At 68.6% G+C, this 42232-nt stretch carries 45 protein-coding genes, 1 tRNA gene and 1 pseudogene (1 of these 47 only partly in view); 34 read left to right on the top strand and 13 right to left on the bottom strand.

All coding sequences use genetic code 11. The features are described 5' to 3' along the window. The first annotated feature begins 440 nt into the window (after nt 1–440). The gene (locus tag EJC77_RS06135) at nt 441–1301 is read left to right on the top strand and encodes a restriction endonuclease (RefSeq protein WP_205786922.1); all 861 of its coding nucleotides are present in this window, start codon (nt 441–443) and stop codon (nt 1299–1301) included. A gap of 455 nt (nt 1302–1756) precedes the next feature. Here the strand turns inward: EJC77_RS06135 and EJC77_RS06130 are convergent, their stop codons facing one another. From EJC77_RS06130 to sdhC, 4 genes are read right to left on the bottom strand one after another with little or no spacing between them, the layout of a single operon-like run. Continuing rightward, complete coding sequence (locus tag EJC77_RS06130; protein WP_125610686.1) at nt 1757–2557, bottom strand: succinate dehydrogenase iron-sulfur subunit; 801 nt, start codon at nt 2555–2557, stop codon at nt 1757–1759. Beyond that, nucleotides 2557–4356, bottom strand: coding sequence for a succinate dehydrogenase flavoprotein subunit (gene sdhA / locus EJC77_RS06125; RefSeq protein WP_125610685.1), 1800 nt, complete (start codon nt 4354–4356; stop codon nt 2557–2559). Before sdhA ends, EJC77_RS06130 begins: the two co-directional genes overlap by 1 nt. A 35-nt stretch (nt 4357–4391) precedes the next feature. Continuing rightward, nucleotides 4392–4853, bottom strand: a complete 462-nt coding sequence (locus EJC77_RS06120) for a succinate dehydrogenase hydrophobic membrane anchor subunit (protein ID WP_125610684.1) — start codon at nt 4851–4853, stop codon at nt 4392–4394. 1 nt (nt 4854) lies between these two features. Further along, nucleotides 4855–5235 (bottom strand): succinate dehydrogenase, cytochrome b556 subunit, encoded by a 381-nt coding sequence (gene sdhC / locus EJC77_RS06115; RefSeq protein WP_125610683.1) that lies wholly within the window; start codon nt 5233–5235, stop codon nt 4855–4857. 315 nt (nt 5236–5550) lie between these two features. On the opposite strand from sdhC, the gene EJC77_RS06110 reads away from it, so the two are divergent. The 11 genes from EJC77_RS06110 to EJC77_RS06060 all read left to right on the top strand — a co-directional run bounded on the left by EJC77_RS06110 (nt 5551) and on the right by EJC77_RS06060 (nt 18315). After that, nucleotides 5551–6696: a mannose-1-phosphate guanylyltransferase gene (locus EJC77_RS06110; RefSeq protein ID WP_125610682.1), complete on the top strand. Its 1146-nt coding sequence runs from the start codon at nt 5551–5553 to the stop codon at nt 6694–6696. Nucleotides 6697–6778: 82 nt separating this feature from the next. Further along, nucleotides 6779–7981, top strand: a complete 1203-nt coding sequence (locus EJC77_RS06105; protein WP_125610681.1) for an amidohydrolase — start codon at nt 6779–6781, stop codon at nt 7979–7981. A gap of 358 nt (nt 7982–8339) precedes the next feature. Then, nucleotides 8340–9452, top strand: coding sequence for a BMP family lipoprotein (locus EJC77_RS06100; RefSeq protein ID WP_125610680.1), 1113 nt, complete (start codon nt 8340–8342; stop codon nt 9450–9452). A gap of 87 nt (nt 9453–9539) precedes the next feature. Then, nucleotides 9540–11096 carry an ABC transporter ATP-binding protein gene (locus EJC77_RS06095; RefSeq protein ID WP_125610679.1) on the top strand — a complete coding sequence of 519 codons (1557 nt, stop codon included), beginning with the start codon at nt 9540–9542 and terminating at the stop codon, nt 11094–11096. Then, nucleotides 11093–12337, top strand: coding sequence for an ABC transporter permease (locus EJC77_RS06090; RefSeq protein ID WP_125610678.1), 1245 nt, complete (start codon nt 11093–11095; stop codon nt 12335–12337). Before EJC77_RS06095 ends, EJC77_RS06090 begins: the two co-directional genes overlap by 4 nt. After that, nucleotides 12334–13650, top strand: a complete 1317-nt coding sequence (locus EJC77_RS06085) for an ABC transporter permease (protein ID WP_125610677.1) — start codon at nt 12334–12336, stop codon at nt 13648–13650. Before EJC77_RS06090 ends, EJC77_RS06085 begins: the two co-directional genes overlap by 4 nt. 2 nt (nt 13651–13652) lie before the next feature. Then, complete coding sequence (locus EJC77_RS06080; protein ID WP_205786920.1) at nt 13653–14060, top strand: cytidine deaminase; 408 nt, start codon at nt 13653–13655, stop codon at nt 14058–14060. Next, nucleotides 14057–15403: a thymidine phosphorylase gene (locus EJC77_RS06075; protein ID WP_125610676.1), complete on the top strand. Its 1347-nt coding sequence runs from the start codon at nt 14057–14059 to the stop codon at nt 15401–15403. The genes EJC77_RS06080 and EJC77_RS06075 overlap by 4 nt, the downstream gene beginning before the upstream one ends. A gap of 193 nt (nt 15404–15596) precedes the next feature. Next, entirely contained in the window at nt 15597–16301 is a 705-nt protein-coding gene (locus tag EJC77_RS06070) for a DedA family protein (RefSeq protein WP_240629843.1), read from the top strand. 33 nt (nt 16302–16334) lie between these two features. Next, the gene (locus tag EJC77_RS06065; protein WP_125610674.1) at nt 16335–17483 is read left to right on the top strand and encodes an adenosine deaminase; all 1149 of its coding nucleotides are present in this window, start codon (nt 16335–16337) and stop codon (nt 17481–17483) included. After that, nucleotides 17470–18315: a MazG nucleotide pyrophosphohydrolase domain-containing protein gene (locus EJC77_RS06060; protein WP_125610673.1), complete on the top strand. Its 846-nt coding sequence runs from the start codon at nt 17470–17472 to the stop codon at nt 18313–18315. Before EJC77_RS06065 ends, EJC77_RS06060 begins: the two co-directional genes overlap by 14 nt. Here EJC77_RS06060 and EJC77_RS06055 read toward each other — a convergent pair. Continuing rightward, nucleotides 18294–18989, bottom strand: coding sequence for a PadR family transcriptional regulator (locus EJC77_RS06055; protein WP_240629841.1), 696 nt, complete (start codon nt 18987–18989; stop codon nt 18294–18296). The two genes, EJC77_RS06060 and EJC77_RS06055, sit on opposite strands and share 22 nt — an antisense overlap. Nucleotides 18990–19218: 229 nt before the next feature. On the opposite strand from EJC77_RS06055, the gene eno reads away from it, so the two are divergent. The 8 genes from eno (at nt 19219) to EJC77_RS06015 (ending at nt 26743) form a co-directional block, all read left to right on the top strand. Then, nucleotides 19219–20499: a phosphopyruvate hydratase gene (eno, locus tag EJC77_RS06050; RefSeq protein WP_125610672.1), complete on the top strand. Its 1281-nt coding sequence runs from the start codon at nt 19219–19221 to the stop codon at nt 20497–20499. Between the two features lie 73 nt (nt 20500–20572). Further along, nucleotides 20573–21214, top strand: a complete 642-nt coding sequence (locus tag EJC77_RS06045; protein WP_125610671.1) for an FtsB family cell division protein — start codon at nt 20573–20575, stop codon at nt 21212–21214. A gap of 86 nt (nt 21215–21300) precedes the next feature. Next, a complete protein-coding gene (locus EJC77_RS20960) occupies nt 21301–21894 on the top strand; it encodes a DUF501 domain-containing protein (protein WP_125610670.1) in 594 nt (197 codons plus the stop codon). Nucleotides 21895–21906: 12 nt separating this feature from the next. Next, entirely contained in the window at nt 21907–22848 is a 942-nt protein-coding gene (locus EJC77_RS20955) for a Ppx/GppA phosphatase family protein (protein WP_125610669.1), read from the top strand. Beyond that, nucleotides 22845–24230 carry a S8 family serine peptidase gene (locus EJC77_RS06030; RefSeq protein ID WP_125610668.1) on the top strand — a complete coding sequence of 462 codons (1386 nt, stop codon included), beginning with the start codon at nt 22845–22847 and terminating at the stop codon, nt 24228–24230. Before EJC77_RS20955 ends, EJC77_RS06030 begins: the two co-directional genes overlap by 4 nt. 94 nt (nt 24231–24324) lie before the next feature. Continuing rightward, nucleotides 24325–25761 carry an NAD(P)/FAD-dependent oxidoreductase gene (locus tag EJC77_RS06025; RefSeq protein ID WP_125610667.1) on the top strand — a complete coding sequence of 479 codons (1437 nt, stop codon included), beginning with the start codon at nt 24325–24327 and terminating at the stop codon, nt 25759–25761. A gap of 173 nt (nt 25762–25934) precedes the next feature. Next, nucleotides 25935–26008: transfer RNA gene (locus EJC77_RS06020), tRNA-Leu, on the top strand. Between the two features lie 246 nt (nt 26009–26254). Next, nucleotides 26255–26743, top strand: a complete 489-nt coding sequence (locus EJC77_RS06015) for an endonuclease domain-containing protein (RefSeq protein WP_125610666.1) — start codon at nt 26255–26257, stop codon at nt 26741–26743. Between the two features lie 175 nt (nt 26744–26918). On the opposite strand, the gene EJC77_RS06010 is transcribed toward EJC77_RS06015, so the two are convergent. Then, the gene (locus EJC77_RS06010) at nt 26919–27215 is read right to left on the bottom strand and encodes a GroES family chaperonin (protein ID WP_125610698.1); all 297 of its coding nucleotides are present in this window, start codon (nt 27213–27215) and stop codon (nt 26919–26921) included. Between the two features lie 201 nt (nt 27216–27416). Here EJC77_RS06010 and EJC77_RS06005 point away from each other — a divergent pair, with 201 nt between their 5' ends. Further along, the gene (locus EJC77_RS06005) at nt 27417–28232 is read left to right on the top strand and encodes a Bax inhibitor-1/YccA family protein (protein WP_125610665.1); all 816 of its coding nucleotides are present in this window, start codon (nt 27417–27419) and stop codon (nt 28230–28232) included. A 140-nt stretch (nt 28233–28372) separates the two neighbouring features. Here EJC77_RS06005 and galK read toward each other — a convergent pair whose 3' ends face one another. From galK to EJC77_RS05990, 3 genes are read right to left on the bottom strand one after another with little or no spacing between them, the layout of a single operon-like run. Then, entirely contained in the window at nt 28373–29536 is a 1164-nt protein-coding gene (galK, locus tag EJC77_RS06000; protein WP_125610664.1) for a galactokinase, read from the bottom strand. Then, nucleotides 29533–30684: a galactose-1-phosphate uridylyltransferase gene (gene galT, locus EJC77_RS05995; RefSeq protein ID WP_125610663.1), complete on the bottom strand. Its 1152-nt coding sequence runs from the start codon at nt 30682–30684 to the stop codon at nt 29533–29535. Before galT ends, galK begins: the two co-directional genes overlap by 4 nt. Continuing rightward, nucleotides 30681–31484, bottom strand: coding sequence for a DeoR/GlpR family DNA-binding transcription regulator (locus tag EJC77_RS05990; RefSeq protein WP_125610662.1), 804 nt, complete (start codon nt 31482–31484; stop codon nt 30681–30683). The genes galT and EJC77_RS05990 overlap by 4 nt, the downstream gene beginning before the upstream one ends. A gap of 123 nt (nt 31485–31607) precedes the next feature. Between EJC77_RS05990 and EJC77_RS05985 the strand changes: the two genes are divergently transcribed. Then, the gene (locus EJC77_RS05985) at nt 31608–32516 is read left to right on the top strand and encodes an aldose 1-epimerase family protein (protein ID WP_125610661.1); all 909 of its coding nucleotides are present in this window, start codon (nt 31608–31610) and stop codon (nt 32514–32516) included. Here EJC77_RS05985 and EJC77_RS05980 read toward each other — a convergent pair. The 3 genes and pseudogenes from EJC77_RS05980 to EJC77_RS21425 form a co-directional block, all read right to left on the bottom strand. Further along, nucleotides 32500–32805 (bottom strand): hypothetical protein, encoded by a 306-nt coding sequence (locus EJC77_RS05980; protein WP_125610660.1) that lies wholly within the window; start codon nt 32803–32805, stop codon nt 32500–32502. The two genes, EJC77_RS05985 and EJC77_RS05980, sit on opposite strands and share 17 nt — an antisense overlap. Beyond that, entirely contained in the window at nt 32777–32947 is a 171-nt protein-coding gene (locus tag EJC77_RS20950) for a hypothetical protein (protein ID WP_240629839.1), read from the bottom strand. Before EJC77_RS20950 ends, EJC77_RS05980 begins: the two co-directional genes overlap by 29 nt. A 250-nt stretch (nt 32948–33197) precedes the next feature. Continuing rightward, a pseudogene (locus tag EJC77_RS21425) lies at nt 33198–33353 on the bottom strand (ABC transporter ATP-binding protein); the annotation flags it as partial. A 612-nt stretch (nt 33354–33965) separates the two neighbouring features. Between EJC77_RS21425 and EJC77_RS05970 the strand changes: the two are divergent. The 8 genes from EJC77_RS05970 (at nt 33966) to EJC77_RS05935 (ending at nt 38441) form a co-directional block, all read left to right on the top strand. Beyond that, complete coding sequence (locus EJC77_RS05970) at nt 33966–34883, top strand: SPFH domain-containing protein (protein ID WP_125610659.1); 918 nt, start codon at nt 33966–33968, stop codon at nt 34881–34883. Beyond that, nucleotides 34880–35074, top strand: a complete 195-nt coding sequence (locus EJC77_RS05965) for a type II toxin-antitoxin system antitoxin (protein ID WP_125610658.1) — start codon at nt 34880–34882, stop codon at nt 35072–35074. The genes EJC77_RS05970 and EJC77_RS05965 overlap by 4 nt, the downstream gene beginning before the upstream one ends. 84 nt (nt 35075–35158) lie before the next feature. Next, nucleotides 35159–35464 carry a hypothetical protein gene (locus EJC77_RS05960; RefSeq protein ID WP_125610657.1) on the top strand — a complete coding sequence of 102 codons (306 nt, stop codon included), beginning with the start codon at nt 35159–35161 and terminating at the stop codon, nt 35462–35464. 60 nt (nt 35465–35524) lie between these two features. Next, complete coding sequence (locus tag EJC77_RS05955) at nt 35525–36310, top strand: ABC transporter ATP-binding protein (protein ID WP_125610656.1); 786 nt, start codon at nt 35525–35527, stop codon at nt 36308–36310. Beyond that, nucleotides 36303–37076 (top strand): ABC transporter permease, encoded by a 774-nt coding sequence (locus EJC77_RS05950; protein ID WP_125610655.1) that lies wholly within the window; start codon nt 36303–36305, stop codon nt 37074–37076. Before EJC77_RS05955 ends, EJC77_RS05950 begins: the two co-directional genes overlap by 8 nt. A gap of 87 nt (nt 37077–37163) precedes the next feature. After that, entirely contained in the window at nt 37164–37412 is a 249-nt protein-coding gene (locus EJC77_RS05945; protein WP_125610654.1) for a hypothetical protein, read from the top strand. Nucleotides 37413–37428: 16 nt separating this feature from the next. Next, nucleotides 37429–37767, top strand: a complete 339-nt coding sequence (locus tag EJC77_RS05940) for a DUF1801 domain-containing protein (protein ID WP_125610696.1) — start codon at nt 37429–37431, stop codon at nt 37765–37767. Nucleotides 37768–38030: 263 nt separating this feature from the next. After that, nucleotides 38031–38441 (top strand): DUF6278 family protein, encoded by a 411-nt coding sequence (locus EJC77_RS05935; protein WP_125610653.1) that lies wholly within the window; start codon nt 38031–38033, stop codon nt 38439–38441. A 229-nt stretch (nt 38442–38670) separates the two neighbouring features. Here the strand turns inward: EJC77_RS05935 and EJC77_RS05925 are convergent, their stop codons facing one another. Further along, nucleotides 38671–40032 (bottom strand): ABC transporter ATP-binding protein, encoded by a 1362-nt coding sequence (locus tag EJC77_RS05925; RefSeq protein ID WP_240629837.1) that lies wholly within the window; start codon nt 40030–40032, stop codon nt 38671–38673. Nucleotides 40033–40069: 37 nt separating this feature from the next. Here EJC77_RS05925 and EJC77_RS05920 point away from each other — a divergent pair, with 37 nt between their 5' ends. From EJC77_RS05920 to ilvA, 4 genes are all read left to right on the top strand, one after another. Next, nucleotides 40070–40285, top strand: coding sequence for a hypothetical protein (locus tag EJC77_RS05920; protein ID WP_125610651.1), 216 nt, complete (start codon nt 40070–40072; stop codon nt 40283–40285). Beyond that, nucleotides 40278–40736 (top strand): Clp protease N-terminal domain-containing protein, encoded by a 459-nt coding sequence (locus EJC77_RS05915; protein ID WP_125610650.1) that lies wholly within the window; start codon nt 40278–40280, stop codon nt 40734–40736. The genes EJC77_RS05920 and EJC77_RS05915 overlap by 8 nt, the downstream gene beginning before the upstream one ends. A 65-nt stretch (nt 40737–40801) precedes the next feature. Then, nucleotides 40802–42034, top strand: coding sequence for an AI-2E family transporter (locus EJC77_RS05910; RefSeq protein WP_125610649.1), 1233 nt, complete (start codon nt 40802–40804; stop codon nt 42032–42034). Further along, nucleotides 42031–42232 carry the 5' end (the start) of a threonine ammonia-lyase gene (gene ilvA, locus EJC77_RS05905; protein ID WP_125610648.1) on the top strand. The gene runs 1037 nt beyond the window's last position, so the window shows 202 of its 1239 coding nt (coding positions 1–202); the start codon lies at nt 42031–42033; its stop codon lies off the right edge, out of view. Before EJC77_RS05910 ends, ilvA begins: the two co-directional genes overlap by 4 nt.

Raw genomic sequence — 42232 nt, 5'->3', positions numbered from 1 at the left:
CCCGACTCGCCACCGGCCAACCCTGGATCCCCACCACCACCTGACCAGTTACGTCCATCCATACCCTGAAAAGCCATTCGTCATCTTCAGGTTCCGTACCGCGAATTCTTCGAATTTGCATGTCAATCCCGCGCATGCTTTCGCTCGCGAAACGAACGGCTCGCTCAAGAGTCTGAGCGGCAGTCGGCTTACGCGCGTCGTGGAAAGCCTCATGCGCCCCCGGCTGAAGTCCCCAATCGAGGCGAAATCCTCCGGCCGCGGCTCCGCTTCAGGAAGATCCGAGCTCATGATCTGATTCTATGGGGTTGCCCCGTCAGCCGAAGGTTCATCGGTACAGATTCGCTGCGACGTGGGGTGTCACGCACGAGGATCCCTCAGCGTATGGCCATTCGATCGGGCGCGTGTCCAGATGCACCAAACCAAGGGAGATAATTGACCTCATGGGTTCTGACGCTCTGGACACGGAGTACGAGAATGGCGTCGCGGACGTTCTCGCTTTCCTCGCTCATGACGCAGCGACAGTTGACCGAAACGTCCGCGTGCTCGGCGCGAGAAGCGGCAAGTACCGCCAGATCGACGTAAGGGTGACCGGCCGCGTTTTCGGTGCTGGCGCCGCAACGATGGTGGTCGACTGCAAACGCTACAAGAAGCCCATCGATGTCAACACCGTCGGGACATTTGTTGGCCTCGTTGAGGATGTGGGCGCAGACATTGGGCTCCTCGTCACGACAACTGGAGCTAGCGATGCGGCGCGTGAGTACGCGAGCAACGTTCGCGGCATCCGCCTCGATATCCTCTCGCTTGCGGCCCTCGCCGCCTGGAGCCCCAAGGGCACAGTTCACTTTGACTATGCAGTCCCTGACTCCCTTTACTCGGAGGCTACACGATCCGCTCGTCGCGTCGGCTTCCGAGTCAGGCCCGTCGCAGTCGACAAGTGGCGAAACCTCGACGGACACCTCGCGATGAGTGCATTCCGGCACTTCGGAGTCGCGAACCCATCGGGAGAGGTCCAATCAGAAGCACGAGAACGACTGCTCGCCGCGCTTCACAAAGTGGGAGCGACAGATCCCATCGCGATGACAAACGGTGTCGTCATCGGTGGAGGAACGCCCGCCCACCAATGGCTTGAAGTAAGCCTCTCAGGCCACGGAACCGGACTCAAAGTCCTTGTCGCCTCGGAGCAGGATATATGGATCCAGCTTGAAAGCCTCGCCAATGGCCATAGCATCCCGCTCCAAATGCTTGACGTCGTTCGGCCAGACATCTGGCCAATTCCCTTGATGTTCCCATCCTGGGGATAGAACGATGCACCCTATCGGTGCGGCCTGACGCAACACCATCCGGATCCACTCGGCTGGTCCCACTCAAGCTGAACTGCCCGCAAGCCGGTCCACCAACGGGACAAGCACCCTTGAAGAACGTCGGATGGCGATCGTTTAGTTTCCGCGGCCAGCCGATTCCCGTATGACCAGCCTGCGGCACGCCGCCGGAAGTGGGCTCCGCGTAGCCTGCCCGGTGATTGAGCATCGAAATCAGGCCCGGGTCTCGACAGGCCCGGGGTCTCGACAGGCTCGGGGTCTCGACAGGCTCGACCACCGGCGGTCGAGGGCCGTGTGTGCACCGAAGACAAAAGCGCCGCCCCCACGAGGGGAGCGGCGCCTTCACACTGATTTCGACAAGCTCAATCCGCGGAAAACAAGCTCAATCTGATTTCGACAAGCTCAATCCGCGGAAAACAAGCTCAATCCATGGAAAGCTAGATCTTGCGGGACAGGATGGCCTGCTTGACCTCGGCGATCGCCTGCGTGACCTGGATGCCGCGCGGGCAGGCCTCGGAGCAGTTGAACGTGGTGCGGCAGCGCCACACGCCCTCCTTGTCGTTGAGGATCTCCAGGCGCAGGTCGCCGGCGTCGTCACGGGAATCGAAGATGAAGCGGTGCGCGTTCACGATCGCGGCCGGGCCGAAGTACTGCCCGTCCGTCCAGAACACGGGGCAGGACGACGTGCACGCGGCACACAGGATGCACTTGGTGGTGTCGTCGAAGCGCTCACGCTCCTCGGCCGACTGCAGGCGCTCCTTGGCCGGCTCATGGCCCGTGTTGATCAGGAACGGCATGATCTCCCGGTAGGACTGGAAGAACGGCTCCATGTCCACGATCAGGTCCTTCTCGACCGGCAGGCCCTTGATCGGCTCGACGGTGATCGGCTTGGACGTGTCCAGGTCCTTCAGCAACGTCTTGCAGGCCAGCCGGTTGCGGCCGTTGATGCGCATGGCGTCGGACCCGCACACGCCGTGCGCGCAGGAACGCCGGAACGACAGCGAACCGTCCTGCTCCCACTTGACCTTGTGCAGGGCGTCCAGCACGCGGTCCGTGCCATACATGGTCATGGCGAAGTCTTCCCACGTCGACTCGGCGGACGTCTCCGGGTCGAAGCGACGCACCCGCAGCGTGATGTCGAACGACGGGATCTCCCCGCCGCCGCCACCCAGGTGGGCGGGCAGGTCGATCTTGGATGCCGGCTCCGGGGCGGTCTCGGCGGTTTCAATGGGGCTCATCAGTACTTCCTCACCATCGGCTCGTAGCGGGTGAACACCACGGGCTTCGTTTCCAGCCGGATGCCCGCCACATGCTCCGCGGAGCGTTCGGCGGTCACGGCCGCATCCTTGTACGCCATCGAATGCAACATGAAGTTGGCGTCGTCACGGTCCGGGAAGTCCTCGCGGAAGTGGCCGCCGCGGGACTCCTTGCGGTGCAGTGCGGCAACGGTCATGACACGGGCCAGTTCCAGCAGGAAGCCCAGCTCCACGGCCTCGAGCAGGTCCAGGTTGAACCGCTTGCCCTTGTCCTGGACGGTGATCCGCGAGTAGCGCTCCTCGAAGGCGTCCAGGTCGGCGAGCACCCTCTCGATGGTGTCCGCCGTGCGGAACACCTGCATGTTGGCGTCCATGGTGTCCTGCAGTTCCTTGCGGATCGCGGCGACCTTCTCGCCGCCGTCGGAGTTGCGGACGTGCTCAAGCAGCGCAACGGTGTCCGCCTCGGGGTTCTCCGGCAGGTCCACGAACTCGGCCGTCTGGGAGTATTCCGCGGCGGCAATGCCGGCACGCTTGCCGAACACGTTGATGTCCAGCAGCGAGTTGGTGCCGAGCCGGTTGGAGCCGTGCACGGACACGCAGGCCACCTCGCCGGCCGCGTACAGGCCGGGCACGATCGTGTCGTTGTCCTGCAGCACCTCGCCCAGGATGTTCGTCGGCACGCCGCCCATCACGTAGTGCGCGGTGGGGAACACCGGCACCGGTTCCGTGTACGGTTCCACGCCCAGGTAGGTGCGGGCGAATTCGGTGATGTCCGGCAGCTTGGCGTCGATGTGCGCCGGCTCCAGGTGCGTCAGGTCCAGCAGCACGTAGTCCTTGTTCGGGCCGCAGCCGCGGCCCTCGCGCACCTCGTTGGCCATGGAACGGGCCACGATGTCGCGCGGGGCCAGGTCCTTGATGGTCGGGGCGTAGCGCTCCATGAAACGCTCGCCCTCGGAGTTGCGCAGGATGGCGCCCTCGCCGCGGGCGGCCTCGGAGAGCAGGATGCCCAGGCCGGCCAGGCCGGTCGGGTGGAACTGGATGAACTCCATGTCCTCCAGCGGGATGCCGCGGCGGAACGCGATGCCCATGCCGTCACCGGTCAGGGTGTGCGCGTTCGAGGTGGTCTTGAACACCTTTCCGGCGCCGCCGGTGGCGAAGACCACGCTCTTGGCCTGGAACACGTGCAGTTCGCCGGTGGCCAGGTCGTAGGAGACGACGCCGGCCACGCGCTTTTGCTTGTACGCCGTGCCGTCCGGGCGGACCGCGTCCTCTTCGACGGTGAGCAGGTCGAGCGCGTAGTACTCGTTGTAGAACTCCACGTTGTGCTTGACGCAGTTTTGATACAACGTCTGCAGGATCATGTGGCCGGTGCGGTCGGCGGCGTAGCAGGCGCGGCGGACCGGGGCCTTGCCGTGGTCGCGGGTGTGGCCGCCGAAACGGCGCTGGTCGATGCGGCCCTCGGGCGTGCGGTTGAACGGCAGGCCCATCTTCTCCAGGTCCAGCACCGCGTCGATGGCCTCCTTGGCCATGACCTCGGCGGCGTCCTGGTCGACCAGGTAGTCGCCGCCCTTCACGGTGTCAAACGTGTGCCATTCCCAGTTGTCCTCCTCCACGTTGGCCAGTGCGGCGCACATGCCGCCCTGGGCCGCACCGGTGTGCGAGCGCGTGGGGTAGAGCTTGGTCAGGACGGCTGTCCGGGCCCGTTGGCCCGATTCGATGGCGGCACGCATGCCTGCGCCGCCGGCCCCGACGATGACGACGTCGTATTTGTGGACCTGCATACTGGATGCTCTCTCTCTAGAACTGCGCTTGAAAACTACGGGACCGGGCAGAAGGACGGCAGGTCCGTCACGGCGCCGGCGGGGCACGGGTCGAACGTGAAGATGACCAGGGTGCCCAGGACGATGATCACGGCGGCGGCGATGTACAGCACCGTCTTGAGCGTCATGCGCGTGCCGTTGCGTTCGGCGTAGTCGTTGATGATGGTGCGCACGCCGTTGGTGCCGTGCAGCATGGCCAGCCACAGCATGAGCAGGTCCCAGACCTGCCAGAACGGGGAGGACCACTTGCCGGCCACGAAGCCGAAGTCGATGGCGTGGATGCCCTGGCCGAGCATCAGGTTCACGAACAGGTGGCCGAAGATCAGCACCACGAGGACGACGCCGGACAGGCGCATGAACAGCCAGGCCATCATCTCGAAGCTGGCGCGCCCGGTCTTGTGCCGCTTGTACTGGGGGGTGTGTGCGGAGCGCGGGGCGGCGATGGTGTCGTTGCTCATGTCAGTGGCCCCCAAAGACGATGGAGAGGTGGCGGATCAGGAACGGGACCATGACCACGACCCACAGGATCAGGACCGACCAGAGCATGTGGCGCTGGTACTTGGGTCCCTTCTTCCAGAAGTCGATGAGGATGATCCGCAGGCCGTTGAAGGCGTGGAAGACGATGGCGGCGACGAGGGCGGCCTCGCCGAGGCCCATGATGGGGTTCTTGTACGCCCCGATGACTGCGGTGTACGCCTCGGGGGACACCCGCACCAGGGAGGTGTCCAGGACGTGCACCAACAGGAATACGAAAATCACAACACCGGTGATGCGGTGTCCCACCCAGGACCACATGCCTTCACGGCCACGGTACAAGGTGCCAGCTGGTTTTGTCGGCACTGATTAAAACCTTCCTGCAACACCGCGACGCTAGCGTGGATCCACGCGGCGGTCACGCACACGGCGAGAGACTCAAAGCTCAGCCCAAACATAGGCTTCGCTGACAGCTTATTCAAATTGCGCGCCCTTCGCCCTATGCGACAGATCACAGGCCGGGCGCCGCCGTCGTCCATCCCCGGTGCGGCATCGCGTGCCACCGGGAAATGACGACGGCGGTGCGCGGCCTCCGCCCGGAGGGTGATCTTGCGCTCCAATCACCGGTTCGGGGCGCCGCCCATGGGCGGCGCCGGGGGTTCGTCACCTAGAGTGGCCTTGATGACTACGAACACTTCGGCCGCATCCGCGCCCGCCGGCACCGATCCGTTGGACAGGTTCCAGGCGGTGATCCCGGCCGGCGGCGTCGGCACCCGGCTGTGGCCGCTTTCGCGCGCCGCGGCCCCCAAGTTCCTGCACGATTTGACCGGCAGCGGCAGCACCCTCCTCCGGTCCACGTATGACAGGCTCGAACCACTGTGCGGCTCGCACCTGCTCGTCGTCACGGGTGAGGCGCACCGCGACGCGGTGTGCAAGCAGCTGCCCGAACTGCGGGACGAGAACCTGGTGCTCGAGAACTCGCCGAAGGATTCCGGGGCGGCCATCGGCCTGGCCGCCGCCATCTTGTACCTGCGCGACCCGGCCACGATCATGGGGTCGTTCGCCGCCGACCAGGTGATCAACCCGGTCGACGCGTTCCAGGACGCCGTGCGCGAGGCCATCCACACGGCCGCGACCGGCAAGATCGTCACGATCGGCATCAAGCCCACGCACGCCTCCACCGGGTTCGGGTACATCCGGACGGGTGAGGCGCTGGCCGTCCCCGGCGCGCCGAGCGCCCGCCGGGTCGTGAAGTTCGTGGAGAAGCCCAGCGAGGAAATCGCCGAACAGTACCTGGCCAGCGGTGAATACCAGTGGAACGCCGGCATGTTCGTCGCGCCGGTCGAGCTCATGCTCAAGCATCTGTCGGCCAACGAGCCGGACCTGTACGCCGGGCTGATGGAGATCGCGCGGGCCTGGGACACGCCCCAGCGCGGCATCGTCAAGGACCGGGTGTGGCCGACCCTGCCGAAGATCGCCATCGACTATGCCGTGGCCGAGCCGGCCGCCGACGCCGGCGACGTGGCCGTCATCCCGGGCACGTTCGGCTGGGACGACGTCGGCGACTTCGCCGCGATCGGCCGGCTCAACGCCGCCAGCGAGGTCGACGACGTCACGGTCCTGGGCGAGGGCGCGCGCGTGTTCGCCGAGGAGAGCACCGGGGTCGTCGTCACCGACACGAAGCGCGTCATCGCGCTGATCGGCATCGAGGACGTCGTCGTCGTCGACACCCCCGACGCGCTGCTGGTCACCACCCGCGCGCATTCGCAACTGGTCAAGCGGGCCGTGGACCGGCTCAAGGCCAACGGCGACACCGATGTGCTGTGACCGCCGGGCCGTGAACGTGGTTCTATGACGTAACAGCCCTCCGGATGCCGCGGCGACGGGGCCCAGTGGTTAGAGTTTTCCTGTGCGCAATTACTCACTGGAGACAGAACACGCCGAATCGGTCGGGCCCTGGTTGGAACCGCTGCTCGATGAGGTGCTCGAGTTCCGCCGGGACCTGCATGCCCATCCGGAACTGTCTTTCCAGGAACACCGCACCACCGGGAAGATCTTCGACCGGCTCGTGATGGCCGGGCTGTCCCCGCGCCGGCTCGAGGGCACCGGCGTGATTGTCGACGTCGGCTCGGGCCCGATCGGCACGGCGCTGCGCGGGGACATCGACGCACTGCCCATCATCGAGGAGACCGGCCTGCCGTACGCGTCGCGCAATCACGGCGTGACGCACGGCTGCGGCCACGACTTCCACACCGCCACCATGCTCGGCATCGCCCTCATGCTCGCCGAGATGGACCGGGCGCAGCCGCTGGGCGGCACCATCCGCATCATCTTCCAGCCCGCCGAGGAGACCATGCCCGGCGGCGCGCTGGCCTGCATCGACCAGGGCGCGCTCGACGGCGTGCCGCGCATCATGGCGCTGCACTGCGACCCACGCGTGGAGGTCGGCAAGATCGGCACGCGCATCGGGGCCATCACGAGCGCCTCGGACACCATCCGGATCGAGCTCTCGGGCCGTGGCGGGCACACGTCCCGGCCGCACCTGACCGAGGACCTGGTGTTCGCGTTGGCGCAGATCGCCGTCAACGTCCCCGCCGTGCTGTCCCGGCGCATCGACGTGCGCAGCGGTGTCTCGGTCGTCTGGGGCCAGATCAGCGCCGGCGCCGCGCCCAACGCCATCCCGGGCAGCGGCGTCATGAGCGGCACCATGCGGTGCCTGGACCGCGAGGCATGGCATGAGGCCGGCGAACTGCTGGACAGGGTCGTCAAGGAGGTCGCGGCGCCGTACGGCGTCGAGGTCAGCCTCGAGCACACCCGTGGCGTGCCGCCGGTGGTCAACTCCGAGCATGAGACGGCGCTCATCGAGGCCGCCGCACGGGCCGAGCTGGGCCCCGAGTCGGTGGTGCTGGCGCCGCAATCCATGGGCGGGGAGGATTTCGCCTGGTTCCTGCAGGGCATTCCCGGCGCGCTGATGCGGTTGGGCACGCACGTGCCCGGCGGCGAGGAGTACGACCTGCACCGCGGCGACTACATCGTTGACGAGCGCGCCCTGGCCAACGGCATCTGTGTGCTCGGCGCGGCCGCGCTGCGCACGCTGCCCGCCAGGTCGTAGCGGTACCCGGGCGTTGCAACGGTGGTCGAGCTTGTCGAGACCTCGTCCCGATTTCGACGGGCTCAATCACCGACTCCGGTGGTCGAGCCTGTCGAGGCCCGGTGATTTCGACGGGCTCAATCACCGACTGCGGTGGTCGAGCCCGTCGAGACCGCGAACCCGGGCCAAACATAACGGTTCCCCAACGATGCGCCTCAAGTGCCGCCGTCGGGCCTATGCGCGCCCGGGGCCGGCCGCTACTGTGTTGTTATCATCACGTCCGGCGGAGTGGTGCGAGCGCTGACGTCAAGCGCCTAACGTCTTGGCCGGACCGTCCCGCAGCTCCCGGCACGGGCCGAGACCACACTATGGAGGAACCTTGAAGAACTTGCTGCGAGGCACGCTCAAACGCGGTGCGACGCTTGGAACGGTCACCCTGGGGGCAACGGCGCTCCTGCTGGCCGGTTGCGGCCAGGCCCCCGGCACGTCCGGCGGGGGAGCAAGCACGAACCCGGCCGCCGCGAAGTACCTGGGCTGCATCGTCTCCGACTCCGGCGGCTTCGACGACCAGTCGTTCAACCAGTCCTCCTACGAGGGCCTGAAGAAGACCGTCGCGGACCTGGGCATCAAGATGAAGGAGGCGCAGTCCACCACGAAGGCCGACTTCGAGCCGAACCTGAACCAGATGGCCAACGCCGGCTGCAACCTGACGTTCACGGTCGGCTTCCTGCTGGCGGATGCCACGAAGAAGGTCGCGGCCCAAAACAAGGACCTGCACTACGCCATCATCGACGACAACTCGATCAAGCTGCCCAACGTCAAGCCGGTGGTCTACGACACGGCCCAGGCCGCGTTCCTGGCCGGTTACGCGGCCGCGTCCGTGTCCAAGACCGGCAAGGTGGGCACGTTCGGCGGCATCAACATCCCCACGGTGTCCATCTTCATGGACGGCTTCGCCGAGGGCGTGAAGTACTTCAACGACAAGCAGGGCAAGAACGTCCAGGTGCTCGGCTGGGATGTGGCCAAGCAGCAGGGCCTGTTCGCCAACACGTTCGACATCATCCAGGAGGGCACCAAGGCCACCAACAACCTGATCGGTGACGGCGCGGACGTCATCATGCCGGTGGCCGGTCCGCTCGGCAAGGGCGCCGGCGATGCGATCCTGGCCGCCAACAAGGGCGGCAAGGACGTCAAGCTGGTGTGGGTCGACTCCGACGGCGTCTTGACCGCCCCGGCCTACAAGTCCATCCTGCTGACCTCGGTCATCAAGACCATGGGCGAGGCCGTGGAAACCATCACGAAGGACGACCTGGAGGGCAAGTTCGACCCCGCCCCGTACATCGGCACGCTGGAGAACGGCGGCGTGGCCATCGCCCCGTTCCACGACCTCGAATCGGCCGTCAGCGCCGACACGAAGAGCCAGCTGGCGCAGCTCAAGAAGGACATCATCTCCGGCGCCGTCAAGGTGGAGTCGAAGTCCAGCCCGAAGTAGCACGCGCGGGCGCCGATGCGCCGTGCCGGCATCGCCGGCCCGGCGCATCGGCGTCCGCCCGCCCCGACTCCTAGATGGGTTGAATCCTTGAAACTGGAACTCAAGGGCATTACCAAGAGCTTCGGCGCCCTCGTCGCCAACGACCACATCGACCTGGTGGTCGAGCCCGGACAGATCCACAGCCTGCTCGGCGAGAACGGCGCCGGCAAGTCCACGCTCATGAACGTCCTGTACGGGCTGCACCAGCCGACGTCCGGGGAGATCCACGTCGACGGCTCGGCCGTGGCCTTCGCCGGCCCCGCCGACGCCATGGCCGTCGGCATCGGCATGGTGCACCAGCACTTCATGCTGGTGCCCGTGTTCACGGTCGCCGAGAATGTGGCGCTCGGCAACGAGAGCACCGGCCGCGGCGGCATCCTGGACCTGGACGCCACGCGCCGGCGGATCCGCGAGATCTCCGCCCAGTTCGGCTTCGACGTCGACCCCGACGCGCTCGTCGGGGAGCTGCCCGTCGGCGTGCAGCAGCGCGTGGAGATCATCAAGGCCCTGGCCCGCGAGGCCAAGGTGCTCATCCTGGACGAGCCCACCGCCGTGCTCACACCCCAGGAAACCGACGAGCTCATGGACATCATGCGCCAGCTGAAGGCCAACGGCACGTCGATCGTGTTCATCTCGCACAAGCTGCGCGAGGTCAAGGCCGTCTCCGACAAGATCACCGTGATCCGCCGCGGCAAGGTCGTCGGCACGGCCGACCCGTCGGCGCCCACCACCGAGCTGGCCTCGATGATGGTGGGCCGGTCGGTGAGCCTGACGCTGGAGAAGTCCGCCGCCGAGCCGGGGGAGACGACGTTTGCGGTCACCAACCTGACGGTGACGAACGACGCCGGCCAGCGGGTCGTCGACGATGTCACCTTCGCCGTCTCCCGCGGCGAGATCCTCGGCATCGCCGGCGTGCAGGGCAACGGCCAGACCGAGCTGGCCGAGGCCGTGCTTGGGCTGCGCCGGCACGTCCGGGGCTCCATCACGCTCGGCGGCACGGAACTGGTCGGGCGCAGCGTGCGCGAGGTGCTCGACGCCGGCGTCGGCTACGTGCCCGAGGACCGGCAGGACGACGGGCTCGTCGGCGGATTCTCGATCGCCGAGAACCTGGTCCTTGACCTGTACAAGCAGCGGCCGTTCTCCCGGCGGGCCACCCTGGACCGGGCGGCCATCGCCGCGAACGCGGCGGCGAAGGTCGCCGAGTTCGACGTGCGCACGCTCTCCGCGGCCGATCCGGTAGCCACCCTTTCCGGCGGCAACCAGCAGAAGGTCGTGCTGGCCCGGGAGCTGTCCCGGCCGTTGAAGCTGTTCCTCGCCTCCCAGCCGACCCGCGGCGTCGACGTGGGCTCGATCGAGTTCCTACACAAGCGCATCGTGGCCGAACGCGACGCCGGCACGCCGGTGCTCATCGTCTCCACCGAGCTCGACGAGGTGCTCGAACTCTCCGACCGGATCGCCGTGCTGTTCGCCGGCAAGCTGATGGGGGTGGTGCCGGGCAAGTCCAGCCGCGAACTGCTCGGGCTCATGATGGCGGGGCTGACCGTCGACGAGGCCCGGGCCCACCTGGATCATCCCGACGCGACCATTGAAAGGGAACCGGCATGACCGACCCCGCCCCCCGGACAACGGAACCGGCACCGGAGCAGGCGCCGTTGCCCGCCCCCACCACCAGGCCCCGGCAGGACGGCGAGGGCGGCCGGGTGGTCCGTGAGATCCTCAGCGGCAACGCCGTGATCTCGGTGCTGGCCGTCATCGTCGCACTCATCATCGGCGCGATCCTGATCGCCGTCACCGACCCGCGCGTCGGCTCCGCCGCCGGCTACTTCTTCGCCTCGCCCGGGGCCACCGTCAACGCCATCTGGGCATCCGTGTCCGACGCGTACGGCGCCCTGTTGCGCGGGGCCACGTACGACCCGGGCGCGCGCACGTGGCAGGGCAAGCTGGGCATCTTCGAGACGCTGACGTTCGCCACACCGCTGATCCTGGCCGGGCTGTCCGTGACGCTCGCGTTCCGGACCGGCCTGTTCAACATCGGCGCCCAGGGCCAGATCATCCTCGGCGCCACCTTCGCCGGCGCGGCCGGGTTCTTCCTGGACCTGCCGGTGGGCCTGCACCTGGTGGTCGTCATCCTGGCCGGCGCGCTCGGCGGCGCGCTGTGGGGTGGCATCGCCGGCGTGCTCAAGGCCAAGACGGGCGCCCACGAGGTCATCGTGACCATCATGCTCAACTACATCGCCGCGGCCCTGGTCCTGTACCTGCTCAAGAACCAGCTCAAGGACCCGAACAGCACCAACCCGGTCAGCCCGAAGATGCCCGACAATGCGCTGTACCCGCTGCTGCTGGGACCGAACTTCCGCCTGCATGCCGGGTTCATCCTGGCCATCGCGGCCGTCCTGGCCGTCGGCTGGCTGCTGAACCGCTCGACGCTCGGCTTCGAGTACCGGGCCATCGGCACGAACCCGTTGGCCGCGCGGACCGCCGGCATGATCGTCTCGCGCGGCTACATCACCGTCATGTTGATCGCCGGTGCGCTGGCCGGGCTGGCCGGCACCGCGCAGGTGGCGGGCACGGAGAAGTCGCTGGACGCGGAGGTCGCCGGCAGCATCGGCTTCGACGCCATCACCGTGGCGCTGCTGGGCCGCTCCACCCCCTGGGGCACGTTCTTCGCCGCCCTGCTGTTCGGCGCGTTCAAGGCCGGCGGCACGTCCATGGCCGTGAACGCGGATGTTTCCATTGACATCGTCGCGGTGGTGCAATCGCTGATCGTGCTGTTCATCGCCGCCCCGCCGCTGATCCGGTCCATGTTCCGGATCCGGGCCGTCCGCCGTGAAGGAGCCAGCGCATGAGCACCGTGACCACGCAACCGGCGGGCCGGCCCGCCGGCCAGCCCGCGGTGGCCGGGGTCGGTCCGGCCCCGGGCAGCCGGCGCACCCCGATCGTGTTGGCCGTGCTGGCCGCCGTGGCGATCGTGGTGTTCGCCGTGCTCGGCCCCGGCGGGCAGGCCACGTTCCGCATTTCGCAGGACAACGACGCCTGGCAGGTGCCCAACCTGGTGCTGCCGGCCAAGGCGTTCGGCGTCGCCATCGCCGTGGTGTGCACGGCGCTGGCCGTGCTCGCGTACCGGCAGATGCGGGCGAACGGCCGGATCGCCAAGTGGGTGACGCTGACGTATGCCCCCGTGTTCGTCGTCGGGCTTCTGGTCTGGATCGTCGGCGGCACCACGACCCAGAACATCACCCTGGTGGGCCTGTTCACCGGCGCCATGCTCATCACCACCCCGCTCGTGTTCGGTTCGCTGTCCGGGGTGCTGTGTGAACGCTCCGGCGTCGTGAACATTGCCATCGAGGGCCAGCTGCTGGCCGGCGCGTTCACGGCCGCGCTGGTCGCGTCGATCACGCACAACGCCTTTGCCGGCCTGTTCGCCGCCGCCGCCGCCGGCGTGGCCGTCTCCGCGCTGCTGGCCGTGTTCAGCATCAAGTACGTGGTGAACCAGATCATCGTCGGCGTGGTGCTCAACGTGCTCGTCTCCGGCCTGACCGGCTTCCTGTTCGAGAAGATCATGAAGACGTCCGTGAACGGGGCGACCATCTACAACCAGCCCGCGCAGCTGCCCGCGCTGCCCATCCCGCTGCTGTCCGAGATCCCGGTCATCGGCCCCATGCTGTTCCGCCAGTCGATCATCGGCTACCTCATGCTGGTGCTCGTGGCGGCCATCTGGTTCGGCCTGTTCCGCACCCGGTGGGGGCTGCGCATCCGCGCCGTCGGCGAACATCCCAAGGCGGCGGACACGGTGGGCATCAACGTCAACCGCACCCGGGTCCGCAACGTGCTGGCCGGCGGCGCCGTGGCCGGGATCGGTGGTGCGTACTTCACGCTCGTGGCGGTCAGCAGCTTCAGCAAGGACATGACCGGGGGGCTTGGCTTCATCGCGCTGGCCGCGCTGATCTTCGGCCGCTGGAACCCGATCGGGGCCGCGCTGGCCGCGCTGTTGTTCGGCGTGGCCGGCAACCTGCAGAGCATCCTGTCGCTGGCCGGCACGCCGATCGACGGACAGTTCCTGGCCATGCTGCCGTACGCGCTGACCATCCTGGCCGTGTCCGGGTTCGTGGGCAGGTCCCGCGCGCCGGCCGCCGACGGCCAACCATACGTGAAGGGATAGGCATGGATGACGTCGATTGGGAACCACTGCGCGCGGCCGCCACGGCCGCCATGGGCCGGGCCTACGCGCCGTATTCGAACTTTCCCGTGGGTGCCGCGGCACTGCTCGACGACGGGCGGATCGTGAGCGGGTGCAACATCGAGAACGCCAGCCTGGGCGTGACGCTGTGCGCCGAGTGCACCATGGTCGGCGCCCTGCGGATGGGTGGTGCCGGGGCGCCGGCCAGGATCCGGGCGTTCTACTGCGTGGATGGCGCCGGTGCTGTGTTGATGCCGTGCGGGCGCTGCCGGCAGTTGCTGTACGAATTCCGCGCCCCCGGCATGGTCCTGATGACCGGCCGCGGCGTGCGCACCATGGAACAGGTATTGCCCGACGCGTTCGGGCCCGAGGATCTGGGGAGACACGCATGAGCACCGCTTATACGGGCCCGGCGTTCGACGCCGTCGACATCATCCGCGCCAAACGCGACCGGGGCACGCTGACCGCCGACCAGATCGGCTGGACCATCGACGCCTACACCCGGGGCGCCATCGCCGAGGAGCAGATGGCCGCGCTGAACATGGCCATCCTGCTCAACGGCATGGGCCGGACCGAGATCGCGCAGTGGACGGCGGCGATGATCGCCTCCGGGGAGCGAATGGACTTCAGCGGGCTGCGCACCCCCGACGGCCGGGTGCTGGCCACGACGGACAAGCACTCCACCGGCGGCGTCGGGGACAAGATCACGCTGCCGCTGGCCCCGCTGGTGGCCGTGTTCGGGGTGGCCGTCCCGCAGCTTTCCGGCCGCGGCCTGGGCCACACCGGCGGCACGCTGGACAAGCTGGAGGCGATCCCGGGCTGGCGGGCCGAGCTGGGCCACGCCGAGATGATGCGCCAGCTCTCCGAGGTGGGTGCCGTCATCTGCGCGGCCGGCGCCGGGCTCGCGCCCGCGGACAAGAAGCTGTATGCGCTGCGCGACGTGACCGGCACGGTCGAGTCGATCGAACTCATCGCCTCCTCCATCATGAGCAAGAAGATCGCCGAGGGGACCGGCGCCCTGGTGCTCGACGTGAAGGTCGGCTCCGGGGCGTTCATGAAGGACGTGGACCAGGCCCGCCGGCTGGCCCGCACCATGGTCGACCTGGGCCGTGACGCCGGCATGGCCACCGTGGCGCTGCTGACCGGCATGGACACGCCGCTGGGGCTGACGGCCGGGAACGCCATCGAGGTCCAGGAGGCCGTGGACGTGCTCGACGGCGGCGGGCCGGCCGACGTCGTCGAGCTCACCGTGCGCCTGGCGCAGGAGATGCTGGCCGCCGCGGGCGTGCACGACGCCGACCCGGCCGCCGCGCTGCGCGACGGGCGGGCCATGGACGTGTGGCGGCGCATGATCGCCGCCCAGGGCGGCGACCCTTTGGCGGCCTTGCCCGTGGCGCGCGAATCGGAGACGCTCACGGCCGCGTCCGACGGCGTGCTGACACGCGTGGACGCCCTGGCGGTCGGCGTGGCCGCATGGCGGCTAGGCGCCGGACGGGCCCGCAGGGAGGACGCCGTCCAGGCGGGCGCCGGCGTTCGCCTGCACGCCAAGCCCGGCGACACGGTCCGGGCCGGACAGCCGCTCATGACGCTGCTTTCTGACTCCCCCGATCGGTTTCCCCGGGCCGCGGCCGCCCTGGCCGACGCCGTCACCATCGAGGCGGGAAACGGACAGACCCGGCCCGGGGTCGTCGACGCCTCCGGCGCCCGCCCGCTCGTGCTCGAACGCATCGCCTGAATTCCATCGCCCCCCACCTTTTGCGGATCGGGGCCGCCTCATACCCAGGGAGGATGCCGGGAGGACCGGGACACGGCAATGTCGCCCGCACGACGGATAGCCGGTGCCCCCGGCGCGTGGGAAACTTGAAAGTGACAACCGCCTCCGAGAGAGGAACCGTTCTTCGGTGGACTTCCTGCACGTCATTCATCAGTTGAATGAACTCATCACCCATTCGGCCGCCCAGTGGTGGGTTGTGCCCGTGGTGGCCCTGTTCTGCCTCATCGACGGATTCTTCCTGTTCCTGCCCAGCGAGACGGCCATCGTGGCGTTGGCGTCCATCGCGGCCAAGTTCGGCCACCCCAACATCTGGCTGCTCATGCTGGGGGCGGCCGTGGGCGCCATGATCGGCGACAACATCGCCTATTTCCTGGGCAGCAAACTGGGCACCACCCGGTTCAAATGGATGCGTCGGCCGCGTGGGGCCAAGGCGTTCGCGTGGGCCGGGAAGGAACTCGACAAACGCGGCGCCATCCTCATCTTCACGGCCCGCTACATCCCGGTGGGCCGGATCGCCGTGAACTTCACCGCCGGGGCGACGGGCTTCTCGTGGCGGCGCTTCGTCGCCCTGGACGCGATCGCCGTCGTCACCTGGGTGCTCTACTCGGTGGCCATCGGCACGTTCGCCGCGCACTGGGTCCACCAGAACCCGCTGCTGGGCGTCGGCATCGCCATCGTGTTCGCGATCGGCATCGGCTTCATCGTCGACCACGCCATGAAGCTGGTCCACCGCGCCCTGGAGAAACGGGGCCGGGTGGAGCCGCGCCCCGAACCCGGCGCGAACGCCGCCGAATTGCTGGCTCGTGCCCTGCCGCCGGCCCCCGGCGCGGTCAAGACGCCGCACGTGCCGGACAACTAGCGCCGGGGCCGGTTTGCTCCCTAGAGTGGGTGGGTGACCACACAAAACGCCCCGTCCGTTCCCGTCTCCTCCGTCGACCTGAAGAAGCTTCCCAAGGTCTCCCTGCATGACCACCTCGACGGCGGGCTGCGCCCGGCCACCATCATCGAGCTGGCCGCCGGGATCGGCCACGAACTGCCCAGCACCGACCCGGAGGAATTGCGGCGCTGGTTCCGCGACTCCGCCGACTCCGGCTCGCTGGTGCGCTACCTCGAGACGTTCGACCACACCATCGCCGTCATGCAGACCCGTGAGGCGCTCATCCGCGTGGCGCGCGAGTTCGTCGAGGACCTGGCCGACGACGGCGTCGTGTACGGCGAGGTGCGCTGGGCGCCGGAGCAGCACCTGACGAAGGGCCTTACCCTGGACGAGGCCGTCGAGGCCGTGCAGACCGGGCTGGAAGAGGGCATGGACCTCATCGACGAGGCCGGCGGCTACATCGAGGTGGGCCAGCTCATCACGGCCATGCGGCACGCCGACCGTGGCGACGAGATCGCCGCGCTGGCCGTCCGGCACCGCGACAACGGCGCCGTCGGCTTCGACATCGCGGGCGCCGAGGACGGTTTCCCGCCGGCCCGCTTCAAGGACGCGTTCACGTTCCTGGCCGAGAACAACTTCCCGGCCACCGTCCATGCGGGCGAGGCGGCCGGGCTGGCCAGCATCCAGGACGCGCTGGTCAGCGGCCGGGCGCTGCGCCTCGGCCACGGCGTGCGGATCGCCGAGGACATCCACCTGGACGTGGAGGAGGGCGACGACCACGACGTTGCCACGATCACGCTCGGCGACCTGGCCCAGTGGGTGCGCGACCGCGCCATCCCGCTGGAGCTGTGCCCGTCGTCGAACCTGCAAACCGGGGCCATCGAGCCATTCGGCACCACCATCGCCGAGCACCCGATCGACCTGCTGCACCAGCTGGGCTTCTTCGTCACCGTCAACACCGACAACCGGCTCATGAGCGGTGTGACGCTCACCAGCGAGTTCCAGCTGCTGGCCGACACGTTCGGCTACGACCTGGAAACCATCCTGGAGTTCACGCTGAACGCCGTCGACGCGTCGTTCCTGCCCATGGAGGACCGGGAGGCGCTGGCCGACTACATCATCGAGTTCTACGACGACGCCATGAACGGTGATGAGCTCGACTGACGCGGACACCGGCGGGGTAAACGCGCCCGGCGCGGCCGTCGACCGGCTCGTTCAGGTTGTGGCCGCGCTGCGCGAACACTGCCTGTGGACGGCGGCGCTGACGCACGAATCGCTGGTCGCCTACCTCATCGAGGAATCGTACGAGCTCGCCGACGTGGTCGAGGCAGGCGCCGGTCCGCTCGATGACGGGGCGCTCGAGGGCGAACTGGCCGACATCCTGTACCAGGTGTTGTTGCATGCGCGGTTGCAGGAGGAGGCGGGCGGATTCACCCTGGCCGATGTCGCCGACCATCTGCGGGAGAAGCTGATCCGGCGCAACCGCCACGTTTTTCGCGCCGACGGAACCCTGCAGCCCCGTTTTCCGGACAGCATCGCCGAGATTGAGCGCAGTTACGGCGCGGCCAAGGCGGCCGAGCGTGTCGGTGCCGGACCGGACGGCTCATCCGTCTTTTCCTCCCTGCCGGCGTCCCTGCCGGCCCTGGCCCTTGCCGCCAAGAGCCTTGAACGGGCCGGAGCCGGTGATCGAGCGCAACTGTCCGGTGATCGAGCGCAACTGTCCGGTGATCGAGCTTGTCGAGATCCCGGGCCTCGACAGGCTCGACCACCGGTGGTCGAGCGAGGCGGTGATCGAGCTTGTCGAGATCCCGGCGACCCGCCGCAGACGGAGGACGAGCTCGGTGATTTCCTATTGAATGCCGTCCGCGCCGCCCGCGCCAACGGACTGGACCCGGAGCGGGCGCTGCGCGGTGCGGTGCGCCGGTTCCAGGCCGGGGTCGACGCGCACCCGCCCAGTGGTTCGCGCCGGCCGCTTCAGTCGGAGAGCAGCTTGTAGATCGTTCGGCGGGCCGCGTCCAGGGCCTCCGTGGCGGCCTTGAGCTGGTCCTCGGTACCCGCCATGCCGATCTGCTGCACGGCGCCCTTCAACTTGCCGGCGCTCGCGCGCAGGTCGGTGACGGCGCCGGCCTCGTCGCTGACCTCGGTCCACACCCGGGCCATCTCCTCCGGGTGCTCGGCCACATAGGCCTTGCCGGCGTCGGTCAACGTGAATTCGGTGCCCTTGCCCTCACCCGTCGTCGAAATCAGCCCCTCGGCCTCCAGGGCGGCCAGCGCCGGGTAGATGGAGCCCGGGCTGGGGCGCCAGGCCCCGTCCGTGTGCGTGACGATGGCCCCGATCATCGAGTAGCCGTTGTAGCTGTGCTGGCTCAGCAGCGACAGGATCGCACTGCGCACGTTGCCCTTGCGCACCCGGCGCCCGCGGCCGAAACCGCCCCGGAAATTGGGGCCGAAACCCGGCCCGAACCCCGGGCCGAACCCCGGGCCGAAGCCGGCACCGAATCCCGGGCCGAAGCCGGCGTTGAACCCTGCCCCGAAGCCGGGTCCGAAGCCGCCGCGGGGCCCGAAGCCGTGACCCCAGCCGTGGCCGGCCTCCCGACCGTCTTCCCGGGCGTCGGCAGGATCGCCCTCGTCGTGGTGGTGCATGCCGTGTGGATTGTTGAATGTGTTCATGGCCGTGCCTGATTCCGTTGTGTTGCGTGCTTCTTGTGTGGTCCCCGGCGGTTCGAGACGGATGATCGCGATACTTAACGATATATCGCTATGTTCTTTAAGGGAATGCCCGTGTCCCGGCAATCCGGGACGCGTCGCATTGCGATCCGGTTCCCGGCGACCGGCTAGGCTTGGGGGGACAGCCAGGTCGACTTTTCATCCGCTCGAAGTTCACGATTAGGAGCCACACGTGGCCATTATTGAAGCCATCCACGCACGCGAAATCCTGGATTCCCGGGGCAACCCCACCGTCGAGGTGGAGGTCCTGCTGGCCGACGGGTCCGTGGGCCGCGCGGGCGTGCCGTCCGGCGCCTCGACCGGCGCCTTCGAGGCCGTGGAGCGCCGCGATGGCGACAAGGCCCGCTACCAGGGCAAGGGCGTGCTGCAGGCGGTCGAGGCCGTCGTCGAGGCGATCGCGCCGGAACTGGTCGGCGTGGACGCCACCGAGCAGCGCCTCATCGACGCCATGATGCTGGAACTGGATGGCACGCCCAACAAGGGCAAGCTGGGCGCCAACGCCATCCTGGGCGTTTCCCTGGCCGTGGCCAGCGCCGCCGCGGTCTCCGCGGACCTGCCGCTGTACCGCTACCTCGGCGGTCCGAACGCGCACGTGCTCCCGGTGCCGCTGATGAACATCCTCAACGGCGGCTCGCACGCCGACTCCGACGTGGACATCCAGGAGTTCATGGTCGTGCCGTTGGGCGCCTCCACGTTCTCGGAGGGCCTGCGCTGGGGCGTGGAGGTCTACCACAACCTGAAGTCCGTGCTGCAGGAGAAGGGCCTGTCCACCGGCCTGGGCGACGAGGGCGGTTTCGCCCCGAACCTGCCGTCCAACCGTGCCGCGCTGGACCTGATCCTGGAAGCCATCAAGCGTGCGGGCTACGAGGCCGGCACGGATGTCGCCCTGGCCCTGGACGTCGCCTCCTCCGAGTTCTTCAAGGACGGCGCCTACCAGTTCGAGGGCCAGGCCCGCTCCGCCGCCGAGATGAGCGCCTACTATGAGGAACTCGTCCGCGACTACCCGCTGGTATCCATCGAGGACCCGCTGGACGAAGAGGACTGGGAGGGCTGGAAGACGCTGACCGACGCCCTGGGCGAGAAGGTGCAGCTGGTCGGCGACGACCTGTTCGTCACCAACCCGGAACGCCTGCAGCGCGGCATCGACGCCAAGACGGCGAACTCGCTGCTCGTGAAGGTGAACCAGATCGGCTCGCTGACCGAGACGCTCGACGCCGTGTCGCTGGCCCAGCGTGCCGGCTACACGACCATCACCTCGCACCGCTCCGGCGAGACCGAGGACACGACGATCGCCGACATCGCCGTGGCCACCAACGCCGGCCAGATCAAGACCGGCGCCCCGGCCCGCTCCGAGCGCGTGGCCAAGTACAACCAGCTGCTGCGCATCGAGGAGGACCTCGAGGACGCCGCCCGCTACGCCGGAAAGAGCGCGTTCCCGCGTTTCACGGCCTAGCAACGGCCCGTGACTGGCTAAGGTAAGAGACACGCCTTGGCCAGTCACGGCCCCTAGCTCTCCAGGAGGGTTCATGGCCACCCGCCGTCCCCACGTGCCGCACGCACACCGGCCCGCCACCCGCACGGCCGGCACCGATTCGACTACCGGCACCCGCACCGGGGCGGCCGCCAATCACACCCCGGCAGACCACCCGGCCAGGGCGCCGCGGTCCGGTGGGGGCACGACCAAGGGGGGTGCGGCCGAACCCGTCCACACGCCCGTTCCGGCCCGGTCGTTCTCCGGCAAGCTGGCCATCGTCGGGATCGCCATGATGGCGCTGACCCTCATGCTGGCCCCGAACGCCACGACCTACTTCCGCCAGCGGGCCGAGATCGCCGCCGTCGAGGCCGACATCGCCGCCAAGACGGCGCACCAGAGCGACCTTCAGCAGCAACTGTCCCGCTGGGACGACCCCGCCTTCGTGCGCCAGCAGGCCCGGGACCGGGTCAGCATGCTCATGCCCGGGGAGACCGGCTACTGGGTGTACGGCGCAGAGGGCCTCACCGACGCAACGAGCACCGCGGCAACGAACACCGGAGCGGCCGCCGACCCGGCGACCCCCCTGCCCTGGACAGACGGCCTGTGGCAGGCGATCCGCAAGTCTGCCGCCGTGGACGTCGCCGCTGCCAGGGCCGGATCAGGTGCCACCGCCACGACTCCGGCGAAGAAGTGAGCGGGCGCTAAAATGGGAAAGTTTGCACGACGTTCCCGCACCCGGGCGCCGGCAGCAAGACAGGCAAACCGACGGAAAGGACGCCCGTGACCGACGGCCGAACCCCCACCCAGCACGACCTTGACACGCTGAGCCGGCAATTGAACCGGCCGGTGCGCGATGTGGTGGAGATCCCGGCCCGCTGCGTCTGCGGCAACCCGCTCGTGGCGGCGACCGCGCCGCGGCTCGGCAACGGCATCCCGTTCCCCACGACCTTTTACCTGACCCACCCGGTGCTCACGGCCGCGGCGTCCCGGCTGGAGGCGGCCGGCCTGATGGCCGAGATGACGGAGCGGTTGGCCGCCGACCCGGCGCTGGCGGCCGCGTACGCGCACGCGCACGACGCCTACCTGGCCGCCCGGGCGGAGATCGGCGAACGCGCCGGCACCGGGCCCGTGCCCGAAATCGACGGGATCTCGGCCGGTGGCATGCCGACCCGCGTGAAATGCCTGCACGCACTGGTCGGGCACGCGCTGGCCGCGGGGCCCGGCGTCAACCCGCTCGGCGACGAGGCGCTGGCCGCCCTGGCTCCCTGGTGGACGGCCGACCGCTGTTACTGCGCCGGCGCGTGGGACGAGGCGGCGCCGGTGCCGGTCAAGGACCTCAGCCGCCACGTGTTGCACCTGAACCAGCCGGACTGAAAGGGCCTTTCCATGCGCGTAGCCGCCATCGACTGCGGAACCAACTCCATCCGCCTGCTCATCGCCGACGTCACCGACGCCGGCGTGCTCACCGACGTGCATCGGGAGATGCGCGTCGTCCGCCTGGGGCAGGGCGTGGACGCGTCCGGGATGCTGGCCGCCGACGCGTTGGAGCGCACGTTCGCCGCCACCGACGACTACGCCGCGCTGATCCGCGACCACGGGGCCGAGCGGGTCCGCTTCGTCGCCACCAGCGCCACCCGCGACGCCGGCAACCGGGACGTGTTCATCCGGGGCATCACGGAGCGGCTGGGCGTGGAACCGGAGGTCGTGACGGGCGACGAGGAGGCGGAACTGTCCTTCAACGGCGCCGCCAGCGTGCTGCCCGGCATGGCCGACGGGGCGGTTCTCGTCGTTGACCTGGGCGGCGGCAGCACCGAATTCGTCGTCGGCAACGCGGCCGGCGTGAAGGCCGCCGCCAGCACCGACATGGGCTGCGTGCGCTTCACCGAACGCTTCCTGCGCTCGGACCCGCCGACGGCCGGCGAGATCGCCGCCGCCGAGGCCGCGATCAACGCCACCATCGACGCCATCCTGGACGTCGTGCCGCTGGACGCCGTCACCGAACTGGTCGGGGTGGCCGGGTCGGTCACCACCATCACGGCCCAGGCCCTCGGGTTGGCGACCTACCGGCCCGACGTGATTCATGCCGCCGTCGTCCCCGCCGCGACGATCGACGAGGCGTGCACGGCGCTGCTGGCCATGACGCGGGCCGAGCGCGGCGCGCTCGGGTTCATGCACCCGGGCCGCGTCGACGTGATCGGCGCCGGTGCGCTGATCTGGCGGACCATCGTGCGCCGCGTGGGCGAGCTGAGCGGCGGGCGTGTCGCGGCCGCCACCGCCAGCGAACACGACATCCTGGACGGCATCGCCCTTGGGAGCGCCCGCGCATGAACGGCCCAGGACCACGCCACCGCCCACGTCCGCACGCGTCCGGCGGCCGCCGGGCCGGCGCCGCCGCGGTCGCCCTGGCCCTGGCCGGGACGCTGCTGGCCGGGCTGGCCGCAGCCCCTGCGTCGGCCGACGACATCCGCGGGCGCGAATATTGGCTGTCCCAGTCCGGCATCGAGAAGGCGTGGAAGGTCTCGCAGGGCTCCGGTGTCAAAGTGGCCGTGATCGACAGCGGCGTCGACGGCAAGCACCCGGATTTGTCGGGTGCGATTGCCGGCGGCACGGACGTCTCCGGCGCCGGGAGCTCCAACGGCCAGAAGCCCATCGGCGCGGAGCCCGAGCACGGCACGCTCGTGGCCACCATGCTGGCCGGGCGCGGCCACGGCGGCGCGAGCGCATCGCCCTCTCCCGGGACCTCGGGCGTGGGCAACGGGCCGGACGGGGTCATCGGCGTCGCCCCCAAAGCCGAGTTGTTGTCGGCGTCCGTGTGGCTGGGCAGCACGAACCCGGCCGGCAAGGGCGTCGACGACCAGATTCCGGCCGCCGTGCGCTGGGCCGTGGACAACGGGGCGAGGGTCATCAACATGTCGCTCGGCAGCACGTCCACGGCGTGGCCGCAGAGCTGGGACGCCGCGTTCGAGTACGCCGAGGCGAAGGACGTGGTCATCGTGGCCGCGGCCGGCAACCGGGGTACGGGCAGCGAACAGGTCGGCGCCCCGGCCACCATTCCGGGTGTGCTGGCCGTCGGCGGGCTGGACCGGGACGGGAAGGCCAGCAAGAATTCCTCGTCCCAGGGCATCAGCATCGGTGTCAGCGCCCCGGCCGAGGACCTGGTCGGCGGCCTGCCCGGCAGCGGCTACGCCCGCTGGGACGGCAGCAGCGGGGCGACGCCGATCGTGGCGGGCGTGGCCGCGCTCATCCGGTCGAAGTACCCGACGATGAGCGCCGCGCAGGTCATCAAGCGGATCATCGCCACCGCCAAGCCGGCCGGCGGCGCGGTGCCCAACGCCATCTACGGCTACGGCGTGCTGGATGCGTACGCCGCGCTGACCGCCAAGGTGCCCGAGGTGTCCGCCAACCCGTTGGGCAGCATCACCGACTGGATCCGCATCCACCGGCGCGGCGCGGCCACCCCGGGTCCAAGCGCCGGAGTGGCGCCCGTGCCCGACAACGCCCCGACGCTGCCGGACCCGACCGTCCCCGCCGCGGCCCCGGCCAGCGAGTTGGGCAGCCCCGTCCCGGCCGTGGTCACGATCGGCTTCCTCGTGCTCTGCGTGCTCATCCTCGCCGGCGGCGGTACGCACCTGCTCCTGGTGCGCCGGCGCGGGACGGTGCAGGGGCGGGGTGCGGTGCAGGGGCGGGGTGCGCCGCCCGCCGACGACTAACCCGCGCACGGCCGGAGCGGGGCGTGAGGCACGCGACAAATTGCACCCCACAAGTGCTAGTGAATGTTTTCACAAAGTCTTGTACCATGGAGGCATGGCACTCACTCCCCAGTACATCGACCGTCCGCGCGTCCTCGTTGTCGGCGGCGGCTACGTCGGCCTTTACACGGCCCTGCGCCTGCAGAAGAAGATCGCCAACGCCGGTGGCATCGTCACCCTCGTTGACCCGCTGCCGTACATGACGTACCAGCCGTTCCTGCCCGAGGTGGCCGGCGGCAACATCGAGGCCCGCCACGCCGTGGTCTCCCACCGCAAGCACCTCAAGCAGACAGAGCTCATCCAGGGCTCCGTCACCGCGATCGACCACGCGAACCGCCTGGCCGTCATCGCCCCGGCCGACGGCGGCGCGCCGTTCGAGCTGCCCTACTTCGACGTGGTCATGGCCGCCGGCGCCATCACCCGCACGTTCCCGATCCCCGGGCTGGCGGGCAGCGGCATCGGCCTGAAGACCATCGAGGAGGCCGTTGCGCTGCGCAACCAGGTGCTGTCCCTCGTCGAGAAGGCCTCCACGGAGACCGACCCGGCCAAGCGCCGGCGCGCCCTGACGTTCGTCGTCGTCGGCGGCGGTTTCGCCGGCATCGAGACCATCGCCGAACTCGAGGACATGGTCCGTGCCGCCGTCAAGCTCAACGGCCGCGTCCAGCAGTCCGAGATCCGCTTCGTCCTCGTCGAGGCCATGGGCCGCATCATGCCCGAGGTCACCGAGGACCAGGCCCTGTGGGTCGTGGAGCACCTGCGCGGGCGCGGCGTCGAGGTGCTGCTGAACACGTCGCTGGACAATGCCGAGAACAACGTGCTCAAGCTCATCAACCTGCCCGACAAGTCGGTGGCGCAGGAGTTCGCGGCCGACACGCTCATCTGGACGGCCGGCGTCATGGCCAACCCGATGGTGCGCTCCACGGATTTCCCGATCGAACCGCGCGGACGCATCTCCGTCGGCACCGACCTGCGCGTGACCGGCGAGTTCGGCCCGATCGAAAACGCCTGGGCCGCCGGCGACATCGCCGCCGTACCGGACCTGACCGGCGGGCTCCCGGACGGCACCTGCGTGCCGAACGCCCAGCACGCGCTGCGCCAGGCGAAGCGCCTCGCCAAGAACCTGCTGGCCAGCCGCTACGGCAGGCCGCTGGTGGACTACAAGCACAAGAACCTGGGCGCCGTCGCCGGCTTCGGCGAATGGAAGGGCGTCGCCAAGATCATGGGCATCAAGCTCAAGGGCGGCCCGGCCTGGCTGGCGCACCGCGGCTACCACGGCCTGGCCATGCCGACCGTGGAGCGCAAGTTCCGCGTGCTCATGGACTGGTTTGTCAGCATGTTCACCGGCCGCGACCTGACCCAGATCGAGGGCCTGCAGACCCCGCGCCAGGCGTTCGTCACGGCCGCCACCCCGGCCCCGAAGCCGGCCGCCAAGCCGGTCGAGGAGTCGGCGGGGAAGGCTGCGAAGGACAAGGAGCCCGTCGGCGCCAAGTAGCGCCCGGATTGCCATGGACGACGGCGTCGCCCCCTTGCGCGGGGGCGGCGCCGTCGTGCGTCCCCGGGGCGTTTCCACGGTCCAGTATTTAGATCCGGTATTTAGCCTGTGCGCCGTGTTGGCGCTAGGGTTGATTCCCGGCGGCCGCTCATGGTTTCCCGTGGTGCCGCCGCGCCCCCATAGCCCAATTGGCAGAGGCAGAGGACTTAAAATCCTTGTGTTGTCGGTTCGAGTCCGACTGGGGGTACCGTTTCTCGGCCTCGGCGCCGCGAGGTCCTGCCCAGTTCTTGCAGTCCTACCCAATTCGCTGGGGTCGCAAGACGGGGTCTCGGTGATTGAGCCTGTCGAAATCCGCGGATCTCGCTCCCCAGCCACTCCTCGCCCTCGCAAGCTCGGTCGAGGCCCCTCGCGGCCGTGGGCCCAAGCTCGATCAGCGGTCCACGTGACCCGGCCGCCCGCGGCGTCCAAGGCGAAGACCGGCAGGGATGTGGCCGTGCACCGTTTGCCCATCGAGGCGCAGGACGTAGTCCGGGTGCGCCTGAAGTCCGGTCAGGTTGTCCTGCCCCGGATGCGCGCCCTGGTCGCCGCCATGGACGGCTACCAGGGTGTGCGACGTGCACGGCGTGTGCTTGACGCGGTCAATGGGCGCTCTGAATCGGCAGGTGAGACGCGCACGCGCCTCGTCATAGCCGAAATGTCGGTTGAACAGCCGGAACTGCAGGTCGATCTCCGCGCGGGTGGGGAAACCTATCGCCCGGATTTCGTGTGGCGTCGATTCAAGCTGATCGTCGAATTCGACGGTGACGGCAAGTACTTTGACTATGCGCCGACCGCTGACGTCCTGCTGCGGGAACGCCGCCGGGAGAATGCCCTGATCGAGGCCGGCTGGCGCTTCATCCGGTTCACATGGGACGACCTGTCGGACCCGGCCGGAATGAAGCGCCGGATCGAGAATGCGCTTCGGGTGGCCCAGGCGGCGTGAATTCCTCACCCAGGGCGTCACCAAGCCCGGCCGTCCGTTGCCGAAGTCCCACCCAAGTCTTGAAGCCCCACCGAATTGGATGGGGCCATGGGAATAGGGCAGGGCCGCGGGGGAGGCGGATGGATTCGGGTAGGGCCGGAGCGGAGGTGGCAGGCCGGGGCGGGCCCGGTGCGCGCTACAGGTATTGGCCCACCGTGGTGGCCGGTGAATCGGGAGCGGCCACGGCGTGCACGTCGCGTTCACGCAGCAGGACGTAGTCGCGGGCGTTGACCTCCACCTCGGAACGGTCCTCCGGGTCGAAGAGCACCTTGTCGCCAACGGCCACCTGGCGCACGTTCGGCCCGGCCGCCACGACATGCGCCCACGCGAGCCGCTTGCCCAGGGCCGCCGTGGCCGGGATGACGATCCCGGACGCGGACCGGCGCTCGGCCGCTTCCTTGTCCAGCGAGACCAGGATCCGGTCGTGCAGCATGCGCAGGGGCAGGGACGGATTCTCGGGGGCGGAGGAGGCGGAGGGGGCAGAATGGGGCACCCGGCCAGTGTACCGCCGGACCCGGCCACCCCGGCCACGGGCCCAACCGTCGCCGAAACCACACCCGGGAACCACAACGGGCGCGCCGCAGCAAGTACTTGGTAGGCTGGAAATAATATCCACCCCTATTTGGAGGACACCATGGCACTCGGCGGCAACCCTGTTTTTGCCAATGACAAGAACTTCCGCGAGCCGAGGAACGGCGCCGCGACGCTGCCGGCGCAAATGTCGTCGGAGGAGTTGCAGCACCTGTATGACGCCCCGTCCGCGGGCCCCGCCCAGACCGGCCGGATGACCTACGACGACGTCATCATGAAGACCGTCGCCACGCTGGCCCTGGTGCTCGTCGGTGCCGCGCTCGGCTGGATGGTGCCGATCCTGACGCTGCCCGGCATGGTCGTGGGCCTGGTCCTGGGCCTGGTGAACTCGTTCAAGAAGGAGCCGTCCAAGGCGCTCATCCTGGGCTACGCATTGTTCGAGGGCCTGTTCCTCGGCGGGCTGTCCATGTTCATGGAGCGCGTCTACCCGGGGATCGTCGTCCAGGCCGTGCTCGGCACGCTGAGCGTGTTCGCCGTGACGCTGCTGCTGTTCAAGAGCGGCAAGGTGCGGGCCACGCCCAAGATGACCCGCTTCTTCATGATCGCCCTGGGCGGCTATGCGCTGTTCTCGCTGGTCAACCTCGGCCTGATGGTCTTCGGCGTGAACTCCAGCCCGTGGGGCCTGCGCAGCGAGCCGATCCCGGGCACCAACATCCCGTTCGGCCTGGTCTTGGGCCTGCTCGCGATCGGCCTGGCCGCGTTCTCGCTGATCGTCGACTTCACGTCCGTGCAGCGCGGCGTCCAAGCCGGCCTGCCGGCGAAGTACTCGTGGACGGCCGCGTTCGGGCTGACCGTCACGCTGGTGTGGCTGTACGTGGAGATCCTGCGCCTGCTGGCGATCCTGCGCGGCAACGACTGAGCCGGGGTTTGGGTGGTTGAGCCTGTCGAAATCAGGTCTCGACAAGCTCGACCACCGGGCCTGAAAAGCTCGACCACCGGTGATTGAGCCCGTCGAAATCAGGTCTCGACAGGCTCGACCACCGGGCCTGACAAGCTCGATCAGCGGTCCAGGCGGCGGGCGCCTGCCGCGGCGGTCACGGCGAAGATGTCCGGTGCCGTGAATCCGGCCGCGGCGAAGGCATGGACGACGGCGGCACGCACCGTTGGCTCCCCGGCCGCCGGCAGCAGCGCGATGGCGGAACCGCCGAACCCGCCGCCGGTCATGCGGGCCCCGAGCGCGCCATTGGCGAGGGCCGTGTCGACGGCCAGGTCCAGTTCCGGGCAGGAGATCTCGAAGTCGTCGCGCATGGACGCGTGGCTGGCCGTGAGCAGGTCCCCGATCGCGGCGGGACCGTCCGTGCCGAGCACGTCGACGGTGGCCAGCACGCGCCGGTTCTCCGTCACGATGTGGCGGACCCGGCGGTACGTTTCCCCGTCCAGCAGCCCGGCGGCCTCGGCCAGGTCCTCGGCGTCGACGTCGCGCAGGCTGGCCACGCCCAGCACCTCGGCGCCGAGCTCGCAGGACGCCCGGCGCTCGGCGTAGTCGCCCGTGGCGTGCCTGTGCGTTACCTTCGTGTCCACGACGAGCACCAGCAGCCCGGCCGCGGCCAGGTCCAGCGGCACCAGCGTCGACTCGCGGCTGCGGCAGTCCAGGAACACGGCATGCCCCTCGGTGGCGAGCAGGGACGCGGACTGGTCCAGGATGCCCGTAGGCGCCCCGACGACCTCGTTCTCTGCGCGCTGGCCCACGAGCACCAGGTCGGCGGGGGCCAGGCCCGCGCCGAGCAGCTCGTCGAACGCCAGCGCGGTGGCGCATTCGATCGCGGCCGACGACGACAACCCGGCGCCCAGCGGCACATCCGAGTCCAGGTACAGCTCGAAGCCGCGCAGCGCCACGCCCTGCTGCCGCAGTACCCAGAGCACGCCCAGCGGGTACGCCGTCCAGCCCTTCATGGTGCCGGGGGAGAGCGTGTCCAGGTTGACCGTGACCAGACCCTGGTTGCCGTAGGCGGACACGAGCCTGGCCGTCGCGTCCGCGCGCAACCGGACCGCGACCCGCGCCGATCGGTCGATGGCGAACGGCAGCACGAACCCCTCGTTGTAGTCGGTGTGCTCGCCGATCAGGTTCACCCGCCCGGGCGCGGACCAGACCCCGTCGGGGGCGTGGCCGAAGTGCGCGGTGAACGCCGCGGCGATGTCGTCGACGTCGGTGCGGGTGGTCACGGGTGGCTCACTTCCAGGTTGTCGGCCTTGGGCGCGGCCGGGACCTCACGAAGCCGCGCCGCGACCTGCTCGGGCCGGGTGTCGTTGATGAAGGCGCCCATGGCGGCCTCGGAACCGGCCAGGAACTTCAGCTTGTCGGCGGCCCGCCGCGGCGACGTCAACTGCAGGTGCAGGCGGCCGGCGGCCCGGTTCGCCGCGTCGAGCGGGGCCTGGTGCCAGGCGGCGATGTACGGGGTGGGCGTGTCATACAGGTTGTCGACCTTGCGCAGCAGCTCCAGGTACAGATGTGCCAGTTCGTCGCGTTCGGCGTCGTGCAGGGCGGCGAGGTCGGGCACGTGCCGGTGCGGGACCAAGTGCACCTCCAGCGGCATGTGCGCGGCGAACGGCACATACGCGCTGAAGTGCTCTCCCTGCAGCACCATGCGCTCGCCGGACTCCGACTCCCCGGCCAGGATGTGCCCGGCCAGTGTCCGGGCGCCGTCGTGTGCGTCGTGGAACGCCCGGGCCGCCCGCGCCATGACGGCCGAGCGCGGGGGCAGGTACGAGTAGGCGTAGATCTGCCCGTGCGGGTGGTGCAGCGTCACGCCGATCTCCTGGCCGCGGTTCTCGAACGGGAACACCTGCCGGATGCCGGGGAGCGCGCCGAGCGCGGCCGTGCGGTGCGCCCACGCGTCGATGACGGTGCGGGCCCGGCCAGCCGACAGGGCGGCGAACGAGCCGGTGTGCTCCGGCGTGAACGCGACAACCTCGCAGCGGCCGAACGCGCGGCCCGCGGTGCCCCAGCCCGGGTCGCCGGGCGCGGGGCCCACGGGCGCGGGGCCCAGCGCCGGGCCCAGGGACGGGAAGCGGTTCTCGAACACGACGACGTCGTAGTCGGCCTCGGGGATCTCCGAGAGGTTCGTGCCCGACGTCGGGCACAGCGGGCACGCCTCCGCCGGCGGCAGGTGGGTGCGCGTCTGGCGGTGCGCCGCCACCGCCACCCAGTCGCCGGTCAGCGCGTCGAAGCGCAACTCGCCGGTGCCCGCGTCGCTGCGCGGGTCCAGCGGGCGGTGGTCGACGACGGTGTGCGCCCGTCGGCCCGAGCCGGCGTCGTCAAAGTAGATCAGCTCACGGCCGTCGGCCAGGCGGGTACTGGTGGGGCGGGTCATGGGGTCTCCCTGGTCGGGCCGGCGGTGATGAAGGTGGGCACCAGGGCCGCGAACGTGTCGCGCGTTCCCGCGCCGACGCCGTCGTCGGTGATGATCGTGTCGACGTCGTCGAGGCCGGCGATGACGGCCAGGGCGCGCACGTTGAACTTGGCGTGGTCGGCGAGCACGGCCAGCCGGCCGGTCGCGGCGACGAACGCTGCGTTCGTCTCCGCCTCGAGCAGGTTCGGGGTGGTCAGTCCGCGGGCGGCGTCGATGCCGTGCACGCCCATGAAGCACAGGTCGGTGTTGAGCCCGCGCAGCGCCGCGCACGTGACCGGGCCGACCAGGGCCTCCGACGGCGTGCGCTCACCGCCGGTCACGATGACCTTCCACGGCTCCTGGCCGGGGCCGCGGTGCAGCGCCTCGGCGACCTTCAACGAGTTCGTGACGATGGTCAGCCGTTCGAGCTCGGCCCGGCGCCGGCCCAGTTCGCGCGCGAGCCGGTAGGTTGTGGTGCCGCCGGTGAGCCCGATCGTCATGCCGGATTCGATCAGCGGCCAAGCCGCGGCGGCGATCGCTGCCTTGGCGCCCAGGGCCTTGTCGGCGTTGGATGAGAAGCCCGGTTCGACGGCGCTCAGCCCGGCCAGGCGCGACGCGCCGCCGTGGATGCGGCGCAGCCGGCCGGCCGTCTCCAGCACGTCGATGTCCCGCCGGACGGTCATCTCGCTGACGCCGAGCAGGCCGGCGATGTCGGTGACACGGACCGCCTGGTGGTTGTCCAGTTCGGCCAGGATGCGGGCCTGCCGTTCGGGTGCCAGCACGGCGTCTCCCTCCCCATCGACACAACAAATACCAAATTCCAACACGTTTCACACAAAATATAACATCGATGGCGGTGGCGGTACAGCGCCCTGTCCACGGAGCGGGCCGTGTACTTTTGAGCCATGACCGAACTCCCCGCCTCCGGCACCCAAGTCGTGTTGCGCCGCGGCGACGCGCGCGCCGTCGTCGTTTCCCTGGCCGCCGGGCTGCGCCGCTACGAACGCGCCGGCGTCGACCTCGTGGAGGGGTACGGGGCGGACGCCATCGCCCCCGGCGCCGCGGGTATCACGCTGGCGCCGTTCGCCAACCGGGTGGACGGCGGGCGCTGGCTCCTCGACGGCGCGCCGCAGCAGCTCGACATCACGGAGGTGCCGCGCGGCAACGCCATCCACGGGCTGCTGCGCAACACCGGATACACCGTGCTGTCCGTGACCCCGTTCCGGGCCGAGCTGGAGGCCGTCATCCACCCGCAGCACGGCTACCCGTTCCTGGCCCGGCACCGGGTCGTCTACGAACTGGCCGCGGACGGCTCTCTCGCCGTGACGCAGACGCTCACCAACGACTCGCCCCGTCCGGCCCCGTTCGTGCTCGGCGCGCACCCCTACCTGCGCGTCGGTGACGCCGACCCGGGCGGGCTGACGCTCACGGTCGCCGCGGCCACCCTCATCACCGCCGACGACCGGCTCATCCCCACCGGCGCCGAACCGGTGGCGGGGGAGTGGGACCTGCGCGCCGGCCGCGCGGCCGCCGCGGCACTGATGGACACCTGCTTCACCGACGTGGCGTACGACGACGGCGTGGCCCGCCACACGCTGTCGGCCGCGGACGGGCGCGCGGTCACCCTGTGGCATGACGAGTCCGCCACGCACGTGCACGTGTTCATCACGACCGGGTTCCCGGGCCGCCCGCTGGCCGTGGCGGTGGAGCCCATGACCGGGCCGGCGAACGCGTTCAACTCCGGCGACGGGCTGCGCTGGCTCGAACCCGGCGCGTCCTACACGCTGCGGTGGGGCATCAAGGCCGACCTGTAAGCTGCGGGTCAGCCGACCCGGCGCGGCGGTGATGGGATGGAAGATGCCGGAGATCGCGACCAGGTCCATGAGATGGACTGGGTTGCCACGAGCGCCAGGAGCAGACGTCGTCCATGTAGGGCCCGTCGAGGATGAATGGTCCGGGCACCACGATGATGACCAGGTACGCGAGGATGGTCCCGGACACGGTGATGAGCTTGCCGACGAAATAGCCGCGCATCCCGTTCGGGATGGCCTTGGCACGGAGCAGCGTGCCGTGCTCACGTTCGGCGGCCAGGTACGGGATCACGAGCAACTTGCCACGCGATGGCCGCCAGTGTCGCGACCGGCCAGAACAGCTGGCTGACCAAGGCCGTGCCCGTGAACGAATGACGCAGCTCGATCAGGCGCCGGGACAGCCCCGCGCGCACGGCGGCGGTTGTGGGGGTCATGAGGCCGCCTCCTCCAGTCTGACGGCTTCGATGCCGGTCTCGGCCCATTGCGCCAGGGCGAGATGGGCATCCTCCAGCGAAGACCTGCGCACCTTCGGGTCGTGGGGGTCAGCAGGATCGTCGCCTCGTGCGCCCCCGTGAGGCCGTGGACCAGGTCATGGAAGCCGCGCGGCGCCACCGGGCCGAACCCGGCCGTGGGTTCGTCCAAGAACAGCAGTTCCGGCCGGCCCAGGATGCCGATCACCACATCCAGCCGCCGCTGCCCACCGGACAGCATCCGAACCTGCTTGTCCGTCTGGCCGGCCAGGCCGACGGCCGCGATGAGTTCGTCCGCATCCCACCACTGTTGGAATCGCCCGGTCGCGAGCACGCGTAGTAGGACCCGGTACTGGTAGCGACCGTTGATTGAGTAGTCGGTATTCTTCGGATTCTCTCGTGATTCTGTCGATGGGTGTGGCCGGCTTTGTCGATGTTGGGAATGGCTCGATGTTGCGGGAGTTGTTATCGGCTGTGGTCGCCAGGTACGTATCCGCTCCAGGGGATCCGGCCTCGGATCCGATCCTGGTGGTGCTGGTGTGGTGGTAGCCGAGTGCCTGGGCGACTACCGGCGGCGGCATCTGGAGGACGAGTTGTCGGATACGTGGGCGTAGACGATCGGGATTCCGGCCATGGCGTTGCATGTAGCGTTTGCCCTCCCTTGACCGGGCAATTTCGCGGGCCGGGTCATACGGGAATCGACCGGCTCCGGAACGCAGCGATCGAGATCCGACATCCTTCAACTGCGCTTGTCCCGGTGGAGGACCGTCTTGGGACAGGCAGGTGTTCCCCTTTGGCTTTCGCGAAATGACCGCGGGTTGCATTCACCTTCCCATGATGCAACCCGGCCCTACGGGCACGTCTATCTATAGTGGATGGGCATCGAGATGGCATCGGCCGGGTGACGCGGGGTGAAGGTGCTTCTGTCGCGGTCACGGCCGGCATCGTGATATCACTTTAGGATTGCCGTGGAGGCGACAACATGGATATTACTCATGATAGGCAAGGCCCGGATGCGGCGCCGTTCGTGCATTCTGGCGCACGGGTGGATGTTGAGGAGAGGAATGTACGGTCGCTGCACGGCGGGTACGGCGTCGTCGTCCTTGCCGTTCTGATGGTCGTCGGTATTGTGCTGATCCGCAGTGGGCATGCCCAGTTTCTTGTGTTGCCCGTGCTCGCGTTCGTCTTGGTGCTGGGATCGTTGGTGATCATCCAGCCGGGAGAGACCCGTGTGGTGCAGTTCTTCGGCCGGTACGTGGGAACCGTTCGCCGCCCTGGGCTGTCGTGGGTGGCACCCCTTTCGACGCGCCGAAAGATCAGCGTGCGGGTGCGGAACTTCGAAACACGTCACTTGCGGGTCAATGATGCCGAGGGCAACCCGGTGGAGATCGCGGCCATTGTCGTATGGCAGGTCGCCGATACAGCGAAAGCCGTCTACGCCGTCGATGACTATCTTGATTTCGTGTCCGTGCAAGCCGAATCGGCCCTGCGGCAGATCGCAACCACCTACCCGTACGATACGAGCGGCGAGAAAGAGACATCGCTTCGCGGCTCCACGGAACTGGTCGCCAGTGAGCTCTCCCACGAGATGACAGCCCGAGTTGCCTTGGCCGGGATCGAGGTAGTCGAGGTGCGGATCAGTCACCTGGCCTACGCGCCGGAGATTGCGCAGGCGATGTTGCGTCGGCAGCAGGCCGGCGCCGTCGTCGAGGCGAGGTCGCGCATTGTCGAGGGTGCGGTCGGGATGGTGGAGATGGCGCTCGACCGGCTGAACGAGAGCGACTATGTGACTCTCGACGATGAGCGTAGAGCGGCGATGGTCAGCAACCTGATGGTCGTCCTGTGCAGCGACCAGCCGACCGCGCCGGTCGTCAACACCGGAACCCTGTACTCGTCATGACCGAACGCAAGCAGCTGCTACTGCGACTGGACCCCGCCGTGCACGATGCGATCGCCCGCTGGGCCGCAGGCGAGTTCCGCAGCGTGAACGCCCAGATCGAGATTCTTCTCCGCGACGCGCTGAAGAAGGCAGGACGACTGCCGAAAGACGTGGCCCCCATTCGGAAGCGCGGACGGCCGCCCGTCACCTGATCGCGAACGGATCACCTGCGTCGCGTTGCCAGTTAAAGTGATATCATATTAGAGCTTGGTCGGCTTCATGGAGACGGGAATGTCATGGCATCAGCGACACTGCAGGTGGCCCGGCGGGGTCGAGGATTCTTCGCCATTGCTCCGTACGATATCGTGCTCGACGGAACGGTCGTCGGCTCGGTAGCAAGGGAGGAAACCGCCGAGTTGACAGTCGAGCCGGGACATCACACCCTCCGGCTGCGCGACGGCAGGTTGCGCAGCCCGGAACGGCCATTTGATGTCACGGAAAACGGGACTGCACGCTTCTGGTGCCGTGGGGCCCAGATCTGGCCCGTGTACGTCGCCACATTCGTCAAACCGGACCTCGGCATCACGCTGAAGAGCGAATGAGCATCCGCCTCGCTCCGGGCGCATGTGGCCGGGGCACCTGTCCTGAAGGGATAAGTCTCGATGAGTGATGCGAGCCAGTTGCCGCCGCCCGTGTTGGCAGTCGATAATCTCCGGGTCGCCTATGGCGCGAGGGTCGCCGTTGGCGGTGTCAGTTTTCGCATTGATCGCGGGGAGATCTTCGGACTGCTCGGACCCAATGGGGCGGGTAAGACGAGCACGCTCAGCGCTATTGAAGGGTTGGTGAAGCCGAAGTCGGGGCGATCGCTGATCGATGGCATCGACACGGTGCAGCATCCGTTGGAGGCAAAAGCCCGCCTGGGGGTCCAGCTGCAATCCTCCAGCTTCCAGGCCGAGTTGAGCATTGAACAGATCGCGAAACTCTATGCGGGCTTGTACGGGGTGCACCTTTCTCGTGAGCAGATCGACGCGAGCATGCGCACGATCGGACTCGACGCGGAACTGGGCAAACGGTTCAAACAGTTATCCGGCGGCCAGCAACAACGGATGGCGTTATATATCGCGACAATCCACGAGCCGCTCCTCCTCCTGCTGGACGAACCGACTGCGGGGTTGGACCCGCAGTCGCGACGCGCACTGTGGCAGCGGATCGAGCAGGCGCGAGGCGCGGGACGCAGCATCCTTCTGACCACCCACTCGATGGAGGAAGCCCAAGCGGTGTGCGATCGCGTGGCGATCATCGACCATGGTGCCCTGCTGACCACCGGAACCCCGGCAGAGTTGATCGAGAAACACAAAGACGATCCGCGAGTGCTGGAAGTCGCCCATGGCCCAGTCACCCTGGAAGACGTTTTCATCGGACTGACGGGAAGTGAGATCCGTGATTGATCCACAGAGTGACACCGTCCGTCCGCCGCTGGGTCTGGCGATGCGTTCGCTGCTCCGTGCCGACGCCATCGTTCTGCTCCGAAACAGGGTTTCAGCGACCTTGAGCATCCTCCTTCCGATCGTCATCGTGGTGGCCACCAGCCTCGGCGCCCGCACCGCACGTCTCGGCGGAGCGGAGTTGACCATCGGCCTGGCTTTGACCATTGGCCTGATCACGTCCTGTGTCCTGGGCTACAGCCTGAACCTCGCGCACGACAGAGAGGTCGGCGTGCTGCAACGACTCCGAGTCACCCCGGCACCGACCTGGATGATCATGACCAGTCGACTCTGCGTCCAAGTGGTCACCAACCTGATCGCGTCCATTGTCGTTGTCATCGTCGGCGTGATCGTGCACGGGCTGACACCCACCGTCGGTCAGTACGCTCTCGTGCTCGCCGTCGCCGTCCTCGGCGCAGCGGTGTTCTTGGCAATCGGGCAAGCCCTCGTCGGGCTGGTCCCATCCACCAGCGCCGTCAACGCGATCGGCCGCGTCCTCTTCATCATCCTGGTGCTCCTCGGCATCATCGGCAGCACTGGAATCCTCGGCGACACGGTGAAGTCGATTTCCGGCTGGTCACCTGTGGGAGCCCTCATGACCCTCTTCTCGGATGTGCTGGGCGGGGCAGCGTGGAACAATCAGGACATCTATTCGCTGCTTGCCTGCGCCGGGTACATCATCGGGTTCGCCTTCATCGGAATCCGCTGGTTCCGATGGGAAACCCGGTAGCTTGCACAGGCACACGAACTCTTCCCGTTCAAGGTTGCCGTATCGACGACGACGCGCTTATGGTCCCAGGCGTCATGGTCTCGAATCGTGATCTGCTCCCAGTTGGGCTTGGTGAACCCGGGGTCGCAGGATGCCGAGTTGCGCGTCGCCGGTTGTGTGCGCATCCTCGTCGACCACGAAGAGCCCGGCCGGATCGCGGCTTGCCTCGATTGGGTTGCAGGCCTCGACTACCTCCGCCCCGGCGACGTAGGCTTGGCACCGTCGCCGGTCGCGGACGCCGTCGGTGGTCCACGGGCGCACGAGGCCGGCTACAACAATTGCCTGACGACCACTTGAAGGAGGCTTGAGCACGATGTTCACGAAGAAGGGTGACGCGGCCGTTCTCACCAAACTCAGTGAAGCCCCCGCACAGTACCGGGAGATTGGAGAACGCCTGCATAGCATCATCCGGGAGAGCGCGCCCTCGTTAGAGCCGATCGTGCGCTGGGGACTCCCGTTCTATGTGAAGGACGGCAAGGACATCTGCTACATCAAACCGGATAAGGACTTCATCGCGTTCGGCTTTGGCGAAGTGGTGAACCCCGCACGTGAGGAGGGCGCCCACATGCACCCGGTCGCGTGGACCATCACCTCGCTGGATGCTGCGACGGAGGCCAAGATTCGCGCGCTCGTCGAGAAAGCGGTTGCCTGACACGGACCCGTGCAACGGTGTGGGTGCCGGCCGTGTTCAGGGCGAGCAGGTGCCGGCGTTTGACCGTGGAGAGCTTTGGCTGTTTTCCGCGCGCTTCCCTCTTGGCTTGGCGATCGTTGACCGCGCGGCCCAGGTGTCCCACAGGCCGTTCGGCTTACGGCCACGGTGCGCGGAGCAGTCCACCGGCCCAAGCCCGGGCGTAGGCTGTCGGCCTGAGCGACCCGGAAGATTCGGCCGAACCGTTGCAAATGCTGCCGGCGGGAATGTCAAGGTGGTACGCCGAGTACAAGTCGGCAGACCTGGTCTCAGCGCCTCCGCCAACCAATGTCGGCGGATATGGCGAGTTGCTCAACCATTTCCACGCAAGAGGCCACCTGTTGCCGCAAACGGAAGAAGGTCTTGCCGCCATTGATGACCTCATCAACAGCGCCGTCGACATCGATTTGCTGGCAGAGCTTGCCCGACCGATCGGCATGTTCTATGGCGATGTTCTCACACACACCATTCCCGGGGCGTACTGGGAGGTGATCAAGGACGGATATCCCCGGGTACGGGTCACCAGAACCTTTGCGGTCGATGTCGTCCGAGTCGCAAATAGACGCCTTGCAATCGCGGACCCCACCCTCGTGCAAAACTATGCCTACGTCCTCGGAATAGTCAGGCATGATGCGTAGCAGGACTTCAGTCCGTTCAGCGTTCGGCTATTGGGCCTGGTCAGAGCCGTCGACGTTGACTGACGCTCTTGGCGAGGGAGTGTTGGCAGTCCGTTAGAGTACTCGAATGACCAACGTGCTCTACCCACGTGCTCTCGCTCCGGGCGATCGGATTGCGGTACCTGCTCCGTCGATGGGCGTGCCCCCAGGTCTGCACGCCCGGCTTGATAGGGCGATTAGCGATCTGCAGTTACGCGGCTTCGATGTCGAGGCTGTCGACCAGGAACAGGCCGGGCACCAGGAGGATGACGAGGTACGCGACGATGGTGCCCGAGACCGTGACGAGTTTGCCGATGAAATAGCCGCGCATCCCGTTCGGGATGGCCTTGGCGCGCAGTAAGGTGCCATCCTCGCGGTCGGCGGCCAGGTATTGGACCGACAGCAGCATGCCCAGGGCGATGAACATGCCGAGCACGCCGGGCAGCACCAACGTGCCGAGGGTGAAGCCGCCGGTGCGTGTCCCGCGCAGGACGACGACGGCCGCCAGCGTCGCGACCGGCCAGAACAGCTGCCCGACCAGCGCCATGCGGGTGAATGACTGGCGCAGTTCCACGAACCCCTGGGTGATGCCCGCCCGCACGGCCACGGTCGCGGGTCTCATGGCGCCGCCTCCTGCGGTCCGCCGGATCCGGCGCTGGATTCGGAACTGGTTTCGGCGCGGTGCACCAGCGCCAGGTAGGCGTCCTCGAAGGCTGGCCCGACGGATGTCCAGGTCGCCGATGGCCGCACCGTGCCGGGCGAACAGGTCGCGGACGAACCCGGTGGCATCCGTCGTCGCCTGCCGGCAGCGTCCGCCGGCAACGGTCCAGCGCACCTCATCCTCACCAGCCAGCCGCCGGGCCAGTTCCCCGGCCGTGCCGTCGGCGACGATCCGCCCGCCGTCGGGCACGATCATGCGCTCGGCCAGCTGCTCCGCCTCGGCCAGGTTGTGCGTGGCGAGCAGCACCGTCGTCTCCTGGTCGCGGGCCAGGGTGCGGACCAGGTCGTGAAAGTCACGCCGGGCGACCGGGTCGAAGCCGGCCGTGGGATCGTCCAGAAACAGGACGTCGGGCCGGCCTACGATGCCGATGGCCACGTCGAGCCGCCGTCGCTGACCGCCCGAGAGCCGGCCGATCCGCTGCCCGGCCTGGGCGGTGAGCCCCACGGCCGCGACGAGCTCGGCCGCGTCCCACGGCGGCCCAGTGCCCTCCGAAGAACAATCCGTGCCCTCCGAGGCCCAACCGGCATAGTAGGAGCCGAGATGGGCGAGCAGTTCCTGCACACGCCACTTGCCGTGATCGCGCCAGGACTGCAGGACGATGCCCGCCCTCGCCCGCCACCGTTCAGTGGCGCGGGCCGGATCGGTGCCCAGCACGGCGACCCGGCCGACCGAGCGCAGCCTGAACCCCTGGAGGATTTCAATGGTGGTCGACTTGCCGGCGCCATTCGGGCCGAGCAGGGCCAGGATTTCCCCGGGGTGCGCCTGGAAGGTCACGTCCCGCAGGACGTCGGCGGCGCCGTAGCGCATGCGCAGCCCGTCTACCATGATCGCCACGTCTATTTCGGCAGGCATCGTTCCACCATCAATCTGTCAGCCTTAACTGACAGATATGGCAACCGAAGATCTTCCCACCCACCTGCAATCGGCCGACCCGGGCACGGGGCTCCGCGCGGTCGGGGCGCTACGCCGCCTGGCCGAAAGGGTGGAGGCGGCCCAGGTCGACGCCGCCCGGCGCCAGGGCTGGTCCTGGGAACAGATCGGCGATGCCCTGGGCGTCAGCCGGCAATCCATCCACGCCGAATACGGAAAGGCCGGCAATGTTTGACCGACTCTCACCGGCGGCCCGCGACGTCATCACCGCCGGTACGGACGAGGCCTATCGTTGCGGCGATCGCCGCCTGGGTACCGACCACCTGCTGCTCGGCCTGTTCCACGACCCCGCCACCGCCGCACTGATCGGCGTGGACCTACAACGCGCGCGGGCCGAATCCGGAGCACTCGACCGGCAGGCGCTCGCCGCCATCGGCGTCAACCTCGGCGCATCCGAACCGGCGGCCCCGGCGCGTGCCGGCCGGCACGCGCCGCTCACCTCCGGGGTCAGGGCGGTCATCCCGCGCGCCCTCGACCTGGCGGCCGCTGAGGCGGCGCGCCGGGTGGAGCCGCGGCACCTGTTGTTGGCGCTCCTCGAACGGGCGGAACCCGACCCCGCGGCCGTGCTGCTGGCCGCGCTGGGCTTGGACCGGGCCGGGCTGCGCGCCAGGGCCGCCATGGCCTGAGCGCGGACCCGATTCCCGCCGGGGCCATTTTCACATTCACCGGGGTCGTAGTGAAGTATTGACACATGACGCCACCGCAGCAGGGCCCGCCGGCCATGACCGGCGGCAGCGACCAGTATGTGCCGTTTGCGTTGCGGGTGGCGGGTTCCTGGGCCTGGCGGATGGGGCTGGTCCTCATCGCCGCCGGCATGCTCGTCTGGCTCCTGTCCCACCTGACGTTGCTTATCATCCCGCTCATGGTCGCGGCCCTGCTGGCAGCGCTGCTTCGCCCGGTCACCGGGTGGATGATCCGGCGCCGGGTGCCGCGCGGCCTGGCGGTCGCCATCACCGAGGTGGGGCTCATCGTCGTCGTGCTCGGGGCCCTGTTCCTGGTGGGGCGGCAAGTGGTGGCCGGCATGTCGGACCTGGGCCAGCAGGCGATCAAGGGCCTGCTGAAGATCCAGGACTGGCTCACGAACGGGCCGCTGGGACTGAGCACCGACCAGATCACCAAGTACCTCAACGACGTGCTGGACAACCTGCAGCACAACAGCGGCGCGATCCTGTCCAAGGTGCTCACGTTCGGCACCGGGTTCGGGGAATTCGGCGCCGGCCTGCTGCTGACCCTGTTCATCCTGATCTTCTTCCTGCTCGAGGGGGAGCGGATCTGGCAGTTCGCGGTGCGGCTCTTCCCTCGCCTGGCCCGCCCCGCCGTCGACGGCGCGGGCCGGCGCGGGTGGACGTCACTGGGCCAGTATGTGCGTGTGCAGATCCTTGTCGCCGGCGTGGACGCCGTCGGCATCGGCGTCGGCGCCGCCATCATCCAGGTGCCGCTCGCCCTGCCTTTGGCCGTGCTCGTGTTCCTCGGCTCCTTCATCCCGGTCGTCGGCGCGCTCGTCACCGGCGCCGTTGCCGTGCTGCTGGCGCTCGTGGCCAACGGCTGGGTCAACGCCCTCATCATGCTGGCCATCGTGCTCGCCGTCCAGCAGCTCGAGAGCCACCTGCTGCAGCCGTTCATCATGGGCCGGGCCGTGAAACTGCACCCGGTCGCCGTCGTCCTGGCCGTCGCCGCCGGCTCCGCCGTGGCCGGCATCCTGGGCGCCCTGTTCGCGGTGCCCGTGCTGGCCGTGGCGAACTCGTCGGTCAGGTACATCGCCACCCGCGGCTGGGACGACGACCCGACCCTGGCCGGGCTGCACGGCCGGGACCCCGCGGACGCGCCCGACGCAGGTGAACCGCCGTCGTCCATCACACCAGCCCCCGCCGAAGACCGCGCCCCGACACCCACCGGGGCCAAGCAGAAAGAGAATGAACAGTGAACCCCAGCCAGGAACTTCCCGTCACCCTCGCCGACGTCCAGTCCGCGCGTGAGTTGCTCGCCGGGATTACCGAGGTGACGCCCATCGAGAGTTCCCGGGCGCTGGGGCGGATCACCGGCTCGGACGTGTTCTTCAAATGCGAGAACCTGCAGCGAGCCGGTTCGTTCAAGGTGCGCGGCGCATACACGCGCATGGCCC

This window comes from Specibacter cremeus, assembly GCF_003946885.1.
In the GTDB taxonomy this organism is placed as follows: Bacteria; Actinomycetota; Actinomycetes; order Actinomycetales; family Micrococcaceae; genus Specibacter; species Specibacter cremeus.
Note: the sequence above shows the minus strand (reverse complement) of the source record. Positions and strands in the feature narration are given on the sequence as shown.

Coding starts and splice junctions, on each gene's coding strand:
- EJC77_RS06135 (WP_205786922.1), top strand. CDS start 441: ATGGGTTCTGACGCTCTGGACACGGAGTACGAGAATGGCGTCGCGGAC.
- EJC77_RS06130 (WP_125610686.1), bottom strand. CDS start 2,557: ATGAGCCCCATTGAAACCGCCGAGACCGCCCCGGAGCCGGCATCCAAG.
- sdhA (WP_125610685.1), bottom strand. CDS start 4,356: ATGCAGGTCCACAAATACGACGTCGTCATCGTCGGGGCCGGCGGCGCA.
- EJC77_RS06120 (WP_125610684.1), bottom strand. CDS start 4,853: ATGAGCAACGACACCATCGCCGCCCCGCGCTCCGCACACACCCCCCAG.
- EJC77_RS06110 (WP_125610682.1), top strand. CDS start 5,551: ATGACTACGAACACTTCGGCCGCATCCGCGCCCGCCGGCACCGATCCG.
- EJC77_RS06090 (WP_125610678.1), top strand. CDS start 11,093: ATGACCGACCCCGCCCCCCGGACAACGGAACCGGCACCGGAGCAGGCG.
- EJC77_RS06085 (WP_125610677.1), top strand. CDS start 12,334: ATGAGCACCGTGACCACGCAACCGGCGGGCCGGCCCGCCGGCCAGCCC.
- EJC77_RS06080 (WP_205786920.1), top strand. CDS start 13,653: ATGGATGACGTCGATTGGGAACCACTGCGCGCGGCCGCCACGGCCGCC.
- EJC77_RS06075 (WP_125610676.1), top strand. CDS start 14,057: ATGAGCACCGCTTATACGGGCCCGGCGTTCGACGCCGTCGACATCATC.
- EJC77_RS06060 (WP_125610673.1), top strand. CDS start 17,470: ATGAGCTCGACTGACGCGGACACCGGCGGGGTAAACGCGCCCGGCGCG.
- EJC77_RS06055 (WP_240629841.1), bottom strand. CDS start 18,989: ATGAACACATTCAACAATCCACACGGCATGCACCACCACGACGAGGGC.
- EJC77_RS06045 (WP_125610671.1), top strand. CDS start 20,573: ATGGCCACCCGCCGTCCCCACGTGCCGCACGCACACCGGCCCGCCACC.
- EJC77_RS20955 (WP_125610669.1), top strand. CDS start 21,907: ATGCGCGTAGCCGCCATCGACTGCGGAACCAACTCCATCCGCCTGCTC.
- EJC77_RS06030 (WP_125610668.1), top strand. CDS start 22,845: ATGAACGGCCCAGGACCACGCCACCGCCCACGTCCGCACGCGTCCGGC.
- EJC77_RS06025 (WP_125610667.1), top strand. CDS start 24,325: ATGGCACTCACTCCCCAGTACATCGACCGTCCGCGCGTCCTCGTTGTC.
- EJC77_RS06010 (WP_125610698.1), bottom strand. CDS start 27,215: ATGCTGCACGACCGGATCCTGGTCTCGCTGGACAAGGAAGCGGCCGAG.
- EJC77_RS06005 (WP_125610665.1), top strand. CDS start 27,417: ATGGCACTCGGCGGCAACCCTGTTTTTGCCAATGACAAGAACTTCCGC.
- galT (WP_125610663.1), bottom strand. CDS start 30,684: ATGACCCGCCCCACCAGTACCCGCCTGGCCGACGGCCGTGAGCTGATC.
- EJC77_RS05985 (WP_125610661.1), top strand. CDS start 31,608: ATGACCGAACTCCCCGCCTCCGGCACCCAAGTCGTGTTGCGCCGCGGC.
- EJC77_RS20950 (WP_240629839.1), bottom strand. CDS start 32,947: ATGACCCCCACAACCGCCGCCGTGCGCGCGGGGCTGTCCCGGCGCCTG.
- EJC77_RS05970 (WP_125610659.1), top strand. CDS start 33,966: ATGGATATTACTCATGATAGGCAAGGCCCGGATGCGGCGCCGTTCGTG.
- EJC77_RS05965 (WP_125610658.1), top strand. CDS start 34,880: ATGACCGAACGCAAGCAGCTGCTACTGCGACTGGACCCCGCCGTGCAC.
- EJC77_RS05960 (WP_125610657.1), top strand. CDS start 35,159: ATGGCATCAGCGACACTGCAGGTGGCCCGGCGGGGTCGAGGATTCTTC.
- EJC77_RS05955 (WP_125610656.1), top strand. CDS start 35,525: ATGAGTGATGCGAGCCAGTTGCCGCCGCCCGTGTTGGCAGTCGATAAT.
- EJC77_RS05940 (WP_125610696.1), top strand. CDS start 37,429: ATGTTCACGAAGAAGGGTGACGCGGCCGTTCTCACCAAACTCAGTGAA.
- EJC77_RS05935 (WP_125610653.1), top strand. CDS start 38,031: ATGTCAAGGTGGTACGCCGAGTACAAGTCGGCAGACCTGGTCTCAGCG.
- EJC77_RS05925 (WP_240629837.1), bottom strand. CDS start 40,032: ATGCCTGCCGAAATAGACGTGGCGATCATGGTAGACGGGCTGCGCATG.
- EJC77_RS05920 (WP_125610651.1), top strand. CDS start 40,070: ATGGCAACCGAAGATCTTCCCACCCACCTGCAATCGGCCGACCCGGGC.
- EJC77_RS05915 (WP_125610650.1), top strand. CDS start 40,278: ATGTTTGACCGACTCTCACCGGCGGCCCGCGACGTCATCACCGCCGGT.
- EJC77_RS05910 (WP_125610649.1), top strand. CDS start 40,802: ATGACGCCACCGCAGCAGGGCCCGCCGGCCATGACCGGCGGCAGCGAC.